At 59.3% G+C, this 57671-nt stretch carries 50 protein-coding genes and 1 pseudogene (1 of these 51 running past the window's edge); 26 read left to right on the top strand and 25 right to left on the bottom strand.

The features are described 5' to 3' along the window. Positions 1-273, bottom strand: the 5' portion of a protein-coding gene (locus tag BV106_RS21695) for a tetratricopeptide repeat protein (RefSeq protein ID WP_051946158.1). 429 nt of this gene lie to the left of the window's left edge; 273 of the gene's 702 nt are visible here — the first part of the coding sequence; the start codon lies at positions 271-273; its stop codon lies off the left edge, out of view. A gap of 85 nt (positions 274-358) precedes the next feature. After that, the gene (locus BV106_RS36030) at positions 359-2740 is read right to left on the bottom strand and encodes a mechanosensitive ion channel domain-containing protein (protein WP_051946157.1); all 2382 of its coding nucleotides are present in this window, start codon (positions 2738-2740) and stop codon (positions 359-361) included. Positions 2741-2844: 104 nt separating this feature from the next. Here BV106_RS36030 and BV106_RS21685 point away from each other — a divergent pair, with 104 nt between their 5' ends. Together BV106_RS21685 and BV106_RS21680 are read left to right on the top strand one after the other, a co-directional pair. Beyond that, entirely contained in the window at positions 2845-3570 is a 726-nt protein-coding gene (locus BV106_RS21685; RefSeq protein WP_038168200.1) for a TetR/AcrR family transcriptional regulator, read from the top strand. Positions 3571-3636: 66 nt separating this feature from the next. Further along, complete coding sequence (locus tag BV106_RS21680) at positions 3637-4248, top strand: outer membrane beta-barrel protein (RefSeq protein ID WP_038168198.1); 612 nt, start codon at positions 3637-3639, stop codon at positions 4246-4248. A 64-nt stretch (positions 4249-4312) separates the two neighbouring features. Here the strand turns inward: BV106_RS21680 and BV106_RS21675 are convergent, their stop codons facing one another. After that, complete coding sequence (locus BV106_RS21675; protein ID WP_265595934.1) at positions 4313-5314, bottom strand: ATP-binding protein; 1002 nt, start codon at positions 5312-5314, stop codon at positions 4313-4315. Between the two features lie 242 nt (positions 5315-5556). Between BV106_RS21675 and BV106_RS21670 the strand changes: the two genes are divergently transcribed. The 7 genes from BV106_RS21670 to BV106_RS21640 all read left to right on the top strand — a co-directional run bounded on the left by BV106_RS21670 (position 5557) and on the right by BV106_RS21640 (position 13558). Next, complete coding sequence (locus tag BV106_RS21670; protein ID WP_265595933.1) at positions 5557-6051, top strand: PA2169 family four-helix-bundle protein; 495 nt, start codon at positions 5557-5559, stop codon at positions 6049-6051. 76 nt (positions 6052-6127) lie between these two features. After that, a complete protein-coding gene (locus tag BV106_RS21665) occupies positions 6128-6712 on the top strand; it encodes a biliverdin-producing heme oxygenase (RefSeq protein ID WP_038168193.1) in 585 nt (194 codons plus the stop codon). Then, positions 6685-8964 (top strand): ATP-binding protein, encoded by a 2280-nt coding sequence (locus BV106_RS21660; RefSeq protein ID WP_081892083.1) that lies wholly within the window; start codon positions 6685-6687, stop codon positions 8962-8964. Before BV106_RS21665 ends, BV106_RS21660 begins: the two co-directional genes overlap by 28 nt. Next, entirely contained in the window at positions 8954-9433 is a 480-nt protein-coding gene (locus BV106_RS21655; protein WP_038168189.1) for a response regulator, read from the top strand. Before BV106_RS21660 ends, BV106_RS21655 begins: the two co-directional genes overlap by 11 nt. A gap of 8 nt (positions 9434-9441) precedes the next feature. Next, positions 9442-11517, top strand: coding sequence for a response regulator (locus tag BV106_RS21650; protein ID WP_051946155.1), 2076 nt, complete (start codon positions 9442-9444; stop codon positions 11515-11517). A gap of 25 nt (positions 11518-11542) precedes the next feature. Then, entirely contained in the window at positions 11543-12190 is a 648-nt protein-coding gene (locus BV106_RS21645; protein ID WP_051946154.1) for a class I SAM-dependent methyltransferase, read from the top strand. A 90-nt stretch (positions 12191-12280) separates the two neighbouring features. Next, positions 12281-13558 (top strand): putative sensor domain DACNV-containing protein, encoded by a 1278-nt coding sequence (locus tag BV106_RS21640; protein ID WP_038168187.1) that lies wholly within the window; start codon positions 12281-12283, stop codon positions 13556-13558. 986 nt (positions 13559-14544) lie between these two features. On the opposite strand, the gene BV106_RS21635 is transcribed toward BV106_RS21640, so the two are convergent. Next, complete coding sequence (locus BV106_RS21635) at positions 14545-15096, bottom strand: hypothetical protein (protein ID WP_265595932.1); 552 nt, start codon at positions 15094-15096, stop codon at positions 14545-14547. Positions 15097-16137: 1041 nt separating this feature from the next. After that, positions 16138-16968, bottom strand: a complete 831-nt coding sequence (locus BV106_RS21625; RefSeq protein ID WP_038168181.1) for an AraC family transcriptional regulator — start codon at positions 16966-16968, stop codon at positions 16138-16140. Positions 16969-17099: 131 nt separating this feature from the next. On the opposite strand from BV106_RS21625, the gene BV106_RS21620 reads away from it, so the two are divergent. The 9 genes from BV106_RS21620 to BV106_RS21580 all read left to right on the top strand — a co-directional run bounded on the left by BV106_RS21620 (position 17100) and on the right by BV106_RS21580 (position 26837). After that, the gene (locus tag BV106_RS21620) at positions 17100-17915 is read left to right on the top strand and encodes a sugar phosphate isomerase/epimerase family protein (RefSeq protein ID WP_038168179.1); all 816 of its coding nucleotides are present in this window, start codon (positions 17100-17102) and stop codon (positions 17913-17915) included. Between the two features lie 63 nt (positions 17916-17978). Next, entirely contained in the window at positions 17979-19130 is a 1152-nt protein-coding gene (locus BV106_RS21615) for a Gfo/Idh/MocA family oxidoreductase (protein WP_038168177.1), read from the top strand. 194 nt (positions 19131-19324) lie between these two features. After that, a complete protein-coding gene (locus BV106_RS21610; protein ID WP_081892079.1) occupies positions 19325-19945 on the top strand; it encodes a cytochrome P460 family protein in 621 nt (206 codons plus the stop codon). A gap of 257 nt (positions 19946-20202) precedes the next feature. After that, positions 20203-20703: a G8 domain-containing protein gene (locus BV106_RS36025; RefSeq protein ID WP_051946153.1), complete on the top strand. Its 501-nt coding sequence runs from the start codon at positions 20203-20205 to the stop codon at positions 20701-20703. Then, on the top strand, positions 20700-23174 hold the full coding sequence (locus BV106_RS36020; protein ID WP_051946152.1) for a formylglycine-generating enzyme family protein: 2475 nt from the start codon (positions 20700-20702) through the stop codon (positions 23172-23174). The genes BV106_RS36025 and BV106_RS36020 overlap by 4 nt, the downstream gene beginning before the upstream one ends. A gap of 45 nt (positions 23175-23219) precedes the next feature. Beyond that, complete coding sequence (locus BV106_RS21595) at positions 23220-23948, top strand: TonB-dependent receptor plug domain-containing protein (protein ID WP_038168172.1); 729 nt, start codon at positions 23220-23222, stop codon at positions 23946-23948. Then, positions 23945-25063 (top strand): TonB-dependent receptor, encoded by a 1119-nt coding sequence (locus BV106_RS21590; RefSeq protein WP_038168170.1) that lies wholly within the window; start codon positions 23945-23947, stop codon positions 25061-25063. The genes BV106_RS21595 and BV106_RS21590 overlap by 4 nt, the downstream gene beginning before the upstream one ends. A 162-nt stretch (positions 25064-25225) precedes the next feature. Next, positions 25226-25642 carry a hypothetical protein gene (locus tag BV106_RS21585; protein WP_038168168.1) on the top strand — a complete coding sequence of 139 codons (417 nt, stop codon included), beginning with the start codon at positions 25226-25228 and terminating at the stop codon, positions 25640-25642. A 757-nt stretch (positions 25643-26399) separates the two neighbouring features. Then, positions 26400-26837 (top strand): hypothetical protein, encoded by a 438-nt coding sequence (locus BV106_RS21580; RefSeq protein WP_038168166.1) that lies wholly within the window; start codon positions 26400-26402, stop codon positions 26835-26837. 197 nt (positions 26838-27034) lie between these two features. On the opposite strand, the gene ffh is transcribed toward BV106_RS21580, so the two are convergent. The 6 genes from ffh to BV106_RS21550 form a co-directional block, all read right to left on the bottom strand. After that, positions 27035-28486, bottom strand: coding sequence for a signal recognition particle protein (gene ffh / locus BV106_RS21575; protein ID WP_038168163.1), 1452 nt, complete (start codon positions 28484-28486; stop codon positions 27035-27037). A 55-nt stretch (positions 28487-28541) separates the two neighbouring features. After that, entirely contained in the window at positions 28542-29927 is a 1386-nt protein-coding gene (locus BV106_RS21570) for a polysaccharide deacetylase family protein (protein WP_038168161.1), read from the bottom strand. A gap of 100 nt (positions 29928-30027) precedes the next feature. After that, positions 30028-31068, bottom strand: coding sequence for a hypothetical protein (locus tag BV106_RS21565; protein WP_265595931.1), 1041 nt, complete (start codon positions 31066-31068; stop codon positions 30028-30030). Between the two features lie 187 nt (positions 31069-31255). Then, entirely contained in the window at positions 31256-32218 is a 963-nt protein-coding gene (locus BV106_RS21560; RefSeq protein WP_038168158.1) for an acetyl-CoA carboxylase carboxyltransferase subunit alpha, read from the bottom strand. Positions 32219-32245: 27 nt separating this feature from the next. Continuing rightward, positions 32246-33214: a LysM peptidoglycan-binding domain-containing protein gene (locus tag BV106_RS21555; RefSeq protein ID WP_038168155.1), complete on the bottom strand. Its 969-nt coding sequence runs from the start codon at positions 33212-33214 to the stop codon at positions 32246-32248. A gap of 18 nt (positions 33215-33232) precedes the next feature. Beyond that, the gene (locus tag BV106_RS21550; RefSeq protein WP_038168144.1) at positions 33233-33760 is read right to left on the bottom strand and encodes a hypothetical protein; all 528 of its coding nucleotides are present in this window, start codon (positions 33758-33760) and stop codon (positions 33233-33235) included. Between the two features lie 127 nt (positions 33761-33887). Between BV106_RS21550 and BV106_RS21545 the strand changes: the two genes are divergently transcribed. Further along, positions 33888-34820 (top strand): AEC family transporter, encoded by a 933-nt coding sequence (locus BV106_RS21545; protein WP_038168142.1) that lies wholly within the window; start codon positions 33888-33890, stop codon positions 34818-34820. Between the two features lie 3 nt (positions 34821-34823). Here the strand turns inward: BV106_RS21545 and BV106_RS21540 are convergent, their stop codons facing one another. Then, positions 34824-35828, bottom strand: coding sequence for a M20/M25/M40 family metallo-hydrolase (locus BV106_RS21540; RefSeq protein ID WP_038168141.1), 1005 nt, complete (start codon positions 35826-35828; stop codon positions 34824-34826). Positions 35829-35869: 41 nt separating this feature from the next. Here BV106_RS21540 and BV106_RS21535 point away from each other — a divergent pair, with 41 nt between their 5' ends. Next, positions 35870-36841 carry a lysophospholipid acyltransferase family protein gene (locus BV106_RS21535; protein ID WP_265595930.1) on the top strand — a complete coding sequence of 324 codons (972 nt, stop codon included), beginning with the start codon at positions 35870-35872 and terminating at the stop codon, positions 36839-36841. Between the two features lie 175 nt (positions 36842-37016). On the opposite strand, the gene BV106_RS21530 is transcribed toward BV106_RS21535, so the two are convergent. Both BV106_RS21530 and BV106_RS21525 read right to left on the bottom strand, forming a co-directional pair. Beyond that, entirely contained in the window at positions 37017-37259 is a 243-nt protein-coding gene (locus tag BV106_RS21530) for an acyl carrier protein (RefSeq protein ID WP_009961673.1), read from the bottom strand. 125 nt (positions 37260-37384) lie between these two features. Then, on the bottom strand, positions 37385-38146 hold the full coding sequence (locus tag BV106_RS21525; protein WP_038168138.1) for a hypothetical protein: 762 nt from the start codon (positions 38144-38146) through the stop codon (positions 37385-37387). A 339-nt stretch (positions 38147-38485) separates the two neighbouring features. Between BV106_RS21525 and BV106_RS21520 the strand changes: the two genes are divergently transcribed. The 3 genes from BV106_RS21520 to can all read left to right on the top strand — a co-directional run bounded on the left by BV106_RS21520 (position 38486) and on the right by can (position 41271). Next, entirely contained in the window at positions 38486-39280 is a 795-nt protein-coding gene (locus BV106_RS21520; RefSeq protein ID WP_038168135.1) for a YdjY domain-containing protein, read from the top strand. A gap of 27 nt (positions 39281-39307) precedes the next feature. Then, entirely contained in the window at positions 39308-40498 is a 1191-nt protein-coding gene (locus BV106_RS21515) for a terpene cyclase/mutase family protein (protein ID WP_038168134.1), read from the top strand. Between the two features lie 101 nt (positions 40499-40599). Further along, positions 40600-41271, top strand: a complete 672-nt coding sequence (gene can, locus BV106_RS21510) for a carbonate dehydratase (RefSeq protein WP_038168132.1) — start codon at positions 40600-40602, stop codon at positions 41269-41271. A 273-nt stretch (positions 41272-41544) separates the two neighbouring features. On the opposite strand, the gene BV106_RS21505 is transcribed toward can, so the two are convergent. The 8 genes and pseudogenes from BV106_RS21505 to BV106_RS21470 all read right to left on the bottom strand — a co-directional run bounded on the left by BV106_RS21505 (position 41545) and on the right by BV106_RS21470 (position 51760). After that, complete coding sequence (locus BV106_RS21505) at positions 41545-42111, bottom strand: ATP-binding protein (RefSeq protein WP_038168130.1); 567 nt, start codon at positions 42109-42111, stop codon at positions 41545-41547. 14 nt (positions 42112-42125) lie between these two features. Then, a pseudogene (locus BV106_RS21500) lies at positions 42126-43555 on the bottom strand (DUF1501 domain-containing protein). A gap of 56 nt (positions 43556-43611) precedes the next feature. Beyond that, positions 43612-46743 (bottom strand): PSD1 and planctomycete cytochrome C domain-containing protein, encoded by a 3132-nt coding sequence (locus BV106_RS21495; protein ID WP_265595928.1) that lies wholly within the window; start codon positions 46741-46743, stop codon positions 43612-43614. Positions 46744-46912: 169 nt separating this feature from the next. Continuing rightward, complete coding sequence (locus BV106_RS21490; protein WP_038168125.1) at positions 46913-47890, bottom strand: hypothetical protein; 978 nt, start codon at positions 47888-47890, stop codon at positions 46913-46915. Positions 47891-47969: 79 nt separating this feature from the next. Then, complete coding sequence (locus BV106_RS21485; RefSeq protein WP_265595927.1) at positions 47970-48800, bottom strand: hypothetical protein; 831 nt, start codon at positions 48798-48800, stop codon at positions 47970-47972. A gap of 130 nt (positions 48801-48930) precedes the next feature. Further along, the gene (locus BV106_RS21480) at positions 48931-50013 is read right to left on the bottom strand and encodes a DUF3419 family protein (RefSeq protein ID WP_051946151.1); all 1083 of its coding nucleotides are present in this window, start codon (positions 50011-50013) and stop codon (positions 48931-48933) included. Positions 50014-50051: 38 nt separating this feature from the next. Continuing rightward, on the bottom strand, positions 50052-51032 hold the full coding sequence (locus tag BV106_RS21475) for a fatty acid desaturase (RefSeq protein ID WP_265595926.1): 981 nt from the start codon (positions 51030-51032) through the stop codon (positions 50052-50054). Continuing rightward, positions 51029-51760, bottom strand: coding sequence for an iron-containing redox enzyme family protein (locus BV106_RS21470; RefSeq protein WP_051946150.1), 732 nt, complete (start codon positions 51758-51760; stop codon positions 51029-51031). The genes BV106_RS21475 and BV106_RS21470 overlap by 4 nt, the downstream gene beginning before the upstream one ends. A gap of 149 nt (positions 51761-51909) precedes the next feature. Here BV106_RS21470 and BV106_RS21465 point away from each other — a divergent pair, with 149 nt between their 5' ends. Then, the gene (locus BV106_RS21465) at positions 51910-52767 is read left to right on the top strand and encodes a helix-turn-helix domain-containing protein (RefSeq protein WP_038168121.1); all 858 of its coding nucleotides are present in this window, start codon (positions 51910-51912) and stop codon (positions 52765-52767) included. Between the two features lie 64 nt (positions 52768-52831). Beyond that, entirely contained in the window at positions 52832-54058 is a 1227-nt protein-coding gene (locus tag BV106_RS21460; protein WP_038168119.1) for an MFS transporter, read from the top strand. Positions 54059-54202: 144 nt separating this feature from the next. Here BV106_RS21460 and BV106_RS21455 read toward each other — a convergent pair whose 3' ends face one another. Beyond that, positions 54203-54676, bottom strand: a complete 474-nt coding sequence (locus BV106_RS21455; RefSeq protein WP_265595925.1) for an HNH endonuclease — start codon at positions 54674-54676, stop codon at positions 54203-54205. Positions 54677-54759: 83 nt separating this feature from the next. Then, a complete protein-coding gene (locus BV106_RS21450) occupies positions 54760-56025 on the bottom strand; it encodes a polysaccharide pyruvyl transferase family protein (protein ID WP_038168114.1) in 1266 nt (421 codons plus the stop codon). Between the two features lie 111 nt (positions 56026-56136). On the opposite strand from BV106_RS21450, the gene BV106_RS21445 reads away from it, so the two are divergent. Next, on the top strand, positions 56137-56595 hold the full coding sequence (locus tag BV106_RS21445) for an SRPBCC family protein (RefSeq protein WP_038168340.1): 459 nt from the start codon (positions 56137-56139) through the stop codon (positions 56593-56595). Positions 56596-56640: 45 nt separating this feature from the next. Here the strand turns inward: BV106_RS21445 and BV106_RS21440 are convergent. After that, the coding region (locus BV106_RS21440; RefSeq protein WP_038168111.1) for a glycosyltransferase at positions 56641-57671 on the bottom strand (1031 nt) is incomplete at its 5' end.

Raw genomic sequence — 57671 nt, 5'->3', positions numbered from 1 at the left:
TTCCGCATACCCTTTGCCCGCAGCCTCCTTGTACCAATGGAAGGCCTTCACCGGATCGCGGTCATCGGAGCGTTCACGCCCGTCGTAGCGGAGGGCCAGGGCCAGCTGCGACGCCCCCTCTCCCGCCAGAGCCTTGGCTTCCAGTTCCTTCAACTCGACCACCGGGTCGGCCAGGGCCAGCCCCAGACCGAGGCTCAAGCCCACCCAGCACGCCACGACCGCTTTCCATCCGGCGGCCGGACGGAATCGTGTCACCCATCTGCTATCATCCATAGAAACCTCAATTCAGGAGTTCGGGAGTCATCAGATGGGACATCGCCAGAACCGCCTGCGTTGAGGGTAATTTTTTTCGCTGTGTCTAGAGCAGGGCTATCCCCTGCTCGGTGAGGGCTTTATGAACTGCCACACTTAAGTCACTGCTGAGGGGCCGGGCGTCTTCAAAGCGGTTTGTCCACACCCGGAGTTCGAACTTGATGCCCCCGGCTACGAACTCAGTAAGGCAGGTTTGTGGTGCGGGGGCCTGTACCACCAGTGGGTGGTCCGCCGCAACCCCATTGATGACCTCAATCACCCGCTGGGGATCCGCATCCTTCGCAACCGTCACCGCCACTTCCAACCGCCGTTTGCGATCCGTCAGCGTCCAGTTCGTGAAGCGATCCGCGATGAGCTTTCCGTTGGGGACCACCACTTCTGAGCCATCCCCCACCTTGACGATGCTGGCCCGAATGCCGATGTGCGTGACCACTCCCGTGATCGTCTCCAATTGAATAATGTCCCCTACCTGGACCGGACGCTCGAAGAGCAGGATCAGGCCAGAGACGAAATTGTTCACGATGTTCTGCATGCCGAAGCCCAGCCCCACACCGAATGCACCCGCCAGTATGGTGAACTTCGTCATGTCATAGCCCAAGGCGGCCACGGCAAGCACGAAGCCCACCAGAAGGATCACATAGTGCAGGATGGTGGAGATCGCATAGGGAACACCCCGAGCCAGGCGCACCCGGGGATAAATGTCCTCTTCAAGCACGAAGCGCAGGATCTTGGAGAGCAGGAACGCCCCGGCCACCATCAACAGGAAGGTGACGACGCCACCGATGGATAGAGTGGCTGAGCCCAGGATCCAGTTGCTCGTCAGCGTAGTCTCGATGGCTTCAAACACCGGCCGCTTCAGGGAGAGCACATCCAGGGTGGAAGTGGCCCACCAGAGCCCGGCCAGCCAGCGCAGAAGTCGGCTGCTGCGACGACGCAACATCGGCCGGTGCCGCTGCACCGCGCGAAGCTTCGCCACCGGGCGGAAGTGGAGGAAACAACCCACCAGCGCATCCACCACACTGACCGCCGCATTCAAAACCAGTGCCAGATAGGTGCTCTTGAACAGGCCGGCCGTGAGGAATCTGGCCAACCCCACGTATCCCAGGGCGTTCATCACGAAGGCCACCCCGAACACCGTCATCGCCAGCCGCACCGCCAGCAGGGAGATGGACCAGAGCCGGGCGGAGGTGTCATCCGGCTTGGTGGCACGGCGCAAGAACCAAAGGCAAAACAACGCACCCGCCAGGGTCTCCCCGAGGAAAAGGAATCGAGACAGCACCGGCCATGGGGCCGCGAGGTTCAAGACCACACCGCAGAGATAGAAGCCGGCCAGACCGTAGAGGAGCTTCCTCAATGAGCCCGCCACCAGGTGGTGCAGCACATAGAGCGTCGGCACGAGCGCCACGCCTCCCACCACCGCCCAGAAGATGCGGGGAGGCTGAGGATAGATCCAGCCACTCACCAGCACCGCCAGGACCAGCGCCGTGCTTTTGGGCACGCCAAAGACCACGGCCGCACCGCGCAGGGACTCATCCCCTACTGCCCATTGTCCCACATGACGTCGCATCCAGGTAATGAGCAAAAAGAACGCGACGACAATCAGCCCGTGCAGAACCAACGCCCCGCGTTGGCGGAGCAAGTACGCGCCCAGCGCAGACCACTGCACGGGCAATGCCTCACCGGCATCCATTCTCATCACATCCGCAGAACGCTGGAGTGCGTCCGGCTTCCAGATCATCGGCGCATCTGGTTGCAGTAGCATCCGCATCGCCCGGCTCTGCGCCTGGGTGATGGCCACCTGCATCTCCCTGGCACGAGCGTCTTCATTGCTCACCTTGGTTTGCAAGGCGACGATCCCGCTGCTGGCTCTTTGCCCCGCGGTGCGCGCCTTCTGGATTTGGTCCATCACGGCCCCGATCCGCTTGAGCACCTCCGGCATCGCCCCGGCCTTCTTGGCTTCGTCGAGGGTCTTCTGCCAGGTGTCCAGCAGCTTGGCCAGCCGCTGGTCCCGCCGCTCCAGGAGATCCGCGCGGGCAGCCAGCTCACTCTGCCAATTGCTGAGCAAGCGACGCATCTCCGCCCATACCGTTTCCTGGGACTGCAACGCATCCAATCCGGGACTGGCCCCCAGAATGGCGCTCGTTTCTGCCGTCCGTGCGGAGATCTCTTTGGCCTGCTTGCCGAGCTGCGCCGTCACCCCTGTTTCCACCTTCACTCCCTCAGCATCAGCCTGGAGCGCCTCCATCTCCTGGTCCGAGTTCTGAGCCTGCTCCGCGACCTGCGCGAGAGGAAAGAAGTCCGGCAGCACCGGCTCCACCGGTTCGGCCGGCTTCACCATGGTGCCAATGTCCGGCAGTTTGGGTGGCTGCTGAGCCACCCCTGCCATCGCCCACATGACCGTCCAGAAAGCGATTGCCAGCAGCTTCATCCAATCACCCTTAGAGACCTATGGGCCTCGGGGCAACCGGGTTTTTCAGCAGTTGGCTGCAGTTGGTGATTGACTAAAACTCATTTCAAACGTTTGTTTGAACGGTGTCCACCCTGCTCACCTTTCCTGACCAGAGCCACCCACCCGCTGTCGCGAAGGTCCCCTCCGCCGTCACCCGCCTCACTCTTCTGGACACTGCCGAGAGGCTTTTCGCCGAGCGAGGCATCGACGGCACGTCCGTCCGCGACATCACCAAAGCCGCAGCAGCGAACGTTTCGGCAGTCAACTACCACTTCGGAGGCAAGGACGGCTTGGTAGAGGCGGTGTTCTTCCGCCGACTGGCCCCGCTTAATGACCATCGGCTGACCCGCCTCGCGGCCGCCGTCAAGCATGCCGGTGGGTCTCCTGTTCCTCTTGAGGACATCCTTGATGCCTTCATCCGCCCGTCGGTGGACGAGTTGCGCACGGGCGGATACTCCGATGACTTTCTCCGCCTGATGGGGCGGTGCCTCCAGGAGCCCAATCCCAAGCTGGAGACCTTCCTCGTCGGAGTGTTTGCAGAGGTGGTTTCCACCTTCAATCCCCACTTCCTCCGCGCACTTCCCGGACTCCCGGAGAGGGAGCTGTTTTGGCGCACCAGTTTCATGTTTGGGACCCTCCACCATGCTCTCTATAAGTGGAGCCGCTTTGAGACCTGCCAGTTCGCCAGCATGGCAGGAATGCCGCACACCTCCCGACTTACGGGAGAGCAGTTGGTCCGCTCCCTCATACACTACGCTGCAGCAGGCATGCGCGCGCCGTTCGACCTCGGCACCCCCCTTCCTTCCTGATCCACAAGACAGGGAGAACGACCAAAAAACAACCACCCACTCCAACCCAGAGCCCGCGACCTCAATATGAAGAACACCCTCCTCCTCCTCGCCACGCTTGGCGGCCTTGGCAGCACTGCCATAGCAGGCACGCCTGTGCCCACGGTGATCACGCCTCCTCCGGCCCCGGTCTCCCTTTACAACGCCCACGAACTCCAGTTTGACCTTTTTGGCCAGTATGGAGTGACCAGTTCCGGCAACGAACGGCTCATCGGTGACGACGCTTTCGGCGGCGGCCTTGGAGTAAACTATTTCATCACCCGCTGGTTCGGCATCGGGGGTGAAGGATCGCTCTTCGATACCGAAGGCGACGCCGTGGGCACCGCCACCTTCAACGTCTTCTTCCGGGCACCGCTTGGTGAGTCTGGCTTTGCTGTCTATGGTTTCACGGGCATCGGCATCACCTTCAACGCGGATGACATCGACAGCGATGACTTCGATGATTTTCAGGACCGGGTGGAAGATGACGATGATCCACGGGATACAGATGATGTCCTGCTTCAGGGCCATGTCGGTCTCGGAGTCGAATACCGTTTCAGCCCGAACTTCGGCATCTTTACGGATGCTCGCTACACCTTCGTCGAACGCGATGACAGCGACTTCACGCTGATTCGCGCTGGCGTTCGTTTCGCGTTCTAACGAATCCTGGTTGAGTGATTGCACCGCCTCCGTCGCCTCAGGGTGGCGGAGGCTTTTTTGCACCTCAGACTGGCAGGGTGAAGGAGAAGACACTTCCCCCGGATTCAGGGAAATCACATTTCACCGCCCCTCCCTGCATCTCCACCAGCCGTTGTACAATGGGGAGGCCCAGACCATGCGGGCTGTTGGGCACCTGGAGCAGATGGAAGGGGTAGAACAGCTGGCCACGCTTGGCTGCCGGCACCCCTCTTCCCATATCTCGGACGCCGAAACGCAACTCACGGGTCCCCGCGAGCTCCCAGAAAAGCTGCACCTCAGTTCCGGCCGCGGAGTGCTCGATGGCATTGCCCATCAGATTATGCCAGATCACCTCCAGCCAGGAGGCCACGCCAGAGATCTCCGGCCAGCCCTCGGGATGGCGGATGGAGATCTTTTTCCTCATGAGTGCACGCTGGAGCCGCTGCTCTGCGGCCCACACCACTTCCATCATCACCACGGGTGCCTTGGCCGGACGTTCCGTCACCGCCCGGGCCATAAAGCTGATACGATCCATCAACCGAATCATGGACTGGGCCGAATCAAACAGAGGATCGGTCAACGAAGCGAGCTCCGCATTGGACTCTCCAAGCAGTTCCTTGATCAGCTCCGCCGTGGTGGTGATGCCACCTAAAGGCGAACGTAGATCATGGTTCACCCGGCGGGCCACGGCCTTGAGATCCCCACGCAACCGGGCGTACTCCCGCTCGCCCTCATAAATCTTCCAGGCATCCCGCAGCGCCCGGGTCAGCCCGGAAGGCGAGGTGAGAAGTTCAGGATCATCCAGCACCATGACCGCCCAGCGAGGCAGCTGCTGCGGATCCTGCGCGCTCCGTACGGCACTGATGACGCCAGAGTCTGGACTGATCAGCACCACCATCTGGCGATGCGTCACCGCAGGTTCATGCAACAGTTCCTCCGAGTCCCGCACCGCCCTCACTCCGGCTTCACCAAACGCGGTCCGGCCAGCCACCGCCACCTGTGTCGTCACCTCTGGGCCATCTGCGACACTTACTAGCAACAATTCCATGATCTCGGGCGGGGCGGTCATCAACATTCGACGGGCTGGCGCGAGGGTGTTTTGATCCGGCGGAAACTCGCTGCCAATTTCAAGTATCGAAGCCTAACCATGAACCGGTTGGGTGCCCGGAAAAAGTTTGTTCGATTTTGTGCGGTGACATCGACGGGACGCATTCCCCCGCCGGGATGCGATCCCTTTCAAAATGGGTTGGGTTCATTCTGACCTCCCCCCATCGAAACCCCAAAAAAATCATGAATTCGAACCTGGACATCAAGCCCATTGAGGACATTCTTTCGCTGCTTCACAACCTCATCGGCATCAGCCGGGATGGTGAGGAAGGCTTCAAGGTAGCCGCAGAGCACGCACGATCAGAGAAACTGAAACACGTGTTCGCCAACTACAGCCACCAGCGCCATGACTTTGTAACCCAGCTCCAGGATCTGGAGCGCCGCTTCGGCGAGTCCGATGTGGATGAGAAAGGCTCCGCCACGGGCGGGCTTCACCGGGCGTGGATCGGCCTCCGCACCGCCCTTACCAGCAACGACGACCAAGCACTGCTGGAGGAGGCGGAACGTGGGGAGGATGCCGCCAAGGCCGCCTTCGAGGACGCCCAGCGCGACTTCGCCGAACTCCCAGTGGACGTGAGATCCGCCATAGCAGCCCAGTCGGCCCAGGTGCGACAGGCGCATGACGAAGTCCGCAAACTGCGCGACTCAGGCTTGTACAAGCTTCCGCAAGCCAGCTAAAAAAGACCCAGGCCGGGAAACGCTCCATCCACGTTTCCCGCGCCAGCCCGGCATCCCTTCCGCCAGACTCCCTCCAATGCCCGAACTGCTCCCGACCCTCAAAGCCGCTACGCAAACAGAACACCAGCTCCTCGAAGACCGGTTGGACCTCTTCAACCGGGTCACCGATCTCGCCGCTTACCGACGTTTGCTTGAGGATTTCTTCACGCTCTATGAACCCCTCGAGGACGCGCTCGCCGGGGTCGTGAACTGGAATGCTATGGGGTGGGATTTTGAAGCCTCACGTAAGACGGCGTGGCTGGCACAAGATCTCCTCAACCTGGGAGCGGAGCCCGCCGGGCTTGATTCTCTTCCCCGCTGTCGGGATCTTCCACCCCTCTCCTCGGCGTCCCATGCCGTGGGCTGTCTCTACGTGCTGGAGGGCTCCACCTTGGGAGGGCAGCTCATTACCAAGCGATTCTCCTCCACCCTGGGCACCACCCCCGACCAGGGAGGGCGCTTTTTCTCAGGGTATGGGGAGGAAACGGTGCCGCACTGGCGGGCCTTTGGTGCCTGGGTGCGATCCGTGGAGAGCCAGCTGAATGAAGCTGAGGCGACTACCGCAGCCAAGGCTGCCTTTGTTAGTTTTGATCAATGGCTGAACCGATCGCAAAATTCATGAGTCAGGAGACCACTGTTAACCTCGCGAACTGCGACCGGGAGCCCATTCACATCCCCGGCTCCATCCAGCCTCACGCCATCCTCATGGTGCTGACAGAGCCGGATCTGGTGGTTCAGCAAATAACAAACAACGTCGCCTCTGCGATCAGCGGAGGAGCCGCATCCTGCTTGAACCGCCCGTTGTCAGAGCTGGTGGAATCCCGCGATCTCGACTACCTCCGACGAAAGGTGCTGCCACGGGAGCTGGACGAAGCGCCCCACTACCTTCCGGGCATGCGCTTCATGGGTCACGCGACGGAGTTCGAGGCCATCGTGCACCGCTATCAAGGCGCGCTCATTCTGGAGCTGGAACACTGGCCCCATGACGAAACAGCCGTGCACGAGGAGATCTACGGTTCGCTGAAAGCGACGCTCTCCCAGCTCGACCGCATGCCCACACTGGAAAGCTTCTGCCAGAAGGCCGCCGAGCAGGTCAAGGAATTCACCGGCTTCGACCGGGTCATGGTTTACCGGTTTGCGGAGGATGATTCCGGCCATGTCATTGCCGAGGCGCGCCGCAGCGACTTGGAGAGCTACCTGGGCCTGCACTACCCGGCAGCAGACATCCCGAGACAGGCGCGGGAGCTCTTCAAACGCTCTCAGCTCCGGCTCAATCCTGACGTCCGCTACCAGCCCGTCCCCCTCGTGCCTGCCCTGCGGCCCGACACCCATCAGCCTCTGGACATGAGCTTCTGCATCACGCGTTCCATGTCCCCCATTCACGCGGAGTATCTGCAGAACATGGGGGTGCACGCCTCCATGTCGATCTCCATCGTGGTGAATGACCGGCTGTGGGGGCTATTCGCCTGTCATCACTACTCGCCGCGTTACGTGTCCCATGGCACCCGCATGGCGTGTGAGTTTCTCGCCCACACACTCTCCCTTCAAGTGGCGGGGAAGGAGGCTGCGGACCAGCATACTTATGCGGAGGCGCTCCATCGCGAACACCACGCGCTGGTAGCAGAATTGAATGCGGCCCCCTCCCTGCCGGAAGCGCTGCGCTGCCCGCCCGAAGGGATGATCGGCGGCATTCAAGCCACCGGTGCTGCCCTGCTTTTCAACCATCAAGTCCAATTGTACGGGATCACGCCTGACGAGGCCTCCATCCGTAAGCTGGCAGCCCGCTTGGGCAACGAAGTGGAGGAAGCAGTCTGGAGCACAGACCGGCTGGGTGAGCGCTTCCCCGACCTGGCGGAATCCTGTGCCGCCGCCAGTGGCACGCTCTCCGTGCGCCTCTCCAAGCAGGCGGAGGCCTACCTGTTCTGGTTCCGCCAGGAGGAGACACAGACTGTCAACTGGGCGGGCGAGCCGGCAAAGGCGGTAACTCTGGGCCCTCATGGGGATCGACTCACGCCGCGCAAATCCTTTGCCCTCTGGCAGGAGACCGTGAAAGGACGCTCCCGCCCCTGGCTGACCTGCGAGTACGACGCGGCCCGTCAGCTCCGCCAGTCGATCCTGGAGCACTTCGTCCGCCACACCGAGCAGTTGGTGCGCCTCAACGCCGACCTCCAGGAAAGGAACAGTCAGCTCGACTCCTTCGCCTACGTGGCCTCGCACGACCTGAAGGAACCGCTCCGCGGCATCCGCAACTACTCCCAGTTCCTCATGGAGGACTTTGGCGATGATCTGGCAGAGGAGGCCAAAGGCTATACCCGTACGGTCATGCGCCTGGCAGACCGGATGGAAATGCTGCTGGACTCGCTCCTGCACTACTCCCGTCTGTCCCGGCAGGAAATCCAGAACACGGCTGTCGACCTCAATGAATGCGTGGCGGATGCCCTGGAGTTCCTGGTCTCCCGGGTCCAGGAAAGCGGGCTGAGGATCACCATCCCGCGCCCCCTACCCATCGTGCAAGGGGACTCCGACCGCCTGTGTGAACTCTTCACCAACCTGATCAGCAACGCGATCAAATACAACGACAAGCCTGTCCCGGAGGTGCTCGTCACGTTTGAAACATCCGCCGACGGCACCACATGCGAATTGCAGGTACGTGACAATGGCATCGGCATCGCTCCAGAACATCGCAACATCGTCTTCCAGATTTTCAAACGGTTGCACGGCCGGAACGAGTACGGCGGCGGGATCGGCGCGGGCTTGACCATTGTCCGAAAGATCGTAGAGCGTCATGGAGGAAATATTTGGATCGACTCTGTCTCTGGGGTCAGCACGACCTTCTCCTTCACCCTTCCGGTCGCCTCCCCACATGCCCCCTAGCTCCACTCAACCGTCGTTTCTGGTCGTAGAAGACAGCGACGAAGACTTCATGGCACTGGAGCGCATCTTGCGCCGGGCCAACGCTCCTGCCCGCCTCCAGCGCTGCACCTCAGCCGAGCAGGTCCTGGCCATGATGCGCGCTCCCGTGATCCCTGACCGCACGCCTCCAGAACTGCCGTCGCTCATCGTGCTGGATCTCAACCTGCCCGGGCTCAATGGACGGACCGTGCTCACAGCCGTCCGCGAGCATCCACGCTTCAAGACGGTGCCGGTGGTGATTTTCTCGACTTCGAGCAATCCCCAGGACATCGCCTGGTGTTATGAGAACGGTGCCAATTCGTATCACGTGAAGGAAATGGACTATTCTGCGTTCAAGCGAGGGGTGGAAATGCTTGTCGCCTACTGGCTGGAGGCCGTCCGGTTGCCTCCCACCTCCGGCAGTTCCACTGCCGCGCCCACCGGACTTTGACCCATACCATGGCAGAAATCAGAAGTCCCTCTGTGCGTGTGCTCATCGTGGATGACTCCCCCACGGATCGTGTGGTATTCCGGCGTCATCTCACTCGTGGAGCGCACCGGGAGTACCATGTGGACGAGGCTGAGACGGCGGCCGAGGCTGCTGCCCAGATCGCCAAGGAGCTTCCCGACTGCGTGCTCGTGGACTTTCACCTGCCGGAGACGGATGGGTTGAGCTTTGTCCGGCAGCTGGTTTCAGTTCATGGAAACCACACCTTCGGCATTGTCATGCTCACCTCGGCCGCGGAAATCTCCGTGGCGGTGAACGCACTGCAAAACGGCGCTCACGATTATCTGGAGAAGAGCAGCGCGGATGGGTTTGCCCTCAGGCGTGCGGTGGAGAACGCCATGGAGAAGGCGACCATCCAGCGACAACTGGAAAGCCAGCGACGTGCCTTGGCGGAGAAGAATGCCCAGCTCGAAGAACATGTCACCCAACTGGAACGCGAAGCCGCTGAGCGTCTGCGGGCTGAAGAGGCCCTCCGCTCCAGCGAAACCCAGCTCCGACTGGTGACCGACCACGCCTCCGTCCTGCTGGCGCAGGTGGATCGTGAGCACCGCTACAAGTTCGTGAACCGTGCCTACGCTGAGCGCTATGGCCGGGAGGTGAAGGACATCATTGGTCGCCACGCGACAGAAATTATTGGCGAAAAGGCCTATCTCACCGCCCTGCCGGAGCTGGCTGCCGCCTTTGAAGGGCAACGCGTGGAGTTCGAAAAGGAGCTCCCCTATGAAGAGCTGGGGCCGCGCTGGATCCACGTGGTGTACAAGCCCGAATTCGACGCTGATGGGCAGGTCGTGGGTGTGATTGCGGTGCTCTCCGATCTGACGGAGAGGAAGCGGGCCGAACAGGAGCTCAAACTCGCCCGAGATCAGGCGCTCGCCGCGTCCGGTGCCAAGGATGAGTTTCTGGCCCGCCTCTCCCACGAACTGCGCACCCCGCTCAATCCCGTGCTGCTCCTTGCGAGCGAAGCCGCCGCCAACCCTGATCTTCCGGAAGACGTGAGGGCGGATTTTCATACGATCCGCAAGAATGTGGATCTCGAAGCCCGTCTCATCGACGACCTGCTGGACATCACCCGCATCAGCCGGGGCAAGCTCTCGCTCGAACTCCGCAGGCTCGACGTGCATGATGTCCTGCGCGATGCCTTCACCAGTGTGAAGGGAGAGGCGGACAAGAAGCACCTGCGGCTGCAGCTGTCACTGGATGGCGAAGGTCCCTACGTCCTGGGGGATGCGGTGCGCCTGCAACAGATCTTCTGGAACCTGCTCAACAACGCCGTCAAGTTCACCCCGGAGGGAGGCAGGATCGGTGTGTCCACCCAGGTCAACGATGGCTGGGTGGCTGTCGAAGTTCAGGACGATGGCATCGGGCTATCCGAGGAAGAGCTGGCCAGTGTCTTCGATGCCTTTGCTCAGGGCGAGCATTCCTGGCCCAATGGATCACATCGTTTTGGCGGCTTGGGACTGGGGCTGGCCATCTCCCGCATGCTGGTCGAGATGCATTCTGGTGAGATTACCGCGTCGAGTCCGGGACGGAATGCCGGGGCCCTGTTCCGGATTCGTATTCCCATTCAATCCGACTCTTGCCGCCCCCTTCCGCCCCCGGCCTCCAATGGGGCCCACCCCGTGGCGGCACCAGCCGCACTCGCCGCCACCAGCCACTGTCCCCCGCTGCATATTCTGATCGTGGAGGATCATGAGCCCACCCGTGCGGCCTTGACAGTACTCATGACCCGCCGAGGCCACCGCATCACCAATGTCGCCTCCATTGAAGAAGCCCGGCACGCTGCCGCATGTCATTCTTTTGACCTGATGATTTCCGACATCGGTCTGCCCGATGGCAGCGGCTATGATCTTATGGAGGAGCTCCACGCCCAGTACGGCATCCGGGCCATCGCCTTGACGGGCTATGGCATGGAGCAGGACATCTCCCGCAGTACCTCCGTGGGATTTTTAGCCCATCTGACCAAACCGGTACGTATTCAGGAACTGGAGGCCGTGATCTCCAGATACGCGATTCCACCGTCTGAGTGAGGCGTAGTCCAGGCCTCCTCCCCCTATGCCACTTACTTTTGCAGACCCGCCGGATCCTTCCTCCCGTGGGTGGGATGCGGGCTTTCTTCACTCCATTGAAGATGACTCTTTTGACAGCCTGTATCCGAAGGAGGTGCGGGAGATCTCACCGTGGCATTGGACGCCGGTGGAAGTCGCCAGGAAAGCAGCCTCTCTCCTGGTGAGCAGGCCGGGCACCCGGGTGCTTGATGTCGGCTGCGGCCCGGGAAAGTTTTGCGTGATCGGCGCAGCCACCACAAAGGGCGTCTTCACCGGCATCGAGCAGCGGGGGGAACTGGTGGGCATCGCACGGGACCTCATCGACCGGTCGGGCATTCCCCGCGTGCAGATCGTGCACGGCAACATCACTGCCGTGAACTTCGCCGACTACGACGCGTTTTACATCTTCAACCCGTTCGAGGAAAATGTCCGCCAGGCTTACCAGATCGACGGAACGGTCGAGCTCAAGGCGCAACTCTACGACATTTACACTCGCTACGTCTCTGCTCAGCTCTCTGAGCTGCCTGTGGGCGCACGCGTGGTGACCTACGTGGGGCAATGTCATGAGATCCCCGAAGGCTACGAATGCCACCGCACCGCCTTCGGGGGCCAGTTGAAGCTCTGGGTGCACACCCGGCGTCATCTGGTGCTCTGAAGGAGGCCACCAAGACCCTTCTTACATCCGGGATTGACGGACAATCCACTCCCGTCGTAATGCAGTTGCTCCCTGCCCGATCTCCCCACCATGACCGGCAATTCCTCTGAACTCACCCTCAAGGACACACTGAATGTGATCCACGGCCTTGTGCAGCACCTGCCTGGCTGCCCCCTGCCGCATGAGATCGAGAAGATTTGCCAGATCCTCTATGCGGCGAGTCTGCTGAAGGAGGAGGGCCGGGCGGTGCGTGCGCGTGTCATCCTCGCCCCGCCAGACAGCTTCAATCCCACAGAGGGACCACCCAGTGCCAGCCACGCCATCCGCTTCGCGGTGCCGCACAAGCTGACGCCGAATGAGATCAAACGGCTCAGCCCCGCCGCCAGCTTCTTTCACTCGGTGGTGGCGGTCTGGCCGGATGAATCGCGAGACCGCAGCCTTTCCATCTGGGGCGTGATCAACACTGGCCCTCGCTGGATGAACCTCGTGGCGGGCGGGCGCAAATCCGCGGGCAATGACATCTCGAACCCGGTCATCCATGTCCGCGATCCAGGATGGCTGCTCTTTTACCACGGCTACGAACTCATGGCGGAGTGGCGCGGCACGGAGTTTCACGGGCCCCGGCTGGATGTCTTTCAGTCCCGCCTGCTCAATGATCGTTTTGTCGAATTGCGCCGCAAGCTCGTGGCTGAACTCTCCGACGACTGCCTCCCCTGCTCGCTCCATCTGGAAGCGTATGCGGAGCTCAGTCACCTCATCTCCCTTCAGTTTGTAAAGCGGATCATCAATCTCGTGCGAACCAGCGGCCATGGCGGCAGTGTGGTGGTGTTGCCAGAAGGTGCTGAGGGGGAAGACGCCGCTGCCCGCTGGATCGACTGCAAGTACACTGCCGAAGCCGACGATGCTGGGCTTCGTTTCCGTCACCTCCTGCAGTCATTCATCCGGCGGGTGGGTGAACTGTCTCCCTCAGGCGCCACCGTGGAGCAGGCCTGGGAGATTTTCTGCAACAGCCGGGATCCAGAGCTGGATCAGTTGGAAGAGTCTTTCTTCGAGCTCGCTCGTTTCTTCTCCGACCTCATGCAAGTGGACGGAGCCCTGGTCCTTGATCAGCGTCTTTGCTTGCTGGGCTTTGGCGGAGAGATCCGCGTGGACCGCACCGTCCTCCAAGTGGGCCACGCCCAGGACTTGGATGGGATCTACACCGTCCCCTGGAATGTGCAGGCAGACGGCACCCGGCACCGTTCCGTCTATCGCCTTTGCTCCGTGGAGCCCGAGGTCATCGGCTTCGTCATCTCTCAAGACAGCCAGGTCCGCATGATCGCCAATGTGGATGATCGCGTGTTGTTCTGGACTCACAGTGTGGGTTGACGCCATAAGATACCGGAGGCATCCCGCCCAATACGAGCCGGGGGTTGAGCGTAGAGTTACCACCCGGAGAACAAGAACCCGCGTTCGACCCGGAGGAGTGACAGCAACTTCAACTCAACATACCCGTTCGACCCCGGATGTCCATGCTGACGCTCTCAGGTGGCGCTTGACGGCGATAGACCTACATACAACGAAGAGCCAGACATAGCCAGATAAGTCGCGCGTCTGACCCGGTTCGAGTGCAAGAGGCAGGTTGAAACACGCCACCTTACCCCCCAAACGGTTGCCGGAAAAGCGCCAAGGGACGGAGGCATTTAGGACGCAGCGAAGCGAAGCCCGAAGGGTGCGCTCGCGGGAGGAGCGAGCAAATCAAACCAATTCAGAAGTGGCGGGACCGTGTGTTGACGCGTTCGGATGGTAAGAGGGCATGCCCACAAAGCCTCTGCTCACGAGATGCGAAGCACGACGAAGGAGCACCCTTGTTTTGGTGTTTATTTTTGCGCAATGGCAGCTGTTGGCACGGCCTGCTATGGGTTGTCACTTTCTGCTCCTTGGCCAGCAAATCCACATTAGAGAAATGGCCACATGGAAAATTACAATTGGAAGCCTCAAATAATTGGCAATCAACAGTTCCAAAGCGGGAAACTCATTTTTAAAAAGATTTAGTGAAATAAAAATAACAATGTCATCGAGGCACAATATTAGTAAACATAAAATACCCACAGAAATGCCCAGCCTATAAGTACTCCTCATGTTAGATAGATATTATGTGCCACCACTTAAATGCAATCTCTTCTTTTGTTGGGGTGTCTCCATTACATAGGCACAGCCACAAAGCACTCGATTTTCGCCATTTTGTAGCAGCCTCAATTGTTTTGTATCTTGTTGGGTCCAATTGGAACGCCCCCTTATCAGCTTCGACAAGCTTTCTCACCTGCTTTGAAATGTCCGCAATTTTTCTTGAAGCAGCCTGTTGGCACGGCCTGCTATGGGTTTTCACTCTTTTTGGCATCTGCTTTTCCCCCACGTTTCAGAACTTCAAGCTCGTCACTCAAACGTGTTCGCCGCCCCTCGGGAATCAATTTGTCCAAGGCAGAAACAAGCTCAACCGCGCTCGACCGCACTCGCTCATCAGAGACACTTGTTACAGTTATCGCGGCAACCGCATCCCCTTGATATCGGTACGCAGTTATTGCAATCTCCCCAAATTTCCGACGAACAGCGTTGTCCACAGAAGGCAGCTCAACCAGTTCGTTCACTTTCTTTTGCACATCATCAAGCAATGACCTTATCCCCCGATCAATCGAGTACTGAGCATTCTCTGGAGCAAGCAACCCGGAGTCATGCGATAAGATAGGCTTTTGTTGTCCATCCGCATTCTTAAGCCTAATATTCCAAATCACCATACATGGCCGGGGTGGAGCGCCAACGCCAAACCCCCACAACACAACCTGAATTCTATCGGCATTCAAAGGCTGGGCACTTGAAGTCGGCGCGAGGAATTGAATCACCAATACTACTATTGCTACGCATTTCATATACATCTTGATCAACCTCCATTATCTGGGTTGCGGAACGCGTGGGACTTGATTGGGGCCACTCCCACTCGGATTCGGCTGCGGAGCCCGCGGAATTCTTTTTCTACCCTGGCCGTAAAGAGAGTCACCGGTCGGACCAAGCACTCTGACCTTCTTACACAAACCTTCTCTTCCAACCTCTTGGCTAACTCGTCCACAGTCTTATACATTGAAAAATTTCCGTCATCTCTTTTGTATTTTGCCATATTTGGATCCCCTCGGGTCAGTTGAAGTCCCATATCATGCGGTGACATTTTTGCGGAAGCAACGGCACATGTGTTTGGCATCGGATTCGGTTCATCCGCCCCGGCAGGGCTGCCAGTGGGGGCGTAGGGTTCCGCAGTCTCCCTCTGACAGGGTGAGTTGGACTTGTACCCATAGGTCCATCCGATGAGACGGTTGGACGCCCAGGTGGCGCTGCTGTTGCCCCGCTGATAGCGGATGGATTTGACCCGGCCGATGCTGTCATACTCCCGCACGGCCGTGTGTGCGGTCACCCCGCTGCCGCTGAACCCCACGGTGTGGATCCTCGAACTCCCGCTGGTGTAGCCGTAGCCCCAGGTGTCCCCGTTTTCCCGGGCCACCGTGCCCAGCCGGCCGGCACTGTCGAAGCTGGTGGTGGTTTTCATCAGCAGGGTGCTGTCACGCTTCAGCTCAACATACCCACTTTGACCCGGATGTCCATGCTGACGCTCCCAGGTGATGCTTGACGACCATCGGCTTGCAAGCAACGATGGGCGGACATAGCCAAACAAGTCGCGTGTCTAACCCGGTTCGTGCGCAAGAGGCAGGTTGAAAAACACCGCTTAGCCCTCCCCAACGGTTGCCGGGGACGAACACTGGATGGTGGTGGGACCGTGTGTTGACGCGTTCGGATGGTAAGAGAGCACGCCCACAAAGCCTCTGCTCACGAGCTGCGAAGCACGACGAAAGAGTACCCTTGTTTTGGTGTTTATTTGCGCAATGGCGGCTGTTGGCACGGCCTGCTATGGGTTGTCACTTTTACCTTAACTCCCCTGGCTTCCTTCGCCACGCGGACGGCGTCATGCCGGTCTGTTGGCGGAACCAACGCGCGAAGTAGTTCGGGTCCAGGATGCCCACTTTTTCCCCTACCTCCTGAATGGGTCGTTTCTCCTCGATCAAGGCGACGGCCTTCTTCAACCGGATCCTGGCGCGCATCTGCCCCAGAGTGAGTCCGCATTCCGCCCGGAGCAGGCGGTTGAGGTGATCTTGCTGGTAGCCACTCTGCCGGGCGATCTCTTCCAGCGGCACATCGCTCGCATCCTTGGTCTCAAGCAGTCGCTCCACCCGCTTGGCCAGTGAGTAATGACGGGCGCTGCTGAAGCGGTTCACAGGTACGAGCCAGCCGATAGCCTTCAGGGCCATGTCCAAAATGTCGAGTACCACCGCAGCCACGCGGAAGCTCATCTCCCGCCGCTCGATCTGCGGATCCCGGAACAAGGTACTGAGCCGGGACTTGGTCTCGGTGAGTTGATCGGCCGTGAGCTGATCGCAGGTATGAGCCACGCCTCTGCCGGTGCTCATCTCCAGGTCCAGCACCAGGCACAGCGGTGGACGGCTCGCCTGCTGGGCGAAGGCGTGTGATTGCCCTGGCGGCACGTGAATGACCGTCCCAGGTCGGGCAGTGTAAAGAGCGTCTCCCAGCCTCTGCTGCCCCCGCCCCATCAGGTAAATCAAGAGTTGATCGTGATCATGGGAGTGCTCGTTCCACCGGGCCTCGGGCAGATGGCGGTTGATCCTCAATCGCATGACCTTGATACCCGCGATTTGCAGATTCAGATCCTGGATGAGCAGAGGGCGGTAGTTCTTCACAGGTCGGGCTCCGCCTAGACAAAAGCGCACTGTCGAAAAAGTGCTAGTGCAAATGCCATAGTTCTAGCAGGTTGCGATTAACCTCAACCCGTCAACTTCATCCAGTGCGATCCCCCTCCAGACTGACCCCCATGAGCCGCTGCTGCATTCACACCATGACGACCAAGCCCTGGTCGCTCGACGACTGTGCCCGCCACTACCCGGCGGCTGGCGTGGGCGGCATTACGGTCTGGCGGCAGCACCTGGCAGGCCACGACATTGCGAAAGCTGGTCAAATGCTGCGCGGGTCTGGCCTGGAGATCATCAGCCTCTGCCGCGGCGGCTTCTTCCCCAGCCACTCTCCTACCAGCCGGCAGGCCGCCATTGACGACAATCTTCGGGCCATTGACGAAGCTCATGCACTGGGTGCTCCGCTCATCGTCCTGGTCTGCGGTGCCGTCCCTGGACAACCGCTGGCAGAGTCCCGACGCCAGATTGCTGACGGCATCGCCGCCGTGCTCCCGGCCGCACAACAAGCGGGCGTGAAACTCGCCATTGAGCCTTTGCATCCCATGTACGCCGATGATCGTTCGGCCGTGAACACGATGCGTCAGGCCAACGAGATCTGCGATCATCTCGGATCCCCCTCCAATCTCGGCCTGGCAGTTGATGTGTTTCATGTGTGGTGGGATGATGCTCTGGAATCCCAGATCAAGATCACCGGGAACAAGAACCGTCTCTTTGCCTTCCACGTTTGCGACTGGAAGACGCCCACGACCGACCTTCTCAATGATCGCGGCCTGATGGGCGAAGGCTGCATCCCCATCCGCCAGATCAAGGGGTGGGTGGAGGCGACCGGCTTCCGAGGCTACTCGGAGGTGGAGATCTTCTCCACCCGCTACTGGTCCATGGACCAGACCGCCTACCTGGGACAGATCACCCAGGCCTTTCATGAACATGTGGCCTGACCGACGGGCCGTTCTTTCCTGATACCCCTTCCTCTTTCACTCACTCCACGCCAACCTCATATCATGGAAACACGCAGAATCGGCATCATCCTTAACGGCGTCACGGGACGCATGGGCACCAACCAGCACCTCATTCGGTCCATCCTGGCCATCATCCAGCAGGGCGGCCTGAAGGTGAATGACGATCTGACCCTGTTGCCGGATCCGATTCTGACAGGACGAAACGAGGACAAGCTGCGCGCCCTCGCGGCCCGCACCGGGGTGCAGAAGTACAGCACGGACCTTGAAACGGTGCTGAAGGACCCTTCCTACGAGATCTTCTTTGATGCCTCCGGCACCCTGCAACGTGCCCGTTTTGTTGAGATGGCCGTGGCCGCAGGCAAAGCCATCTATTGTGAGAAGCCCACCGCGGTGGAGACCCACGAAGCCCTCCGCCTGGCCAAGCTCTGTGAAGATGCTGGCGTCAAGAATGGTGTGGTGCAAGACAAGCTGTGGCTGCCCGGCATCCGCAAATTCAAGGTCCTCCGTGATCAAGGCTTCTTCGGCAAGATCCTCAGCGTGCGCGGTGAGTTCGGCTACTGGGTCTTCACCGGTCTGGATGAAGACCAGCCGGCCCAGCGCCCTTCCTGGAACTATCGCAAGGAAGACGGCGGCGGCATCATCGTGGACATGCTCTGCCATTGGCGTTATGTCGTGGACAACCTCTTCGGCGAAGTGAAGTCTGTCAGCTGTCTCGGGGCCACCCACCTCCCCCAGCGAGTGGATGAGCGCGGCAACAAATACGATTGCACCTCTGACGACGCCTGCTACGCCACCTTTGAAACCGAGACCGGAGTAGTCTGCCAGTTCAACAGCTCCTGGACGGTCCGCGTACGCCGTGATGATCTCTTCACCATGCAGGTGGATGGCACCCACGGCTCCGCCATCGTGGGCCTGCGCAAATGCTGGGCCCAAAGCCTCGGCACCACTCCCCGGCCCATCTGGAATCCCGACATCGATCAGCCCATCGACTTCAACGGCGGCTGGCAGGAAGTCCCGGACGCAACGACCTACGACAACGCATTCAAGATCCAGTGGGAGCTCTTCCTGAAACACGTTGCCATCGACGCCCCCTTCCGCTGGACACTGCGTGAGGGTGCCAAAGGCGTGCAACTCGCCGAGGCAGGCCTGGCCTCTTGGGAGCAGCGCAAGTGGATCGATCTCGAGAAGCTCTGATCGTTTGCCCCTGGCGACCCGCCACGTCCTTCCTTCGAAGGTCTTCACAACCCAACGCTGACCTGCCTTCTGCGCGAGTCATCGTTGGGTTTTTTTTCATCTTCAAAAGGACACCCCGGCTCCCGACAACGAGGTGACACACTTCTGACACCGATCTGACAAACTCCCGCGGTTCATCTGATAAAGTGTGCATCATGAAGTCACCTAGGCGCTTCCATTGGATCACGAGATCAACCGCCATCCTCACGTGCGGCTCCACGGTATTGCTTCAGTCTGCCGAGCCGCGTGAGAGCACGCAGATCACTGTCTCCCAGATCGCAGCGGGTTACGCCAAGTACGAAAAGATCACGCCGGAGCCGGTGTATGTAAATCCCGTTCTGGCCATGCGCTGTAGAGGAGCCTCAAAACAGGAGGTGGAGAAGGCGAGGGGCAAGCACGGGCCTCATGCCAATACTGCGGTGGTCATTCAGATGAACGCCCTGGCAGCGAATGCCTTCAATGCTGGCCTCACCCACTATCCTCTCGGCTCGGTGATTGTGAAGCAGAAGTCGATTCTTGGGTATGTCGGTGAAGATGGGAAAGCTGTCCGCCCGGCAGACAACGGCGTGGGTGGCATGATTAAGCGTCAGGCCGGTTACGATCCCGCCCATGGTGATTGGGAGTACTTTTACTTCGAAGATCCGGCCAAAATTGAAAGTGGGCGCATTGCCTCTTGCGTTCAGTGCCATGCCACCGCCAAGGCCACAGACTACGTCTTTGGTTCTTGGCACCGGGCAAACACTGCCAAGACTCCAGGTTCGTTTCCGAATCGATAACTGGCGGGGCGGCTGCCGTCAGGGGTGAGGCCCAAAGGATGTCGCTACATCGCTCATTTTTCATCCATTGACCTCAGTTCCTCGGTCACTTCTTACTCATGTCGCGAGATGGTTATTTCATGTAATAAAGCTGCGACAAAATGGTCTGATTTAGAATTGCACCCAGCAGGCATGTTTTGATAGGCCTAGGCGTGCGCATGCCAGTCTCGTCCCGCCTACTTCGCAGATTTAGCTTTCTTTTTGCCTCTCTTTGCGGAGTGGCCGTCTCGCTCCTCGTCGCCAGCTTTGCCCGTCTCGGGGCGGAAATGGTACGATCCGCCCAACAAGGAGCATGGTCTGAAGCCTCCACCTGGGAGAATGGCCGAGTCCCCGGTCCCGGAGATACCGTGCTGATCAGACCCAGCCACCAGGTCACCTATGATCAGGCCAGCCCCAAGGTGATCAGAGCCGTTCATGTCGGCGGAGTACTAAAGTTCGCCACGGACCGCGACACGCTGCTTTGCGTTGGCCTTCTCCGTATTGCTCCAGGGGAGGATTGCGCGGAAGAGGGTTTTGACTGTCACGCCTTGCCTCGGGAGCCGATGGCGCTCGAAGACCGCAGTAATGGTCCAGCCCTGGAAATAGGCACCTCGTCCGCCCCGTTGGATGCCCGCCACACCGCGATCATCCGCCTCACTCACCTCCCTGACATGGCGCAGAATCATTCCCGGCCCTCATGTGCTGCGGTGGACGCCTGGACCTACACGGTGCGCCGTTGAATCGGTCCTGGGTCAAACTGGGCGAAACCCACTACCCTGGGGAATCGCAAATTGTGCTCGCGGAACCTGTCACGGGTTGGAATGCTGGCAATCAGATCACCATCCCTACCACAGAGGGCAGCCCCTTCTACACGGAGGACAAAGATGGCAGACGCATCATCGCCTCCGTTGCGGACAACAGCCAGACAGAGCAACATGAAATCTCGAACGTGAGAGGAAGCGTGCTCACGCTGAAAAAGCCGCTGAAGTTCAAACATGAGGCTGTGGGGCGCTTTCGAGGAGAGGTGGCTAATCTAAGCCGGAACGTCATCGTGGAATCAGCAGATCCCGACGGGGTTCGTGGGCACACCATGTATCACCACAACTCTGCAGGCTCCTTGTCGCACGTGGAATTCCGTCATCTGGGTAAGGAAGGAGTGCTGGGACGATACCCCATCCACTTTCATCAGTGCGGAGACACCATGCGCGGCTCCAGCGTGGTGGGCTGCTCCATCTGGGACAGCAAAAACCGATGGCTCACCATCCATGGTACCGACTATCTGGTCGTCCGGGACTGTGTCGGATTTCGCAGCATTGGGCACGGCTTTTTCTTTGAAGACGGCACCGAGGTGAACAACGTCATGGATCGCAACCTGGCGGTGCAGGCCTTGATGGGGAAACCCCTCCCGGAACAGAATCTGCCCTTCGATACCAACGACGCAGCAGGCTTTTGGTGGGCCAATTGTCAGAACAGCTTCACCCGCAATGTCGCGGTCGAATGTGACAAACATGGCTACCGGTTCCAGATGGTCAAGACCGACACCTTCGACCCCGAGTTGAGAGTCCGCCAGGTGGACGGCAAACTGAAGAAAGTGGATGTCCGCACGCTCCCGTTCATCCGATTCGAGGGCAATGAGGCGCGCAGTCAGCGGCGCTTCGCCCTCAACCTGGGTGGCTTCCACGGACAGAGCACCACTGAAGACCTTGATCGGGATGGCAATGTCATCGACCGCGTCGCGTATTTGGGCGGAGATGTGCAAGGGGTGGGTCCCGATGCCCTGCATCCTTTCCGAATCAAAGACTTTCTCGTCTGGCGCAGCCATTGGGCGTTCCATTCCACTGCCCCCAACGTGGTGATTGATGGATTCACCGCCCACGATATCAACTACGTCGTCTGGCGTTCCAACATCGCTGGTCACGACTACAACCATGTGGACTTCCAGAACATCCACGTATCCACCTTCTTCAACAACTGGGGTTCAGGTAACAACCGCTCCGATTTGTTGCGATATGTCGATCCTGTTGATGATTTCCATCCTTCCTCTGTCATCACCGGCGTGGACTGGTTGACCCCTTACACAGCAAGAGTCTCCGGCGTTTCTGTTGATGATGTGCGGGTGAAGCAGGTGACCGTGAATGGCATCCCCGCAGAACTGCAAGATGGACCTGTCACGACCTGGGTAGCGGTGCTTGCCTCTCCTGCTCTATCGGGTGTGTTTGAAGCCAAGGCAGTGGATGAGAATGGAAATGCAGAGACGACAGGTCACCGACTGGCCTACACCCGGCCTCTTCAGAGCAAGCGCATCTCCCAGCCCAAACCCACTGCGGCTTCCCAGGCTGCTCCACCCGTGTCGGAGTTGACAGCACCTACCGAAGTTCAGCCGCCCGTCGAGCGAGACCAACCGGTCAACACCTCGGGACTCAAGTGGCCGCTCTGGGATGGTCGGCAGCCTGTGTCGGAATACGCCAAACTGGTGAAGCTTCCGGCAAAGAAGACCATCGAGCTGCACGGCATCCCCCTGGAACTCAAACTCATTCCCGCTGGAAGTTTTCTTATGGGAAGTCCGTCAGACGAAGTGGGGCGGTCCACTGACGAATCCCCCCGGCACCGGGTCGTCATCAGCGAGCCATTCTACCTTAGCTCCGGCGAAATCACCCAGGCCCTCTACGAGAAAGTAATGGGAGTGAACCCCAGCCACTTCAAGGCCCCTGACAAGCCGGTCGAGCAGGTCACGTGGCATGATGCCATCGCCTTCATCAAGGCGAGCGGTGCTCCTCTACGACTGCCCACGGAGGCCCAGTGGGAGTATGCCTGTCGCGCAGGAATCACCACCGCCTATTCCTCTGGAACCACGCAGCAGTCCGCGTTGCAAGCTGGCTGGTTTGGATATGGCGACGAATTGAACCGTGCCTTGTCCGATGATGAGAGCCACCCTTCAGCACAGAAAGAGCCCAACGGCTTTGGCCTCTACGACATGCACGGCAATGTCTACGAGTGGTGCGCAGACTGGTACTCCCCCACCTACTATAAGGACAGCCCCACCATGGATCCGCAAGGCCCGCCTACTGGCGACGAGCGGGTGCTCCGAGGTGGCTCGTGGGAAGCTCCGGCAGTGAATGCCAGATCCGCCAACCGCAATGGTTACAGCCCGAACTCCAGAGGATATGTGCTGGGCTTTCGGGTGGCCCTGTCTGTTGACTCATCCCCATAAGACTGGATCTCAAATTTCAACCTCACACCAACCCAACCTGCCAAAATGCAAAAGTCCAACAAAGCAAAGCTCCCATTGCTTCTGTCTCTGGCTGTCGCCTCAGCCTCTTCCGCGCAACAGCCTGCCCCTGCCCCCGCCTCCAGCACCACTCTTCCCGAGGTGGTGGTCACGGCGCCTTCTGTGCAGACTCCCTATGGTCCACCTCCCGCCACCACGGTGGGAGGTCTCACCGCCCCGGTTCGGGAGTTGCCTTACACGGTCAACACCATCTCCAGCCAGTTTCTTGAGGACACCTCTGTGCGCAGAGTGCGGGATCTGGTTGGCTATGTTCCGGGCGTGAATGCCTCCGAGGACAGTGGCGGCACCGGGGATCTGCTGAACATCCGCGGCTTTGATTTCATCTATCAGAGCTACGTCAACGGCATGCGCAATCGCCTGGCGTTGCAGGCATCTCGGGAGTTCAACAACATCGAACGCGTCGAAATCTTCAAAGGTCCGGGCGGAGTGGAATTTGGTGCTGGAGATCCAGGTGGCTTTGTCAACTACGTGACCAAGAAGCCCCAGTACACTCCATCACTGACTCTTGGCAGTGAGATAGGAATCTACGACTACTACGGCGGCTATCTGGATGCCACAGGCCCGCTCTGGCGTCCCACCGACGCCGCACCCCCTGCTGCGACCAGTCCAGACGGCAAATCAATTGCCCTTGCCGCCACGCCAACAGACCTGGGCCTGGCCAGTTCATCGATGGCAGCGCCTCCTCCTACGGTGTGAAGCCGGAATTGCTGCTTGAGTTCGACACCGGACCGGTGAAACACCATGGGTTGCTGGGATTCAACTATCTCATCACCTACACCGAGACTCTTTCCCAAGACGGCTTTGATTTGCGACCCATTGATTTCAGACATCCCGTTTACGGTCTGCCGCCGATCAAGCGGCCGCCGGCAGATCCTTCAGATCCAACCTCCATCCCGGCAGGCGCACGGGATTTCCGCCTTTCAGAAGAGCTGGAAGAGTACGGCGTGTACTATCAGCACAAGCTGGACATCAGTGAGCGGGTTCATCTGCTTGGCGGGGTCCGCTACGACTGGTATGAAGATGATATCGCGTTCACTCGCAACGTACGCACCAGCCCCCTGGACCCTGTAGAAGGTTTCTCTGATCAGAATCTCTCCTGGCGCGCCGGTGCCGTGGTGGATGTGCTCAGCAACGTTTCCCTCTTCGCGGGATACAGCAACTCCTTCCAGCCCCAGTCTGGCCTCCTGTCGAACGGCAGTTTCCCGGATGCCCTGGAAGCCACCAGTTTTGAAGCCGGTCTGAAGGGAAGCTTCTTCAACAACCGACTGCAGGCGTCCCTCTCAGTGTATGAAACCGAACGCAAGAACCTGTTAGAATCCGACCCGACGGATCCCACCTTCACCTTCGTTGTTCCTCTGGGCACGGTTCGTGTCCGTGGGCTTGAGTATGAGATGACAGGCAAGATTACGGAAGATCTCGACATCCAGGGTGGCATTGCCTTCATGGATTCCGAGATCACCGAGACCCTGGATCCTCTCACGAAGGGCAAGGAGTTCTACAACGTTCCCAATACCCAGGCGGGGCTGCGCCTCCGTTACGACACGAGCCGCTGGCTCCTTAAGGGGCTCAGCCTGGGCGCGGGGGTCATCTATGTGGGGGAACGCGCTGGCGACGCCACCAACAGCTTTGCCCTTCCCGACTACTGGCGGTTTGACGCCGGCTTGTACTACCAGTGGCGCAACTGGAACTTCAAACTCACCTGCCAGAACGTCACGGATGAAACTTACTATCTGGCCACCCAGGGCTTCGCTGACATTGTTCAGCCCGGTGCGCCTCGGATTGTCACCTTCGGTGTGGAGGTGAAGTTCTAGCCCCAATCGACATTTGGATAAATCATCCCAAGGGGATGCGGACCAGTCCGCATCCTTTTTTGCTTATGGAAACACAAGTCACACTTGCTATCCGTGTGAAGGGGAAGAGAGTTCGGACACCACACACTGAGTCAGACTTCGATCATCGGTTGGAGAACCATCATGAGAACTGTTGCTCTTCTCTTCGGTGTCTTGGCCACACTCGCCCTGGCGACCCTTCTTATCGTCCTACAGCCGGGAGGCAGCGGAGTGGCCGCCTCTATGCGGCTGCCAGACGGCTCCGAGTACATGGTCACTCAAAGATGCAACTGGAGTGCAGAGCCCTACACCGTCGCTTTCTACATGCGCTCGGCAGGCGGACCTTGGGGCTGGTGCTACATTGACCACCAAGCGACCCGTTGGCGGAATGTCGTCATGACCTATGACCCCACCTCAGACGTCATCACGGTGACGGAGCGCGGTGTCTGGCAAGCTGAACTGGATCGCAAGCACAACAGCTTTTCGATCGGAGATGGCAGTCCAAAACGCAGTCTGGCGGCACCTCAGGAGCATCGAACGCCTGAGTACGCTTTTCCATGACTCAATGAGGTGGAACCTTCCGGCCCACGCTGACTGCCACCTCTCGCTCGTAGACGGACTACTTGTTCTTCTTCTTCTCGGCCTTGGCGAGCTTCTTCTCCTTGGGAGTTTTGCTTGGGGCCTTCTTCTTCTCTTTTCTGGCGTCGTTGGATTTCATAGGGATTGCTTGGTTGCTGAAATTTTGACCCTACTAGAATACCTTGTTCTCGAATCGAAGCAAAGGGCACTTCGGCAAAGAGCAACAGGACGCTCGTGAGATCTTCGCCTGAGGCTGCGTTTTTGCTCCATGCCAACTGCTCCCCACCCGCTCCCCTGCCCCTGTTGTGGGGAAAAGATGACCTTGGGCAAAGCGGACATTCACTCCACGGGCTTGGGCTTTCTCCTGTTCGGCTATGGCTACCAGCACCTCTACTTCAAACCACGTCGGGAAAATCCCGAAGCACCTCGAACCAAGGACGTCAAAGTCCTCGACTACACCCAGACGCCTTCGTGCTTTCTCTGCCCCCGATGCGGAACGTTCGTTTTGCCGCCCGGTCCTGTCTCGGGCTTCCCGAGGCCAAGCCCCCAAGCTTGACGGACGACAACCCGACAGGGAAATGCCATTTCACGGGCCTCCTACGCGCAAGCTTCTCGACGGGATCGTATTGAGTGTTATGGTGTTTAAGAATCGACCTTCCGGGCGCCCTTGCGGGATTCTGTTCGGACGATCGTCTTGTGTCCGTCGCACCTGTCTTCGCTTCCCTGGGATCGAAAACGCATGAGCATGAACCACATTCCGGCCATCCTCAGCGTGCTCATCGCGCTGGCGGTTGGGTATTTGACGCTGACCGTGGAATCACGCGTGGTGCATCAGGAACATGCCCTGGAAAAACTGCGTCAGGAACTGGAAGACACGCGCAAGAAGCTTGAGGAGACCACGCGAACTGCGTCCTTTCTGGACGACCAGATTTTCGCGCTCAAGGAGGACTTCAAAAAGGGACCAACTGCGGGCATCCCTGTGGATGCGCCCGTGACCCGTGCTCAACTGGATGCCGCGCTGAAGGAGTACACCCTCATCATGGATGAGAAGATCAAGCCTCTGATGGCACGCCCCATCGAGCTAAAAATCTGGGACATGGCCAACCCGACTGCCGAGGTCACGCCCCTCGTGCCGCCCCCAGAAGCAGGCGCAAAAGACGAGAAGAAGGGCCCTTAGCGATCCTCGGAAAGCTTGTTTCCGGGATGCTCCCATCGCCTGGAGGCGACAGTCACTGCTAGGTAACCCCGACCTGTCGGGATGACCTCGCCGCCACTGTAGAAGAACCGTCTCGGTTCTTGTTCCCCCAATGACCCAGCGCCCAAGAGCCGGGAAGGCTCTTGTACCCTGTCAACCGAGCGGGACTGCTTCCGGGTCTAAAATTTGAAGCCCTTGGGCCGCTTGCTCATTTTGGGCATTCCCCCTTTGCCACCGCCACCGAAGCCCGGAGGCATGCCGCCCATCCCTCCCATCCCGCCGAGGCTGCTAAGATCTGGCATGCCACCAGCCCCGCCGCCTCCGCCCATCATGCTCCCCATGAGACCCTTCATCATGCCCTTGTTCCGCATGAGCTTGCGCATCATCTCGAACTGCTTGAGCAACTGGTTCACCTCCACCACAGGCCGACCACTGCCATTGGCAATGCGCTTGCGACGGCTGCCGTTGAGCAGCTCTGGCTTGGCGCGCTCCTTGAGAGTCATGCTCAGGATGATGGCTTCCACGTGCTTCATCCGCTTCTCCTCCACATTCAGGCCCTTCAGCGCCCCCATGCCCGGCAGCATACCGAGAATGGATTCCAAGGGACCCAATTTGCGCATGAACTTCATCTGACCCAAGAAGTCAGTGAAGTCGAACTTCGCCTCCTGCACACGCTTGGCGATGCGCATGGCGTCTTCTTCGTTGATGGCATCTGCGGCCTTCTCCACGAGCGAGACCACATCCCCCATCCCCAGGATGCGCTGAGCCATGCGGTCGGGGTGGAAGACTTCGAGCTGCTCGATCTTCTCCCCCATGCCCACGAACTTCACCGGACATCCCGTGACCTGCTTCATGGAGAGCAAGGCACCCCCACGCGCGTCACCGTCCAGCTTCGTCATCACCAGCCCGGTAATACCGATCGCGTCGTTGAAGGTCTTGGCTACGCTCACGGCCTGTTGCCCGGTGGCGGCGTCCGCGACGAGCAGCACCTCACGAGGTTGCACGACATTCTTGATCTTGATGAGCTCTTCCAGCAGGCCTTCGTCCACTTCCTGACGACCAGCGGTGTCGAAGATGGCAATACCGCCCCCCTGCTTCTCCACCCACTCAAGTCCTTGTTTTGCTGCACGAACCGCGTCTTTCTCCCCTTCTTCTGGCTGGAACACCGGTACCCCGATGCTCTCCCCCAACACGACGAGTTGCTTCACCGCAGCAGGTCTGAAGACGTCACAGGCGATCAGCAGCGGCTTCTTGCCCTGCTTCTTCAGATGGGCTGCAAGCTTGCCCGAGGTGGTGGTTTTACCCGCTCCGTTGAGACCGGCAATAAGCAGGCGCTGGGGAGGGTTCAGATCGAGGGTGGCAGTGCCTTCCCCCAGCAAGACGACCAGTTCGTCGTGAAAGATCTTAACGATCTGCTGGCTGGGTGAGACGGTCCGCAGCACTTCCTCGCCCAGTGCCTTGGTTTTGACGTTTTCAACCAAGTCCTTGGCGACCTTGAAGTCCACATCTGCCTCCAGCAACCCCATTCGAATCTCACGCAGCGCATCGCTGATGTTGGATTCACTGATCTTGCTGTGACCGCGGAGCTTCTTGAAAGCACCTTCGAGTTTTTCCTGGAGAGCGTCGAACATGGCAGTTGAAAAGGAGATGAAATTGGAACAGTCGGGAGTGCGCCGCGGTGGGAAACTAAGCTTTGGGCGCTGGAGGAGGAGGTGTTGTGGCAGCGGCGGAGCCGGCGGTGGGCTGGTAGGCAGTGGCCTGGTCGACCTTGAACTTCCAACTAAGAACCTCCGCCTTGTCTGCGGTGGCGCGACGGAAGGAGAGCTGCGCGGTACATTCCTCCAGGCGCAGCATCTGCGGTACGCGGAAGCGGACCGTCTGCGTTGTAGGATCGAACTCCACAGGAACCAGACCGAAGCCGCTGACGCGAAGTGCAAGACTCTCCGGCAGCACCGGCCCCACCCGGGCGAGGTTGGCCTCGATCAATGGCCGGCGATCCGTAATGGTCGTCCCAGGCTCGGGACGGAGCGTGACAAGCTTGTTGCCGTGCTCGTCCACTTCATCGGTTCTAAGAAACTTGCTGTCCGCGATGTTGCCGCCGCCCCCGCGGAAGTTAGTGGCCAGGCGGAAGTTCACATCCTTGTCGCCGATCTGCACGAAGCGGGGCAGCTTGCCGTTGGGGGTGTCCCAAGTCGTTTTCTGCGGGTTCACCGTGACCGCGGCTTCATAGCCAGCATCCAGACACATCTGGGCGATCTCGTCTGACTTGTTGCCATAAGGATAGGCAAAGGTTCGGCATGGGACGCCGAAGGTCTCCTCCAGGAACTTCTTGGATTCGACGATCTCAACCTCCAGCCACTTGCGGTACTGCTCATCCGTCTTCCCGTGCCGGGCGGTGAGCGCTTGGTGGGAAACACTGTGGCTGCCCAGCTCGGCCCCATACTTCATCATCTCGCGAATCTGGTCGAGCGTCAGAGAGCGTCCGCCGCGGTTCACGTAGTTTTTGTAGAGATACACCGTGAACGGGTAGTTGAACTCTTTCAGAATCGGAAAGCAATACTCATGCACCCCCAGCCAGCCGTCATCCATGGTGATGACCACGGACTCTTCCGGAATATTCTTCTCCCCCTTTTTCCAAGCCAGCACATCGGCCAGGGGAATCACCGGTATCTTCGCGTCCTTCAGCGCCTGCATCTGCGTGCGGAAGGTGGTGGCCGTGATCACCATGTCGCTGCGGGAAGGTTTCTCCGCAAAGTCATGGTAACACATGATCGACACCAGCGCGGACTTGTTCAGCTCAAACAGCTCAGCCTTGGGCACCTCGATCTCGCTGCCATCCGCCGAAAACATCTTTCCGTTCTCCAGCGCCTGCTGAAGCTTCTCCTCCTCAGCCGTGAGCGGAGCTTCCACTGGAGGTGGAGGCGCGGGTGGAGGCGGCTTGGGGAGGAATTCCTTGAGCTTTTCCAGGCATGAGGTCAGGACGCAAAGGCACAGTACCGCCACTGCCAGCTGCTTCAGCCAAGGCAGAGAACGATCTAGTGAGGCACCAAAAATGGAACTGCGGGGGCGCATCCAGTGACGTTACGTACGGAGCGGGAAAATGCGAGCAGGTTGTGCATTCAACGAGCATACGTTTCCCGGCTCCCGAGCGCCAGATCCCCGCCTGCGGCCCCTACTTGGCGAGCTCTGCCAGGAGCAGCACGATATCGATCACAAACATCAGCACGATGGAGGCCTCCAGCACCAGCATGATGCGGTGATTCTGCTCCTGTTTTAGCATCTCATACAGGTCGTCCAGCGTCTTCAGCTTCTCATCAATGCTACGGTGCCAGTCTGGCAGGTGGAAGCGCCGGGAAACCGTGTCATAGAGACGCGCCAGGTGCCAGTCACCAAAGAACTTCGTGATGTTGGAAAGCTCATCACTGAATCGGGCCAGATCGATGCGAACCTCCCTCAGATGAGGCAGGAGCCTCTTGTGATCGCGGATCCGGGGCGGACGCTGCAAGTCCGCGTAGGAACGTTCCAGTGCGGTGTCAATGAGCTGGTCATAGGCTTCCAACTCCTCCAGCTGAACATTGGCCAGTTCCATCACGAACAGTGACTCCTCGAAATCCGCCGGTCGGTCCACGATGAGGGCAGCATCCCAGTCCACCACGATCAAGTCCGACTGGTAGTAGGACAGGTGCTTGCTGGTCGATTCCAGCGCCTCCTGGTGCGACAGCGGTGGGTCGGACGTTTCCTGGGTGATGAGCGTGGCGATGGTCCTCCGGTTGGCACGAAACCACTCCTCCGCATTGAACCACTGCCCTCCCACCGCCCCACCAGGTGACTCCACGCAGAACACGGTGTAGGCCTCCTCCTCCTGAAGCGTCTCGACAGGGCGGACCGCGACGGTCCCCAGTTCCTGCCGCAATGTCTCGGACAGCTCCCTGGCATGCCGTTGGAGGGCTCCGCCAGCAAAATGAGATCGGTGAAATTGGCTGAGTTGCTCCAGGCGCTCCACCTCAAATGAAACCCGCAGCGTCAGACTAATCGCTCCGATGGGGAGGACTTTCACCGACCGCCCCACGCGGACAATCTTGCCCCCGTCGATGGTTAGATCCAAGGGCTCCAGCCGGGCCATGCGCGGCTGATAGAACAACTGCTGACGGGGACTCCTCTTCGAAACCCCCACATGCTGGGCCACCAGTGGCTGACCGAGTAGATGGGTCAAGCCGGGGCGACGAAACTCATAAGCAACGTCAAACGCGTAAAAGTAGACGACTTCACCCTTCAGAACCGAACCTGAACCTGAGCTTGCGCCATCCCCTTCTGCCATGCTCCACTTTACCCCGTCCCGCCACGGCGTATCAAGCCGTGGGTCACGTTTCCGTCACCCACGACCAACTTACCCGGAGGGATTACTCGCCTTCCGTAAACTTGCCGAAGGCGCGGAACTTCTCGTACCGCTTCTGCAGCAGATCTTCCGTACCCAGCGGGGTCAGTTCCGCGAGGGCTGAAACGAGAGCGGACTTCAGCGAGGCCGCCACCGCATGGTGGTCGTGGTGCGCCCCACCGTGTGGCTCAGGGACGATCTGATCAATGATCCCCAAATCCATCAGGTCAGGAGCGCTTAGCTTCAGAGCCTGCGCAGCCTCCGGAGCGTGCTGGCGGTGCTTCCAAAGAATGGCGGCACAACCTTCCGGTGAAATCACCGAGTAGTAGGCATTTTCCAGCATCATAACGCGGTCGGTGACGCCGATGCCCAGGGCCCCACCGGAACCCCCTTCACCGATGACCACAGAGACCATCGGAGTGCGGATCTTCATCATCTCCAACAGGTTAAAGGCAATGGCCTCTGCAATGTTGCGCTCCTCAGCCCCGATGCCAGGGAAGGCTCCCGGGGTATCGATCATGCAGATGACCGGGAGACCGAACTTCTCTGCCATGCGCATGAGACGGAGGGCCTTGCGATACCCTTCAGGGTGGGCACTGCCGAAGTTACGCAGCAAGTTTTCCTTGGTATCACGGCCTTTTTGTTGACCGATCAGCATCACGCGCTGGCCATTGAGGGTGGCAAACCCGCCAGGCATCGCATTGTCATCCCCGATGTGGCGGTCCCCGTGCAATTCGACAAACTCATCAAAACAGAGTCTGGCGTAATCTAGCATATACGGGCGCTGGATGTGACGCGCGATTTGCACGCGCTGCCAGGGGCTGAGGTTGGCGTAAGTCTCCTCCTGTAGCTCTGCCAGTTTCTTCTCCAGATCGGCAATGGCAAGAGTGACTTTGCCCGTGTTCTTCAACGCCTGTTTACGCCGCAGCTCTTCCAGCTCTTCACGCGCCTTGACCAGCGGCTTTTCGAATTCCAAAACTTGTTTCATGTTGCTGACAAAAAGTTGAATTTAGAGTTAGCGCGCGACGAACAATTTCGTCTGCGTGCGGACGATTGTGAAGAGTTCTTCGATGTCCTCCCGGGCCAAAAACACCCCGGTCTCCGGGATGCCCGCCAGGTCATCGTCGTCGTCGTCCACAACTTTATTGGCGGCCTTGGAGCCGCCTTTGGACTTCCCTTTGTTCGCCGCAGTCGGCTGGGAAGGATTCGTCGTCTTATCAACCAGCGGCTTTGCCTTGGGCAGACCCCGGACGTTGAATCCGGTCTTGTGCCCAACCAGCCATTTGTCAGCACTGATGAAAATCGGATTCTCGGAGGTCACGGACTTGCCATTATGCCAGGCGCTCTTTGCCTGGATGACTGTCTCGGCGGGAGCCTTCATCCCAGGGGGCAGGCGGATCTCCAGAGCTTGATATTCCTTGAAGAAGTACCCCTTCTCCCGGGTCCCGCGCCAGAGCTGGACCGTCTTGGAGGAAAGATCCACCACGATCTCGAAGTCGAGCGGAAATACAAAAAGGTGATCCCCCGGCTGCAGGTTCGTGCTCAGCATCCCGTTGGCGCGCATGATGCACTCCACACTGGTCTGGTTCTTGTTGGCGATCCTCCCCATGGAGTCCCCCGGCTGAACGATGTAGTCTTTTCTTTGAGGATTGGCCTCCTGGGAGAAAAGCATGTCCATGTTCAGCTCACCGATGATTCGGCGGGCTTCTGGTCCAGCAGTGGTTTCAGGGAAGCTGTCCAGCAGTCGATAGAGCGCCTTGCGACCCTCTGTGTAATTCGAGTTGTTGATGAGCTCCATCGCCTCATCAAAACGGCGCACGCCCGGATCAGGCAGGTTGGTGTGTTTGCCTTGCAGGTTCTTGATCTGCCCTTGCACCACGGACTCATGCCCGAGAACCCGGGTGTAGTACCAGTAGGCAGCAGCAAGCACCGAACCTGCGATACCCACCGCAAGCAGGAAGACGAGAATTTTGAAACGGCTCATCGTATCCGTGGCGTCCTATCAGCCCAGCAGGCCCCGACGCTTGAAATCGAACATGTTGATGTTGTGGGACTTCTCAATCATTTCGAAAAAGAACCGCAGCAGCGAGATCTCCCAAGTGTCATCGACTCCCTGGATGATGGCTCGCATGGGATTGCCAGAGGCGCGCTGCTCGGTCAGCAGCTTGTCGCACACCGTGGCAAATGACTCGTGAACGACTTCCTCGCTCACCGTAGTACGCTTAAAATTGAACCGGTAACGCAGGATCGCAAGGTCCTTCAGGTGGTTCTTCACCCACTGCCCAAACGCCTCCGCCTCGGCCCCAAACCCCTCGAAGCTCCAGTCATCGGTCACCGTGGGGGTGACTATCATGGGGCGTTCTGCCTCGATCCGGCCATGGCGCACCCGGGTGACATTGGTGGAGTCCATGAGTTCGGTCACCAGTTGGAACTCGAACTGGGTGGTGCCAAACGTATCAATGCGACGATCAGGTTCGTGAAGAACCTTCGTGTTTTCGATCGCGTACTGAAAATCGAACTCAGAATGCATTACTAGGAGGGAGCAGAGGGTAGTGCGGAATGGCCTCGTGGCTAGCGTTTTTTGAGGCTGAGGGCTGCGGAAGGGATTCCATCACATCGCTCTTGAATGCGAAGCCGGCCCCCATGAATCTGCGGCGATGTTCTTTGACCTCTTCCTGAATGTTTGTGCTCCCATTTTTTTCGTCGTGGGATTGGGGTGGCTTTTGGACCGGAAGTTCCGCCTGCATCTGGAGACCCTGGTCAAACTGAACATCTACCTGCTGGTCCCGGCATTCATCTTCACCCGGGTGCTGGACACAGAGCTGGGCGGCCAGGAGGCGCTGCAAATCGTCGGATTCACGCTCGCCACCATCGCCTCCATGTTCGTCTTGAGCACGATCGCCGCCAAGGTTCTTGGCATGCACGCCCAGCAGAGACAGGCACTGCGACTGGCCACGATGTTCTACAATTGCGGGAACTATGGCCTGCCCTTGGTGACACTGGCCTTTGGCCATGAGGGGGCTGCAGTGCAGGTGTACGTCCTGGCGACGATGAACGTTGCCACCTTCACTCTGGGCCTGTTCCTGGCCCAGGAACGCGGTGAGAAACCGGGGGCGCACTGGCGGGCCCTGAATGGGATGCTGCGCCAACCCACTCTCTACGCGCTGCTGGCAGGGGTGCTGGCCAAATCCCTAGGGCTCCGCCTTCAGGAGGTGACCTGGCTCTGGCAACCACTGGATCTGCTCCAGGCCGCCTTGGTGGGATTTGCCCTCCTCACTCTGGGGGTTCAGATGTCCCAAACCCGCCCCGCTCCTTTTCACGCGCCTTTGTACACTGCCTTGGGCATCCGCCTCATCCTGAGCCCCCTACTCGCGTTGGGGCTGACTCAGCTTATGGGCTTTCCCCCGGCAGTGGCCGCCTCGTTGGTCCTGGCCACCGGCGCCCCTACCGCAGTCAACACTGCCCTCCTGGCTCACGAATTCGGTGGCGATATTTCATTCGCCACCTCATCAGTCTATTACACCACCTTATTCAGCATGCTCACGACCACGGTGACCCTGAGCCTGCTGAAGTTGTGGCTGGCGGCCTGACAATCAGACCAACGTCTCTTCAAACCGGGCATTGGAAGCCTCAAGGTGCTTCTTGTACTCCTTCATGCGAAGGGTCACGCGCTCTTCGAGAGTGCGCTCACCCAGCCCCTGGTGCTCCGTGCCCACCAAAGCGACCACCAGGTTCACCGTGGCCTTCACATCTTCCAGCATCACGTACTCAGCGGAGATGTTCTGGTCGTCATCAAGGTTGTGATAGTTGCCCAGCGGCACGCTCAGCCCGGCGCTACGGATCCCGCAGGCCTGCAGGGCAGTGGCCTCGCAAGCACCCGCATCCAGAAGGCAGCGCTGCACTCGAATCCCCTGCTCCGCCGCAGTGCGCATCACCGTGGCAATCAGGTCGTGGTCAAACACTGAAAGGCGGTCACCCACACGGACGATGGGACCATCGCCCATCTCCGCTCCGTTCACCGGACGGCTGGTTTCGACGGAAAGAAACGCGGCTTCTTTGCCGAAGGGCCAATGCTTGCCCAGATGCCAGGCACCCAGAAAGCCCACTTCCTCAGCGCGGGTGAAGGCGGCATGCACCGTGGCGTCCAGACCCAACCGCGCCAGTTCCTTGATGGTGGCAATAATCACGGCACAGCCAACCAGATCATCACAGGCCGCAGCACCCACTTTGCCTTCCTCGATCGTGACCGGGAACCCCCAAGGGGCGATGTCGCCCGACTCACGACGAAGAGCGATATTCTCAGGAAGATCGACAATCGATTTCGGCACGCCACCCAGAAACTCCCAGTCCCCATTCTTGCCGGGGCCCTTCACCCATGCCGGGTGATCCATGTGTGCGCCCAACACCCAGACCGGGTTGGACTTGCGCTTACCCTTGCGATAAGTCGCCAGCAAGTTCCCAAAGGCATCGGTGGACAGCTCCACATGGGGCACGTCCAGAAGGAGCTGCTCAATTTGCGCCCGCACATGATACTCATGAAATGGGGCGGTCGGTTGATTCAGGAGCTTCTTGAGGATAGAGGTCAGCGTGTCGGCCATTGCCTACTCTATACTCATTTCTCCCAGTACCAAACGTGATCGTGAAGAAGATTCGCCACCGGATTGAGACATTTCTAGTGAACTTCGGAGTCTGGTGGCTCCCAAAACTCTCCCGGGGACAAGTTTTGATCCTCAGCAAAGTGGTCGGAATGCTGGCTTTCGCCATCGACTACCGCGGCCGCGGTGCCGCCATTGCAAACCTCATGGTCGCCTTTTCGAGCGAAAACATCACGCCTGACCAAGCGCGCCGCATCGCCATTGGCAGTTTTCAGAACTTCGCCCGCACCTTTCTAGACCTCTTCTGGATCGCTGGCCACCCCAAGGAGGAACTGCCCCAGATTGCCAAGCTCTTCTGGCAGGACCCGAAGACTCCTGCCATGGCAAAATCCCGGGGTGCCCTCTGGGTAACGCCCCACTACGGCAACTTCGAGATCCTCAACCTCATTGTAGGTTTGCAAGGTTTCACCCAACTCACCATCGCCCAGGACTTCAAAAATGAGGCGTTGACCGATATCTTCGCCCGCCTCCGGCAGAAAACCGGGCACGAGATCATCCCCCAACAAGGGGCCATGTTGCGGATCTTCAAGCAACTGAAGCGAAGCGGGCACGCATCACTCCTCGCCGACCTCACGGTCAAGCCTGGTCGTGCCGCCACGGTGATCGAATGTTTCGGACTGAAAACCTGCGTTCCCAACCTGCACACCAGCCTGGCCTTCCGCCTGGGGCTCCCCCTGCTTCCCGCCACTGCCCTCCCCCTCTCAGACGGGACTTACCGCTGCCATTTCCTGGACCCGATGGAGGCTTCAGATTACCCCACCATCAATGTCATGACCCAGGCGGTGTGGGATCGGTTCGAGCCCCAAATTCGCCAACACCCGGAGTGCTGGATGTGGATGTACAAGCACTGGCGCTACCTTCCCGGCACAGAGAACGACCCCCGCTACCCAACTTACGCCAATCCCAACCGCCAATTCCGGGAGATGCTGTCGGTCAGCCAACTGACGCCTCAGTGACGGCCCCGCTCTGACCGACAACTCTGGGGTCGCACTAACCGCGATCCCGGGCTTAGCCTGACCGGACAGAGCCCACCTACCGCCCGCAAGCACCTGATTATGAACGCAAGAAAGGCACGGTATACCGTGCCTTTCCCAGAAATATATAGAAGGCGTCAGCCCCGTAAGCGAAAGCTTACTCGGCGTTCTCTTCGACGTAACGGATCACATCACCCACGGAGAGGAGCTTTTCAGCCTCTTCATCGGGCACGTCGATACCGAACTCTTCTTCGAAAGCCATGACCAACTCCACGGTGTCGAGTGAATCGGCGCCAAGGTCTTCAATGAACTTGGCTTCAGGAGTGACTTGTTCGGGGTTCACGCCGAGCTGTTCGACGATGATGTCCCGGACTTTGTCTGCAATGTTGGATTCGGCCATAAATGCGTGTTGTAGGTTGCTAAGTGGCGGGGAGCATTAGCGGGTGCGCCATTTTTCGCAACTGGGAAAATGCGATTTTTTACGTACTCTTTTTTGCCTGATTCCAAGCAAAAAGGGCTTGCCCACTATGTGGCATTTTTAGGGGAGGATTCAGGGTTCTCCTTCTCTTCGTTGTTCGCCCCTTGATCGTCCGCCACTTTTTCGATTAATTCTCCGGAAAAGCCCTCCAGGAGACGCTTGAGGACACGATCTGCGCCGTGGAATTTGAGATCGTCCACCACCGCCTTGCGCTCCGAGCCAGCGCCTCCTTCGCGGTAGTACACCGTCGCGAGCCCCTTGTTGTCCCACTTGCGTTTGTCCACCTTGAAGACGTCGGCAAACGCCACCTTGACCCCGTTGGGCATCAGCATGTCTGATTTATGGCCGATCAACACCTTGTTGTGATTGAACAGCACGAGCATTCCGGCAATGGCCGCCCCCAGAATCATCGCCGCCCCCCAGTAGAATTGCTGCTCAATCTCTTCTGGACTGTATTTTTTCGGATCGCTGGGCCAGTCATGCGGCGCGGCGTAGTCATCCCACCGCGGCTGTTGCAGGTTCGCATTGACGATCCAGCCCTTCTCTCTGGCCTCCTTCAGCCAGATCGTCACTGCGGCCTCCCCGGCGCTCTGCGCGGCGTCGTAGCTCTTGAGGACCGTTTCTTCAAACCAGACCTTCTTGGCAGCCACCGCATTCTTCTTGGGGTAGCCCACCTTCCCATCGTAAAAAAAGAACAACCCCATCCCTAAAAACATCGCCGCCAGCAGCCCCATTCTCCGGTAGTACCAAGAGGTCACATGACAGGTGATGGTGTCAGGTTCTTTGGGTGGATGAGCCTCATTCGTCATGTCAGATCATTGAAGCGTCTTTCCAACCTGCGTGCAAGCCCATGGCAATGATCAATTCACAACCATTGAGTGGACACATTTTGCCCAACCAAGTTTCCACGAGATCACAAAATGCCCCTCCTCCCCAGCAGCCCCCTTCAACTCGAACACGATCTATCCAGCTTGCAGGCGGGAAGAGCTGCTTTTTCCACAGGCTGGCACGATGTGTGCCATCTGGCGCAGCCTCCCACATCCATGTTGCTGCTCTTGGCCACCTTTCGAAGGACGACTTTTCACCACTGCGCTCTTCCCTTGGCCCGGGGAAGATACGATGATGAGCGATAACCCAAAATTGCCGCCATGATCGCTTTCCCTCGCCGCTTTTCTCTACCGCTCCTGCTGGTCGCCGCAGCCGCCAGTTCCGTCTTGGTAATGGCTCAGGATGCCGAACCCACCAAACAACCCTCGCCGAACGATGCGGGCAAAACCGTGGCCGCCAAGGAAATGGCCGAGGCCCAGTCCCGGGTGAAAAAAGTGGCGGACAACGAATACGATCTGGGCGGCATCAGAATCAACAGCAAGACCCGGCAAATCAGCGTGCCCTGCGTGCTGAACATGACGGAAGGCCTCCTGGAGTATGTCCTGGTGCACGAGCACGGGAAGACTCACGAGAGCCTATTGCGCACCTCGGTCAGCCCGACGGAGCTGAATGTGGCCCTCCTGCTGGCCCACTATGAGCCAAACATCAAGGAGGCTGCCCAGTTCCTCCCTGACCCGACCCCCATGACCCAAAAGCTCATGGCTGAACCGATGGCCAAGGCCGGAGCCAACCAGATCACCCTGAACGTCCAATGGAAGGATAAGGACGGCAAAGACCAAACCGCACCCGTCACCCGCTGGATTCATGAGAAGGATGCCAAATCCGCCCGGGAAACCCAGCACTGGACGTACACAGGCTCCATGATCAGCCAGACCGGCTTTGCCGCCCAGTTCGACGGGTCCATGGTGGCCATCTACTTCGATCTCATCTCGTTGGTCAATTTCCCAGTCAAAGAGAACGCCAACGACGACCTTTGGAAGGTGGAAACCGCCAAAGTACCTGCGGTAGATACCCCGGTGACCCTCGTGATCAGCCCCAAGAATCCTGGTGCCTAATCCCGACCCGCTTCTCAATTTCCTCAAATGAAAACACGCACACAACGCTCCCTCATCACTGTTGGTCTGGCCCTCGGGCTGGGACTCACTGGGCTTCAGGCCCAATCCACCCAACCGGACCGGAACGCCTCCCTGCGCCAGGAAATTGACCTGGCCATCAGCAAAGGGCTGGCTTTCCTCAAGACCCAGCAAAAAGACACTGGTGCCTGGAGCAATCCTGAAGAGCCCGCCATCACGGCACTCGTGCTCAGCGCCTTCGCGGCCGATCCCACCAGGAAACCGTCGGATGCCCTCCCCTCGGAGGCTGACAAGGGCTACAAATTCATCCTCAGCAATGCGAAGGAAGACGGCGGCATCTACGCCAAAGGACGCGCCAACTACAACACCTCGCTGTCCCTTTTGGCCCTGACTCTGAACGCCAAACCCGAGTATGAGCAGACCATTTTGAAGGCGCGCCGCTTTGTCGTCGGTCAGCAAAATGACTTCGATGCCAAGGGCAGCACCGACAACGCCTTTGACGGTGGCATCGGCTACGGCCGCCCGGGCCCCAACAGCCCGGCTCATGCGGACCTTTCCAACACGCACTTCGCCCTGGAGTCCCTCTACTACTCGAAGCGCCTTTTTGAAGACAAGGGCACGCCAGAGGACAAAAAGAACGACCTCAACTGGGCTGCTGCCATCAAGTTTGTGGAGCGTTGCCAGAACCGCCCTGAGTCCAACGACCAGGCCTGGGCCAGTAACGACCCCAAAAACGCCGGTGGTTTCGTCTATGAGCCGGGCGTGAGCAAGGCTGCCGAAGTGGACAAACTCCCTGACGGCCGCACCGCGCTGCGCTCCTACGGCAGCATCAGCTATGCTGGGATGCTCAGCTTCATCTACGCAGGCCTTGCCCCGGAAGATCCTCGGATCCAAGCGGTTCTGAAGTGGCTGGGTGACAACTTCACCTTGGAAGAGAACCCCGGTCTCGGCCAGGAAGGCAAATTCTACTACTACCACACCATGGCCAAGGCCCTGTCCGTGGCGAATCTGGATGAGCTGAAGACCAAGGACGGCAAGACCGTGGACTGGCGCAACGAGCTCGGCCGCCACCTGCTCAACATCCAGAAGCCCGATGGCTCCTGGCTCAATGACACCGGCCGCTGGATGGAAAACGATCCCGTCCTGATGACCGCCTACACTCTGCTGGCGCTGGAACACACCTACCGCGCGCTTCAGTAGTCTCTCCCTTCGATCTATCTGAAGGTCTTATCGCGCCGTTTCTCTCACCTGGAGGAACGGCGCGTTGCATTTTGGCCCTTGCGCTGCTAACCAAACACCGCATGTCGACTGCCAACCTTGCCCCTCTGCTCGCCCAAAACCGTCTTTGGTCCGATGCCCGCCGCGCCGAGGACCCTGAATTCTTTTCCCGTCTGGTGGCCCAGCAGGCTCCGGAATACCTCTGGATTGGCTGCGCGGACAGCCGCGTTCCGGCCAATGAAATCGTGGATCTCCTCCCCGGAGAACTTTTCGTGCACCGGAATGTGGCGAACGTTGTGGTTCACACGGACCTCAACTGCCTCAGCGTCGTCCAGTACGCGGTGGAGGTGCTGAAGGTGAAGCACATCATGGTGGTAGGCCACTATGGATGTGGCGGGGTACGCGCAGCCATGCTCAACATGAAGCTGGGCCTCATCAACAACTGGCTGCGCCACATTCAGGATGTGAATCAAAAGCATGATCCGCACCTGGCCACCATCATCGAAGAAAGTGACCGCGTGGACCGCCTTTGCGAACTGAACGTCATCGAGCAAGCCGTGAACGTGTGCCAGACTACGATCGTGGAACAAGCTTGGGAGCGCGGCCAAGACCTCTCAGTTCATGGCTGGATCTACCGTCTGAGCGACGGCCTCGTGCGAGACTTGGGAATGAGTGTCACCAACTCGGAAGAGATTGGCGCCAAACGCGAGGCGGCCGTGCATCGGCTGATGACCAAGCCACCTTTGTGGATCTAAGCGGGCCTGGTAACCCCCGCCTCCTGACTGCCTGTCATTTCAGCGCAATCATGCCAGATCCGGAGGCAATGGCGTCAACCCTTTCCCTCCCCTTCTCAACACCTGGTCCCGCTTGCGGGACTTTGGGACTGCGGTGAGAATCACCGCTTTGGCCACACCTGGTGAGGTTCCATAGCCTCACAGGCCAGAGCGGAGTCTTGCTCCCTCCGGCCACACGCTTTCCTCACCAGCTCAACACAGAACTCCCGAAAGCGGGATCAGGTGGAGCCCGGCTCAAAGCTCTAGGAAATCATTTGAGCCTCCGCCCCCCAGAGCCGCCTCAATCAACGCCATTCGCTTGGCCACGCCCTCGGCCAGGTCCGCATCCAAGGACCAGGGCAGCTCAATGACCCGGCATCCGAGTTCGAGGTAAACCTCCCGCAACAACCGCTCAATTTCACGGGCGCGTTCCGTGTCGTCTTTACGGATACCATCCGCAATATGCTCACCAAAGCCGCACAAGAACACGGTGGCGTAGCGCTCAGGACGAATCAATGCACGCAGGTCTGACGTCTCCATGCCACCCAGACGGCGATAAGCCATGGAATCAGGCAGGGCACGATCCAGCACCACGACCTCATCTGGGGGAATGAGCTGCTCCTTGGCCTGCTGACGCTCTTCGATGAGCGTCTGAACATCAGAGAGAGACTCATCGAACTCACCACTGGTGAGCACCTCCCGAGCCGATTCCGGCACCACAGGATATCCGCGCTGCTGCAACTCATGCAACAGCGTGGTCTTGCCAGAACTGGGAGCTCCTGTGATGACGATCCACACATTGAAGTGTGAACCGTCCTTCACTGATGCTCAAGGAATCAACCCAGAATCTTCGTGTACGGGTGACCTTCGTTTTGGTCGATGCGCTCGGGCCGCCCCTTGTTGTTGTACACGACCTGGGTGTGATCCAGGCCCATCAGATGCATCACCGTGGAGTGGATGTCATGCACGTGCAGACGATCTTCCACCGCATAGAGCCCCAGTTCGTCCGTGGACCCAATGGTCTGGCCACCTTTCACGCCGCCGCCCGCCATCCACATGGTGAAGCCTGTTGGGTTGTGGTCACGTCCCCCACCCTGCTCGCTGATGGGAGTGCGACCGAACTCACCACCCCAGATGACGAGGGTTTCCTCCAGCATGCCGCGGGACTTGAGATCGGCCAGCAGGCCCGCAATGGGGAGATCCACGCCACGGCAGAGCTTGCCGTGGTTGCCCTCGATGTTGGCGTGGGAATCCCACTTGCTGCCTGCGCCACTGTAGAGCTGGACGAAGCGCACGCCGTTTTCCACCAGGCGGCGCGCCAGGAGACAGTTGCGGCCATAAACTGCCGTTTCAGGCTGATCCATCCCGTAGAGTTTCCTGGTGGCTTCCGACTCCTTGGAAATGTCCACAGCGACCGGTGCCTCGGCCTGCATCTTGAAAGCCAGCTCGTAGCTGCGGATGCGCGCTTCGAGTTCGCTGTTATCACGGCGCTTTTCGGCATGGATGCCGTTCAGCCCTGCGAGCAGATCCAACTTCTCGCGCTGACGCTCCGGCGTCATGCCTTTCGGGTTGTCGAGATACTTGATCGGCACTCCTTCCGGACTGAACTCCACGCCCTGATAAACGGCGGGCATGAAGCCGGTGCCCCAGTTCCGTACCCCGTTGATGACGCCGCTCTCGCTGTCCTTCAAGACCACAAAAGCCGGCAGATTTTGATTCTCCGTACCGAGACCATAGGTGACCCAGGCGCCAAGCGACGGGCGTCCTCCGAAGATCGAGCCGGTGTTCATCTGGCACACCCCGCCTGCGTGGTTGATGCCGCTGGAGTGGCAGGACCGGATCACCGCCAGATCGTCCACGTGATTGGCCACGTTCGGGAACCAGTCAGAAACCCAGAGCCCGCTCTGGCCATGTTGTTTCCACGCACGTTTGGAGCCCAGAATGGGCGCACCGTACTCGCCCATGGCCAGTACCGGCTGCTTGAAGCTGGGGGGCAGCGGCTGTCCATCCAGCTGATTGAGCAACGGCTTGTAGTCGAAGGTGTCCAGGTGGCTGGGGCCCCTTCCATAAACAGGAAGATGACACTCTTCGCCTTGCCGAAACGGTGTGGGAGCTTGGCTGCCACGGGGTTCAAGGCATCAGCAGTACCTGCTCCGAAAGCGTTCTCGCCCAGAAGGGCTGACAGCGCCACGGCTCCAAAGCCGCAACCGGCAGTACGGAGGAAGTCGCGGCGGCTGGAAGCGTAGGTGATGTTGTTGCAAGCCATAACCAAAAGTGCTGAGTGAAGTATGCGGGGTTTGAAAAAGTCGATCGAACGCCGGATCAGTGCAGATAGAGGAACTCGTTGCTGTTGAGCAACACGTGGCAGAGGTCCGCGAGCGCTCTCTGGAAGGGATTGTCCGAATCGGACTTCCCATCGTAACCCGCCCACTCGAGACGGGGATCAAGAGGACGGTTCGCATCCCAGATGACGAGACTGTCCTTCCAGCTGGAAGCATTGGGAGTGGCCTGATCGGCAGGCAGCTCACCGCGAGTGATCCGCAGTGCGTCCAGACGGCCGTCCCACTGGTGTGTGACGGCTCTCTGGTTCAAGCCGCCAACCACCAGTTCGGACACACCCTTGCCCAGCCCGCGACGCACGCGGTGTTTGACCTCCGCCGTTTGCGGAGGAGCTCCCGGCGAATCCAGATCCGTGACCTTGAACTCCACCACACCTTCTGTGGCGGACACATGCACCACCACATGGTACGGCTTGCCTAGACCAATGCGAATGTCAGAAGCCACCACCTCGTGAGCGATGTTGGCGTTGTCATCCTCTCCCACCAGTTGCACGATGAGATTGCCTGGCTTGAAGCGGGACTTCTCACCGGTAACCCCAAGGCTCCATCCAAAGGATTCCAAGGTGTCTTTTCCGCTGTTCCAGCGGGAAGCCACCGTGCGCACCGAGGCTCCTGCGTCCACGCTCTTGAGGGTAAAGACCGTTTCGACTGTAAAGTCGTCCCCTTCCTCCTGGCCAGCCTTTACCAGCAGCCGCTCCTGCGGGGTGCCTGGCTTGAAGTCAGCGTGAGAGTCAGCGGACGAGGGTTGGCCATTGGAGGCGGGAGCATCCGCACCCAGGCGTTGCTTGAAGAAAGCATCGACCAGCTTCTTCTCTCGAGCAGAAGGAGAGCGCCCCAGGGTGTATCTCCAGGCTTCCTCGACACTGGCGGCCCTGGTGGCCAGCTTGCGGGAGCGAGAGTTGATCCAGTCACCATTCACCATCAGCAGCGCCTGAGTTGGCGTAGTGGTGCTTTGACGCTCGGAGGTGCTGGTGAAGTTCGCAGGTGCGTCCAGACTCCGCAGAAGTTCGTCCTGACTGTTGCGCTTCTTCCGGGTGTAGATGGAGCGTCGGGGCTCCTTGGCGTCCGAGGCCGCACCGCCCATTGTCAGATCCAGTTCACCGCTGGCCATCAGCATGGCATCGCGAGCCTGCTCGGCGTCCAGGCGACGCGGCGGGAAGCGCCAGAGGAACTTGTTGCCGGGATCGATCTGCCCATACTCCGTGGGAGGCTGACGCAGCGCCGTCTGCCGGTAGGTGGCGGACATGAGGATCTCCTTGTGCAGCTTTTTCAGGCTCCAACCTTCCGCGACAAACCGGCGGGAAAGCCAGTCCAGCAACTCGGGATGCGTGGGCTTTTCACCCATGTTGCCCAGATCACTGGGGGTACCTGAAAGACCTCGGCCAAAATGGTACTGCCAGACACGGTTTACGATCACGCGGGTGGAAAGCTGGTTGTCGGGACGGGTGATCCAGTTTGCCAGGGCACTGCGGCGACCGGTGGACTTGCCAATCGGCTGAATCTCGGGCTCATTCGGCTCAAGAATGGTGAGGAATCCCGGGGCGATGTCCGCCTCTCCACGACGGGTCTTCAGCAAGTTCGCAGGCCCCTTGGGACCGGCGTCCGTCGCGACGAAGGCGTCCATCAGCGGCTTGGGCTTGAGATTGTCGAACTTCTTGAGCTCTTCGACCAGCGCTTGATAAGCGGCTTTGTCTTCAGGCTTCTTGAGCGTCTTCATGGGGTCGAAACGCACGCGTTCGTACTCCACCTGACGCTCGGCCAGACAGGCCAGTTGCTGCTCGAGCGTCTCGCGCTGATCAGGCTCCTTGTTCATCATCGCCTGCAGGTCCTCTGAGAAGCGACCCTTTGCACGCTTCATGCTGCCGTCCAGAGACTTGAGCGTCATCGCATCCATTTTACCCCGGACGTCCACCGTGGCGGCCTCCCATTCAGCTTGAAGCTTGGCGTGAGCCGCCTGCTCCTCAGCGGTGGCCAACTTCATATCATCCCGCCAAAGGACCGGCGCAAAGAACGCCTTCAGACGGTAGTAGTCCTTCTGCAGGATGGGATCAAACTTGTGGTCGTGGCAGCGGGCGCAGCCAAAGCTCAGGCCCAAGAATACCTCACCGGCGTTGTCCGTCATGTCAGTGACAATCAGGTCCCACTGACCCCGCACATCGCGCTGGTTCCACTCGTAAATCCCGTTGCGGAGATAGGAGGTGGCGATGAGGACGTCAGGATTGCCCGGGGCAATCTCATCTCCGGCAAGCTGCAGCCGCACGAACTTGTCGTAGGGCATGTCGTCATTGAGAGCTTTGATCACCCAATCACGATACGGCCAGACGGCATCCCGGTAGCCGTCCGCATTGTAGCCATCGCTCTCTGCATAGCGTACCAGGTCCAGCCAGTGCTGAGCCCAGCGCTCGCCGTAGCGGGGGCTGGCCAGTAGTTCATCCACCAGCTTCTCGTAGGCCTTGTCATCATGGCGGGCAGCAAAGGACTCAATCTGCTCGGGCGACGGCGGAAGGCCGTGCAAGTCAAAGTAGACTCGACGGACAAGCTCTTGCGGATCAGCCGCAGGCGCAGGGGCCAGCTTCATCTCGGCCTGCTTGGCAGCGACGAAGGAATCGATGCTCCCTTTGGCCCACTTGTTTCCCGACAGGACGGGAGGTTTCGGGTTTGCCAGGGGCTGAAAGACCCACTGGGCCCGGTCTTCTTTGGTGAAGCCGAACTCGTCCACAGTGGAACGCACGGTGGCAGCGGTCTTGGGCCACGGGGCTCCCAGCTTGACCCACTTTTCGAGCTTGGCGATCTCGTCATCCGGAAGCTTCTCTTTGGGAGGCATCTGGAAGTCCTCCTTCGTATAGCGAATGGACTGGACGATCAGCGAATCATCCGGCTTGCCAGCCACCAGCGCAGGACCAGAATCACCGCCCGCCAAGACGTGCCCGATGTCATCAAGACGGAGGCTGCCTTTTTGCTTGTCCTCGCCGTGGCAGCTGTAGCAGCGATTTGCGAGGATCGGCCGGATATCCTTCTCAAAGAACTCCAGCGCCGCGCGATTGGCGTCCGGCTCGGCCGCAGGACTCAGGGTGGCGACAGCCAGTACTGGGAGGATGAAGCTGAGGCGAAACATGGGAGGAGAGAAAATCATGAAAAGGATCCGGCCGATAAGCGAACCTGCCGCACGGGAGAAGAAGGCAATTTTGCCCATCGCGTTGGACAGAAATCACCTGTTTTTTTTCGTCTGTCGCAACCGCCAAAAGACATCCCATCTTTCAGGAATCTCTCCCAGGAGGAAGCGATCAGGCTGCGGTTAGACCTGAATGGGCGCGACTGAGCTCATCATGCACCTTTGCCACCGAGGCGACTTTTGCATCAATCACCCCGCTGCCCAGGTCTTCCACGTACTGGCACGAGGCAAAGCCCGGTGCTTTGGCATTGTAGCGATCCAGCCATTTCTGGCGGAGGGGCAGGCGGTCCGGATGCACAGGCCACACCCCGGGCCGCGGACGCAGGTGATCGCCAATGCCAATTCGCCAAGGCTTGGGACCGACCCTTGCCCGGAAACAGCGTTGGTTCCGGCACATTCGGGCATACATCTCATCCACATCCAGGGATTTGAATGCGGATTCCACCTCGGGATCATCCGACTGGAAGGTGCGATGCAACGCCAACAACCGGAATCCCGCCGGAGTCCGGTACACCCGCAGATTCCAGTCCGGGTGAGCCTTCAGGAAGTGGTCAATCCGCTTCCTCGCCACCTTCTCCACTCCCCCGCTCCAGCGGATCCAGGTCTTTTTCAGAAAGGATGCCACCATGGGCGCAAGGGCCGCCGAGATGGCCAAACCGATCGCCGCGTACTTCCATGATCGCTCGACGATGGCATACGACACTACGATCAGAGCCAGCAACTGCCAGATTCTCACCATCAGCCCGCATCCTGCCTTCTCCTCGAAGTCCACATCCAGAAACATGACGTCTGGAGTATTCAGGCAGGGGGCTCCATAGGAATTCCGGGTGATGACCACATCCCCATGTCGGGCCAGGATTTCCTCCCGGATCGGCACCCCATCGGCACCATTGTAGGGAATCTTGAATTCTCTCCTGTCCAGCTTTTCACCGGCACGAGCCCGCCGCATGGCTTCTGCCGCCCGCTCTTGAGCCATGGCCTCAGCAGCCTCCTGGCTGTCATCAGACCACCCGAACCGCCGCATGGTGATCTGGCGGCCATCTTCCTTGGTCTGGAGGCGGGCTTCTGCCCAGTATTCGGGAACGATCATGGGTAGTCGGGTGGGCGTTGGAAAAATCCCATCGAACTTACCACGAACCCCACCCGGGAGTCTCGCACTATTGTTTGACTCAAATCTCCGAGGAATGCACCCACCACTCGGCCCCGCCGTCTGAACCGATGTTGTGACCATACACCGTGGCCGGAGCCACCGTGGGCTCGAGATCTGCCAGACACTTCTGCAAAGCGTGTGCCCTGGCCGCAGGCACGCACACAAACAGCGCCGGGAACCCGGCACGTTCAGCCTCAGACAAAGCAGCGCGAACCAAGCGTGAGCCCTCCTCGGCGGAACGAAACGCAAAGTGAGACAGGTGGGCCGCTTTCATTTCCCGGCCCCCGTTGACGACCAGTCGCTTCCCCAGCCGGGTATCTTCGACCACGCCATATGCGCGAACCGGATCTCCCAAGACAAGCGGCACGGGAATCATTGTGGACCGACTCGAGGGCATCCCTCCGATGGGGACAATTCCGCTCACGGTCAACTCAATGAATATTCGCTGCGCCTCTGCAAGATCCACTACGCGAACCTCTTCATCCAGCGCCTCGACTTCACGAACTGGCACCCTGAAAATCACCAGATCCGCCACGTTCGTGAATCCAGGGAGGAGGCCTCTGCCTGTGTAGGCAGTGGGTGCCTGGGAGGTCCCCTGCATCACCACCCCGTACCCCGGTCCCCCGCCAGATTCCCGCCAGACCTCCTCCAAGGCCCTACCCAGACTCAACAACACCCGGCCGCGAAGCCCTCCAGACGCCACCTTGAGGTCACACACATACGTGGCCGAGATCATTTGCCCGTCTGCCAGCCTCATGGGCCGCCGCACGCCCACCAAAGTGCCCAACACCTTTTCCCGTCCCATGGCGACAAAGAGGCTGGCCTGCCCCATGGCGCGAAAGAAGTTCAAGTATCCGCCGCCATGAGACACGTGAAACGACTCCCCTTCTCCGAGCGGATAGGAAAATTGTTCCTCGAACTCTCTCAGCGCAAGCTCCAGCCCGGAGGGAACCTCATGCTGAAAGCACAACACCTCCATCTCACTCCTTTCTTCCCACGTGAATCGCAGTATAGAAGAAGCTGCGGTCTCTGGCGTGAAGGCTTGCCCCCAGAGCGGCGTCCCACTGCAATCCTGCCTGCAAGGCGGGGATTTCCAGCGTGGAATTCAACTGGCGAACCAGCACCCGCCCGCCCCGACGCAACACTCGGGCCGCGCTCTTCAGGCTGGCCGTAGCCTCCTCCGGAGTAAGCCAGTCCAGAATGTTCGATAGATGGACGAAATCCGCACTCGCATCCGGCAGGCTCTCCAGCACCTCATTCATCCTGCCCGGCAGGTACTGGATGCGCTCTGGAGGCAGCCAGTCCACCTGGGAAGAGAGAGGACCGGGCAGCAGCCAGTCATACGGCTGGGCCGCCGGAAACATGCCGACCAGCATCTGCCAGAGAAAGGGGTTCTCTGCGGCGAAGCCTCGCGCAGCATTCGCCCGAAGTCGCGCGGCAAAATGCCGGTCAAAAGGCTGGCGGGGATTGCGTGTGGCCTCCTCTCCAAAGAGACAGACAAGATTCTGCAGACTCATGACCCGGCTCAGTGCCTGATCCAACAATTGTCCCAACTGGGTCTCAGGACCCAGCAAGTCTGCGGCTCCCGGCATCCGATCGGACATGAGCAGCACCTGGAGAGTCTCAGGGTTGGCGGAAAGCTCCTTCCACAACTCGGCAAAGGTAATTTCATAGCGCCCAACATGATCCGGCCCCAGTGCCGCAACGCCTTCCAGTGGCCCTAGGACTCCCCTGTCCAGCTCCAGAGTATCCAACAGCGCGGAAAGCGCCACCTGTCTGGCTCCGGGTGGCATGCTCGCATGTCCGAGCAGAGGCAATGAAAAGACGACTGCATGATGCCGGGCAAGGTGGCGTTTCAACCGCGCCAACGCCAGTTGGGCTGGATTGACATCCACAACCGTCAGCCTGCCCAGACCATACCTTTCCAGACATACCGCCGTCTCCCCACCGGAAGCGATCATCACCACCTCCGCACGTGGCGGGAGCAATCGAATCACCTCCAGATCCAATCTTGGGTCTTCCCGAACCTGGGCGAACGCCAGGGGCCAGGTGGCCGCTTCCACCGCCCAAGCATCAGGTGGCGGCAGTTTCCCACCCCCGCTCACGAGTTCCTCCCCTCGTCCCCGACCGCTGTCCGGTCCCCGTCTCTGACCACTTCATGGCCCCGATTCACACTGTTGCGCATAAATTTCAAAACAAACGCCGAGTAGGACCCGATGTACGGTGCCCCCATCGCCGCCAATTGCGGTCGAAGTGCCTGATGCACTTTGGGCAGATGATACCACGGCACGCCCGGATAGAGATGATGCTCCAGATGCAGGTTCTCGTGGCACATGAAGAACGAGACCACCGGCCCGGTGAGAATACTGCGCGTGCCCCGCACCTCATCAGTCGCCTCTGGCAGCAGCGTGTGCTGACTCATCCCCCGCACATTCACCATGAAGTTGATGAAGATCATCGGCACCACCCAGCCATGCCACAGCAGCCCTGTGGGAAGAGGAGCCAACACGACGGCCACCACCAGCGCCAGGGTGGCCGCGAACTCCGCCAGGATTCCCACGCGGTCCCGACTCGTTCCATGTTTGAATCCGAGGATGGGGATGGCAACGATGTACACGGGATAACCCACGAGCAACCGCAGCCAGTTCAACACGGACACCATCCAGGACCACCGGGAATAGTTGGCATAGTGATCCGGGTCCCCGCCCTCCCCCAGATGGTGGTGGTGACGGAGGTGCAGGACCCGGTAGGCGGAGCAGTTCTGCAAGACAGGGATGGCACAGGCAGCCCCCAAGACCCGATTCCAAACAGGATTCGACGACAAGGTATTGTGGACCGCCTCGTGAGTGAACAGGCTGATCCCATGCAGGGCTCCAGCCGCTGCCAGATAGAGCGGAAGCATGAGCAACCACCATGCTGGTTGTGATGCCACTATCGCAGAGCACCACCAGACCGTACTGGCACAAGCTGCATAGATGGCCACGAAAGATCCCAGCCGCACATAGTGCCGCACGGGGTGATGCTCATGCAGTTCCCGGGCCAGTTGAGCATTTAGCCGGGGACGATCCTGCGTGTCGTTCATCCGTCAGCCTGTGCAGGGTTCAACGCATCCAGATCCAGATAGAGGCGGGAGAAAAGATGCCGCCCCAGCTCGAGGCCTCGCTGAATGGACTGTCTCCGGGACAGTGATTCCTCCCAACGTGGCTCGATGACGACGAAGCACTCCTCCGCATGACGATGATCCAGCTCGGCGTGCAGGGCATAGTGCACCAACCGGTCCGGGGCAATCCATCCGCGATCCACCACGGCACTGCCGATCCATGCGGAGATGTCCGCGAAAGCCAGTTCAATGATGCCAAGACAAGCAAAGGCCGTCTCCAGTTCCTCGCCCAAGCAAACTCCGAGCAGAGCACAATTAAAGGCCTGGACTTCGGCCCCCTCTTTGTTTGGAGCCGTGCTCCCCAAGCTCTCCAGGAAACTCAGGAACGTGCGATCATGAGCATGGGATGGCAGAAAGCCCCCTTGTTCCTCCGCCAGATTTTCCACGAGATTCATCCTCATGGTCGAATCCGGACACCGCGAAACCAACGCCGCAATGGGCCTCGAAAAATAGCGCACTGCGAAATAAAACTGCTGCTGGGAACGGACGAACTCAGCATGCGACATGGAACCATCCCTCAGGCGTGTGAAATACGACTGGGAGATGATGGGACGCTCCACCAACACCGCCCTGGCAGCAGCCAGAATATGCGGTGCAGTGGCGAGCGACGGCGGATGATCGACGGGGGAACCGATGCTTCCAGCACTCATGCGACAAAGTCTTCGTGATTTCGCCATGGGTGTCAATACACCTTTGTCCGGTGTGACCGCTCATCCTCAGTCATTTGACAAATCATCCGGCGAGACAAGCATGGAGGGACGAACCGATGATCCGGCGAGACTCCATTCCCCATTACGGCATGACTGCAACAGGTCAGGCTGAACTTCGGCAGCAGGGTGTGGTGGTCATTCCCTTTATGGACTCGGTCCGCATGGATCCCGAGCGGCTCCAGCCTCACTATCACGAGTTCTTCCAGGTCTTTATCCTCCACGGAAAGGCTCAGGTGATGCATGACTTCCAGGAGTACCAGGTAAGTGGCACCACCCTCGTCTTCCTCAGTCCGGGCCAGGTGCACACCGTCCGCCCCGGGGCCGATCTGGAAGGCACCACCCTTTCCTTTTCCCAGGAGTTCTTTGATCTACGCTCCACCCCGCCGAGCGTTCTGTACGATTACCCCTTCTTCTTCTCCGTGGATGTCGCAGCACTGCTGCAACTGCCTGACGGGGATCCCGATGGTATTCTGCCGCTGGTCCCCCTTCTGCAGTCGGAGTTTGACACGGCACTCCCCGGTGCCGCGGACGCCCTGCGCTCCATCCTGCGGGTCTTATTCGTGAGGGTAAACCGACTCTATGCCCGCCTGCATCCGTATAAGGAAGCCTCCCGGTCCGGGCAACTGGTGCGGCACTTCCACCTCTCCGTCGAACAGCGATTCAAAGAAATAACCACGGTAGGTGGTTATGCAGAGATGCTGGGCGTAAGCGCCAATCATCTCAATGACATTGTTCACGAACAGACCGGACGGTCGGCTGGGGACATCATCCGCCAGCGGCGCCTGCTCGACGCGAAGCGCCTGTTGCTGCATTCCGACATGAGCGTTTCCGAGATTGGCTACGACCTGGGCTTTCACGACCCGTCGTACTTCAGCCGATTCTTCCGCCGGTACTCCGGAGCTTCACCAGAGACGTTCCGGGATCAGATCCGAGAAAAGTACCACTAAAATGCAGCTTCTCACCTGCCACTGATTTTGCGTCCCCCGCGGGATCCAGGATCATAGCAGGGTTATGGAATCCACCTGCAATGAAGACATGCCGTCGCCCGCCATGCGGACGGCGGAGACGACGGTGTACGCTGTGCTGTTCGCCATCAGCTTTTCCCACCTGCTTAACGATACGATCCAGGCGCTCCTCGTCTCGATCTACCCCCTGCTGAAAGAGTCCTACCATCTTACTTTCAGCCAGCTTGGGATGATCACCTTTGCCTTTCAAGTCACCGCCTCGCTGCTGCAGCCTCTAGTGGGCTGGTACACGGACAAGCGCAGCCTGCCTTTCTCACTGCCCATCGGTATGGGACTGACTCTGTGTGGGCTGGTGGCCCTCTCGATGGCAGGCAGCTTTGCCTCTATTCTGGGTTCAGCCGCACTGGTGGGCATGGGCTCCGCCATCTTCCACCCTGAAGCTTCCCGCATCGCACACATGGCGGCAGGACGTCGCCGCGGTCTGGCGCAATCTCTGTTCCAGGTGGGTGGCAACGCTGGCAGTTCCATTGGCCCCTTGCTGGCCGCCTTGATCATTGTGCCGCATGGCCAGGGCTCCATCGCCTGGTTTTCGGTGGTGGCATTTCTGGGTGTAGCGGTGCTGTGGAATGTGGGCCTTTGGCAGGCCCGCAACCTGCACCGGGTGCATCGTAAGTCTGCGAAGTCTCTGGACTCGGCCCATGCGGCTCTTCCCACCTCCACCATCGTGTGGTCACTGACCATTCTGGGAGCGTTGATCTTCTCGAAGTACTTCTACCTGGCCAGCATGACCAGCTACTACACCTTTTACCTGATGGACCGCTTCCATCTGACGGTGCAGAGCGCACAGATCTACCTGTTCGTGTTCCTGTTCGCCGTGGCCGCTGGGACCATCTTGGGTGGGCCGGTGGGTGACCGCTTCGGTCGCAAGCGTGTGATCTGGGCTTCCATCCTGGGTGTGGCTCCCTTCACCCTGTGGCTGCCGCATGCAGGCCTGTACACCACGGCGGTGCTGAGTGTGATCATCGGACTGGTGCTCTCCTCCGCCTTCTCAGCCATCCTGGTGTATGCCCAGGAACTGGTGCCGGGCAAGGTGGGCATGATCTCGGGACTCTTCTTCGGCTTTGCCTTCGGCATGGGCGGCATCGGTTCCGCCCTGCTGGGCAATCTGGCTGACCATACCAGCATCAACTACGTGTACCAAGTGTGCGCGTATCTGCCGCTGATCGGTCTGCTGACGGCGTTCCTGCCTGACGTGGGCAGACAGAAGAAGTAGCAGAAGAATCAACTTCAAAGCTCCAGGCATCCGAACCGATACCTGGTGAGAAACAAAAAGAGAGCGGGACGTTGCCGTCCCGCTCTCCTCACTTTCAGGGGGCTTTTACGAGGCCGGTGAAAGCCATCGTATGAAAGTGAAATTCTAGGCGACCATGGCCGCGGGTGCTGATGCTGCCGCCAGGTCTCGCCGGGTGCGGACGGTCTCCATGATGGAGTCACACCCCAAGCGGCAAATTTCATCCCACGGACGGGGACCACGCAGGCGGGCCAGAAAATCGAGGCGCCCCTTGTCCCGATGGAAACAATGCCGGCAGAGCGTGCGCACGTCTTCCGCCACATCCTCCCCTCCCACCTTCTGGTAGTCCTGATGATGGACCTCAAGATAGCGGCCCGCTTCACCAGAAGAACCGCAGCACACGCAGCGATGCTGATCCATGGCCAAGCGCTGCTGACGAACCTCACACCATGCTTGAGAGTCTAGGTAGGTCTCGTACAAATGCCGCCACTGCGGCGCTGTTTCGATCGTGCTCACCTTGGAGAACAGACGACGCCACTGCGCGCCGTCGGCGAAGAACTTCAAGAGCTCGTAGGGAGTCAATTGTCGTTGGTGTCGCATAGTGTTCAAATGAATAATTAACATTTGAACACCTTGCAATAGAAATTGTGAAAAAAGTGCTATCTCCCCATTGACTCCTCTTTTTACACCTCGAGCACTTTTCGCAATACACCCATGGTATCCGCCTGCCGCTGCCGCACAAATGCCTGTGCTTTTGCCGCCTTGGCTTTCGCCACCGCCGGGTCGGACGCCATGGCCTGGGCCGTAGGCGCGACAGCCTGAAGCTCTTGAGGCACATCCAGGTCGAAGAGCCAATCCCCCAGGCCGATATCCCGCCACATGAAGCCCTTGGTAGTCTGCTCCACGAACCGGCAGACGATGGCCGGGACACCGTTCCCGACTGCCATGATGGGACTGTGCATTTCATTGCTGATCAGCCCCGCAGACTTCACGTAGGTACCGATGGCTTCATTCGTAAGCCAAAACTGCTCCCGCCACACCACCTGCTTCCGCACCTCCTCCGGCAGCGGATCAACGAGGAGCTCTTTCCCAGTCTCCATCTGCGTGGAATCTTCCGGGCAAACGAGGACCTTCATTCCGGTTTTTTTGATGATGGCCGTCATGGCCTCGCGCAGAGGGGCATGGTCGTGCTCCTTCATCTCCTCATTCCTGCGGTGCTTCTCCTCATTGAATGCGTAGTTGGGTTTCACCTTCCAATAGGGTGCGTTCCGCAAGTTGGGAAGGACACAGACAAAGCGCCCCTCCTCCAACCCATGCGCTTCCATGAAGGCCTTGGCCTTGGCGTCATCCCGGACATCGGCTCCAAAGGCCCCATCGGGACCAAACTCAATGACAGGGCTCTTGACCCCGGCGTCCTTGACCACTTTCAGAGACGCGCTGTCCCGCAGGAAAACAAAGCTCGCCTGGTCGAGCTCTGCCTTGCAGGCGGCATCCAGACCGTTGTTGCGCATGATTTTCATGCCAGGGTCTCCTGCTGCGGCCATGGTGATGCCGTACACGCCATACGACTTGCCGGTGTTCCGACGCCATTCCGAAACATCCTTCTGGGCCGTCAGGTAAGGACCAGAACCATGCAGCAGAAAATCGCACCCGTTCACTACCGCAGGATCTTTGGTGATCGTGAGCTTGGGAAATCGCTGCTGCAACATCTCCTCGACCCCGTTGCGCACGTCCATGGGCCAGAGCACGAGTTCAGCTTCGGGAATGTGTTTCTCCAGCAGAGCCAGCACTCCGGGTGTGTGTCCGATATCGCCAATGTTCACCGTCTGCCAGGAAGAGCGGAGGACGATCCGGGGCTTCCGCCCTGCCGCACTAGAGACGATGGCCGGGAAACCCCAGGCAGAGGCGGCAACAGCGAGAGAACCCTGGAGAAGGTGGCGGCGTTTCATCACATGATTTAGTCAGGAAGCCCGCCTCTTTGACAGGGAAAGTGCATCCGGATGATCTGGTCCCCGGCAAATGAAAGTTTACCCCGCAGGGATTTCGCCGTATCCACCTCCATGGAACACACGTTGGACTATGAGCTGAAACTCCCGGCCCCGCGGGAAAGGATTTTTGACTTCTTCTCTGACGCCACCAATCTGGAAAGAATCACCCCTCCGGAACTCAACTTCCACATCATCACCCCGCTCCCGCTCGAAATCAAAGAGGGAGCTCTCATCGACTACGAGCTGGGCATCTTCGGCCTGTCATTTCACTGGACCACGCTGATCTCCGCATGGAATCCGCCACACCACTTTGTGGACAAGCAGCTCAAGGGACCCTACGCCCTCTGGGAACACACCCACACGTTTGAGGACCTGACAGACGGCGGCACCCTGGCCCGCGACCATGTGGTGTACAAGCTGCCTCTGACCCCGCTGGGGGACATCGCCTTTCCGATGGTGAAGAAACAACTGACTCGCATCTTTGCCTACCGTCAGCAGAAGATGATCGAGGAATTTGGCCAGTGGCAATGACGGCCACCCAGATTCACGACAACGGTTTGCCCTAGAACCCACACCTCAGGACGCAGAGGCAATGGCTCGGGCATATCCCGCGGAGATCCGCTGCCGATAGTGGTCCCATGTGAACTCGCGCTCCACCAGAGCGCGGGCGTTACGGCCCATATCAGCAAGCTCATCACGGTGACTGGAAGCATGTTCCAAGGCGGCACACAGGGCGTCCACATCATTGGGCGGAATGAGAAGTCCCGTCTCCTGATCCACAATGGCATCCCCTGACTCGCGCGTGGCAATGAGAGGCAGACCGCAGGCTGCCGCCTCGAGGGTGGTCTTGGCAAACCCTTCACATTCGCTGGGAAAGGCAAACACCGCACATCGGCGAAGCTCGTCCTGCACACTGGAGGTGAAGCCAACCACGCGAACCCCCGCCTCTTCCGCACCGCGAAGGAACGGTTCTATTTCCTCGTGCACACTGCCCACCAGGATCAACTCAGCATCGCGCAGACGCAGCCGTTTCCAGGCTTCGATCAAATGATGCACTCCTTTCCTTTGGATCAGCGCCCCGACAAACCCCACCCGGAAGACTTCGGGAGGCGCCTCCGCCGGGCGATAGCGGGCGAGATCCACCCCACGCCCCACGTACTGTAGCTTGTGCTCCGGAATGCCCGCGACCAAGAAGGTCTCAGCGGATTTCTGTGAAGGCATGAGGAGCACACTGGCAAGGTCGTACTCCGCCAGATTGTGCAGGCGGGTGGCGTGCAGATGCTTCCGCCAGTCACGCCAGCCCCGATCCTTGAGCCGGGCCTCCCGCTCCTTCTTGGTTTCCGCAGGCTTCACCACGCCTTTGTTCCTATGCCACGTGGGTACGTCCATGACACTGGGGATGCCCCGCAAGCGGGCCTCCACCAGGGACTGAAAGCACTCCCCGCTCCAGCCGTGGAAGAAATCGTAGCCGCCCCGCCGGATCTCGCGAGCCGCCTGCCAGTCCAGATAGGTCTTTTTGGCGGCGTAGTAGTCCTTGCTCCCCAGGCAGGAAAGCAGTCTCACGGGATGGTGTTGCAGCGATCTCACCTTCCCCGTCGGAATCTCCT

The sequence above is a fragment of the Verrucomicrobium sp. BvORR106 genome (assembly GCF_000739655.1).
Lineage (GTDB): Bacteria > Verrucomicrobiota > Verrucomicrobiia > Verrucomicrobiales > Verrucomicrobiaceae > Verrucomicrobium.
Note: the sequence above shows the minus strand (reverse complement) of the source record. Positions and strands in the feature narration are given on the sequence as shown.

Coding starts and splice junctions, on each gene's coding strand:
- BV106_RS36030 (WP_051946157.1), bottom strand. CDS start 2,740: ATGAAGCTGCTGGCAATCGCTTTCTGGACGGTCATGTGGGCGATGGCA.
- BV106_RS21680 (WP_038168198.1), top strand. CDS start 3,637: ATGAAGAACACCCTCCTCCTCCTCGCCACGCTTGGCGGCCTTGGCAGC.
- BV106_RS21675 (WP_265595934.1), bottom strand. CDS start 5,314: ATGGAATTGTTGCTAGTAAGTGTCGCAGATGGCCCAGAGGTGACGACA.
- BV106_RS21670 (WP_265595933.1), top strand. CDS start 5,557: ATGAATTCGAACCTGGACATCAAGCCCATTGAGGACATTCTTTCGCTG.
- BV106_RS21665 (WP_038168193.1), top strand. CDS start 6,128: ATGCCCGAACTGCTCCCGACCCTCAAAGCCGCTACGCAAACAGAACAC.
- BV106_RS21660 (WP_081892083.1), top strand. CDS start 6,685: ATGGCTGAACCGATCGCAAAATTCATGAGTCAGGAGACCACTGTTAAC.
- BV106_RS21655 (WP_038168189.1), top strand. CDS start 8,954: ATGCCCCCTAGCTCCACTCAACCGTCGTTTCTGGTCGTAGAAGACAGC.
- BV106_RS21650 (WP_051946155.1), top strand. CDS start 9,442: ATGGCAGAAATCAGAAGTCCCTCTGTGCGTGTGCTCATCGTGGATGAC.
- BV106_RS21645 (WP_051946154.1), top strand. CDS start 11,543: ATGCCACTTACTTTTGCAGACCCGCCGGATCCTTCCTCCCGTGGGTGG.
- BV106_RS21640 (WP_038168187.1), top strand. CDS start 12,281: ATGACCGGCAATTCCTCTGAACTCACCCTCAAGGACACACTGAATGTG.
- BV106_RS21635 (WP_265595932.1), bottom strand. CDS start 15,096: ATGAAATGCGTAGCAATAGTAGTATTGGTGATTCAATTCCTCGCGCCG.
- BV106_RS21620 (WP_038168179.1), top strand. CDS start 17,100: ATGAGCCGCTGCTGCATTCACACCATGACGACCAAGCCCTGGTCGCTC.
- BV106_RS21615 (WP_038168177.1), top strand. CDS start 17,979: ATGGAAACACGCAGAATCGGCATCATCCTTAACGGCGTCACGGGACGC.
- BV106_RS21610 (WP_081892079.1), top strand. CDS start 19,325: ATGAAGTCACCTAGGCGCTTCCATTGGATCACGAGATCAACCGCCATC.
- BV106_RS21595 (WP_038168172.1), top strand. CDS start 23,220: ATGCAAAAGTCCAACAAAGCAAAGCTCCCATTGCTTCTGTCTCTGGCT.
- BV106_RS21585 (WP_038168168.1), top strand. CDS start 25,226: ATGAGAACTGTTGCTCTTCTCTTCGGTGTCTTGGCCACACTCGCCCTG.
- BV106_RS21580 (WP_038168166.1), top strand. CDS start 26,400: ATGAGCATGAACCACATTCCGGCCATCCTCAGCGTGCTCATCGCGCTG.
- ffh (WP_038168163.1), bottom strand. CDS start 28,486: ATGTTCGACGCTCTCCAGGAAAAACTCGAAGGTGCTTTCAAGAAGCTC.
- BV106_RS21570 (WP_038168161.1), bottom strand. CDS start 29,927: ATGCGCCCCCGCAGTTCCATTTTTGGTGCCTCACTAGATCGTTCTCTG.
- BV106_RS21560 (WP_038168158.1), bottom strand. CDS start 32,218: ATGAAACAAGTTTTGGAATTCGAAAAGCCGCTGGTCAAGGCGCGTGAA.
- BV106_RS21555 (WP_038168155.1), bottom strand. CDS start 33,214: ATGAGCCGTTTCAAAATTCTCGTCTTCCTGCTTGCGGTGGGTATCGCA.
- BV106_RS21550 (WP_038168144.1), bottom strand. CDS start 33,760: ATGCATTCTGAGTTCGATTTTCAGTACGCGATCGAAAACACGAAGGTT.
- BV106_RS21545 (WP_038168142.1), top strand. CDS start 33,888: ATGTTCTTTGACCTCTTCCTGAATGTTTGTGCTCCCATTTTTTTCGTC.
- BV106_RS21540 (WP_038168141.1), bottom strand. CDS start 35,828: ATGGCCGACACGCTGACCTCTATCCTCAAGAAGCTCCTGAATCAACCG.
- BV106_RS21530 (WP_009961673.1), bottom strand. CDS start 37,259: ATGGCCGAATCCAACATTGCAGACAAAGTCCGGGACATCATCGTCGAA.
- BV106_RS21525 (WP_038168138.1), bottom strand. CDS start 38,146: ATGACGAATGAGGCTCATCCACCCAAAGAACCTGACACCATCACCTGT.
- BV106_RS21520 (WP_038168135.1), top strand. CDS start 38,486: ATGATCGCTTTCCCTCGCCGCTTTTCTCTACCGCTCCTGCTGGTCGCC.
- BV106_RS21515 (WP_038168134.1), top strand. CDS start 39,308: ATGAAAACACGCACACAACGCTCCCTCATCACTGTTGGTCTGGCCCTC.
- can (WP_038168132.1), top strand. CDS start 40,600: ATGTCGACTGCCAACCTTGCCCCTCTGCTCGCCCAAAACCGTCTTTGG.
- BV106_RS21495 (WP_265595928.1), bottom strand. CDS start 46,743: ATGTTTCGCCTCAGCTTCATCCTCCCAGTACTGGCTGTCGCCACCCTG.
- BV106_RS21490 (WP_038168125.1), bottom strand. CDS start 47,890: ATGATCGTTCCCGAATACTGGGCAGAAGCCCGCCTCCAGACCAAGGAA.
- BV106_RS21475 (WP_265595926.1), bottom strand. CDS start 51,032: ATGAACGACACGCAGGATCGTCCCCGGCTAAATGCTCAACTGGCCCGG.
- BV106_RS21470 (WP_051946150.1), bottom strand. CDS start 51,760: ATGAGTGCTGGAAGCATCGGTTCCCCCGTCGATCATCCGCCGTCGCTC.
- BV106_RS21465 (WP_038168121.1), top strand. CDS start 51,910: ATGACTGCAACAGGTCAGGCTGAACTTCGGCAGCAGGGTGTGGTGGTC.
- BV106_RS21460 (WP_038168119.1), top strand. CDS start 52,832: ATGGAATCCACCTGCAATGAAGACATGCCGTCGCCCGCCATGCGGACG.
- BV106_RS21455 (WP_265595925.1), bottom strand. CDS start 54,676: ATGCGACACCAACGACAATTGACTCCCTACGAGCTCTTGAAGTTCTTC.
- BV106_RS21450 (WP_038168114.1), bottom strand. CDS start 56,025: ATGAAACGCCGCCACCTTCTCCAGGGTTCTCTCGCTGTTGCCGCCTCT.
- BV106_RS21445 (WP_038168340.1), top strand. CDS start 56,137: ATGGAACACACGTTGGACTATGAGCTGAAACTCCCGGCCCCGCGGGAA.